Below are 57,671 nucleotides of genomic sequence, written 5' to 3'. Positions count from 1 at the left end.
GTGGGTTCAACGCCTCATGGACAAAGGGAACAACTTGGTAGTCCGCCTGCGGCCAAGCGCCCTTTTCATGAATCGTGTGCGTAAAACAGCGCGACCTGATGGTGGATAACACAGTATGCCGCTGTACGGCAGTCAACAACGCATATACGTGCGGTTCAGGCTCCTCCAGCGTTTTGAGCATCCGGTTCGCGGCGACACTGGTCATACTGTCGGCGCCAAAGAGCGCATACACCTTTTTGCCTTGATGACCGCGCACAGTCAACCAACTTTGCAATTGTTCCACGTCATTCGTCCGGACTTTTGTGCCGCTGGTGGCAAAAAAGTCCGGATGTGCATCCGCTAAAAACTTGATACAAGAACTACATGCGCCACATGGACGCACATCGCCTTCACACAAAATCGCCTGCGCCAACCAACGGACGGCTTTTTCTGTCACATCTGCTGTACCGATGAACAGCGATGCGTGCGCAAGATGTCCGTGGACAAGTGCGTCCAAGACCGATTCCGGCATATCGAACTCCGTCGGCGACATCAGCGCATGCTGTACATCCACAGAACACCCTCCCCAAAATCAGCACTCACGGCAATTCACGCGATTGACAAACGCAACAAGTGTGATCAAAACTGAGCGAACTGTTCTACATCCAACACGAAAATGGTCGCACCGCCAACCTGAACGTTGACGGGATGCGGAATGTACGACTCCATGCTCGCGCCCATCGGCGACATTGGGGTAACCACCTGCTCTCGCGCTTTGCAAGACTGTTGAATGATCTGCATGACCTCATCTACCATTTCATCATCTGTCCCAATCATGAACGTGGTGTTCCCCGCGTGCAAAAAACCACCCGTTGAGGCCAGCTTTGTCGCACGAATGTCCGCTTTCACGAGATTTTGCGCAAGCTTGTTGCTGTCCTTGTCCTGAACAACTGCGATCACTAACTTCACAGTGCCACCTCCAAATATCGCTTTTATTCTTGAGTTATGTATTTCCATACGATTTCGTGAATTTCCTGCTCCAACACATCAGGCTCAAGCCCCGCGTCCACAATGCGAAAACGCTGGGGATCACGCGCCGCCAAAGCCATGAACGCCTCCTGCACACGCAGAAAATACGCGTCATCTCTCAGTTCGATCCGATCCAACGCCGCCTGGCCGCGCGAGGCGGCAAGGCGAGTGCGGGCGGTGGCAATCGGCAAGTGGAACAAGATGGTCAAATCCGGAGAACATCCGGACAGCGCAAACTGATTGACAGCTGCAACGGCCTGTGCGCCAAGTTGCAAACCGCCCCCTTGATACGCGATCGAAGCGTCGACAAAGCGATCACAAAGCACGATGTGACCCGCTGCAAGCGCCGGTTGTATCACCTCTTCAACATGTTGCGCCCGTGACGCGGCGTACAGAAGCGCCTCCGTGCGCGCAGTCATCATGTGATTTTCCGAGTCGAGCAACATCGCCCGAATCTTGTCCCCTAAAAAAGTCCCGCCTGGCTCTCTCGTCTGCACGACGCGCGCCCCCGCAGTGTCCAATCGGCGAGCAAGCCGCGTCAACTGCGTGGTTTTACCTGCTCCATCAATGCCCTCAAATGTGATGAAACAACCTTGTTTCGTCTTCATCCACAACCTCCACACCCTCTTGTTCACTCAAACCAAGTACCGTATGCCCGCTCTGTGTCCAGTGTTCGAGGCTTTTTACATGCGACTGCGTAATTTTTTGTCCAGCATAGACCAAAGGCACCCCAGGTGGATACGGAACCAATGCAGTAGCCGCAATCAGGCCCACCGCATCGCAAAGTGGCAGTCGCTTGCGCGGCGCGGCGGCGATCACGCGGGGCGCTATGCGCACCGCCGACACCAGCGGTTCGTTCTCATACAGTTCCGCCAGTCGCTCGCCATCCTCACCAAGCCCAGACACCTCTTTTTCCCATGCGGCCAACACCTTGAAAAAACGGGTCCATTCGTGTTGTGGTTGCGCAAAGCCAAATATCGCTAAGGCGCCCGTGACATCCGCGTACTCCAGGAACACCCCCGCCGCCGCAAGTTGCTGTTCCAGCGCACGGCTTCGCGCTTGTGAGCCTGTCGGAATCCACAGACGCATCGGATCGACCGTGCCATCTAATTCGAGGCGCAAAAACAGCGCAAGCTGTTCCATTGATTGTTCAGCGGCCTGAGCGCCCGAATGTCGCAGCCAAGCCTGCGCTCCGTCTAGTGCGGCCAGCAACAAATAGGAAGGGCTTGTGGTCTGGAGAAAGAGCAGATGACGCTCCAATACCGCCAAAGGGATACGCAAACTTTTTAAATGAATCCACGCAGCCTGCGTCAAACAGGGAAGTGTCTTGTGTGGGCTCTGAATCACCAAATCCGCCCCAGCCGCAACACTGTGCAGCGGCCAATGTGGATGCAAGCCAAAATGGCTGCCATGCGCTTCATCGACAATCAGCGGCACACCGTGCGCATGCGCAACCTCCGCCAACGCCGCAACTGGCGCGACACGCCCCTGGTAAGTCGGCGAAGTGACATAGACAGCGGCGATATCCGTATGCTGCTGCAGCACTGCCTCTAGTGAAGCGACGCTCGGCGCTGCAAAGGTGCAGAGATCTTTTCGCCACGCGCTGCGGACAAAAATGGGTTCGGCATCTGCGAGCACCAAGCCGCGCCAGGCGCTGATATGATTGGGCCCCAGCAAGATCACGCGCCGTTTGCCGCCCACCGCCACGCACGCCGCGATGGCCGCCATCACACAGGCTGTGGCGCCATTGACACTGTACAGACAGGCGTCAGCGCCATAATGCGCTGCAGCGAGGCGTTCAGACGCCGCAATACAGCCTGTCGCATGATGAAGATTATCTAAACCGTCCAGTTCCGTGGCATCCAACTTGCCTGCTTGTCCCAGCCACGTCCCCAGCACTTCCGGCATCATCCGCCCCTGATGATGACCAGGCACGTGCAAAGACACCTTCTCTTTTGCAGCATGCGTCATCAATGCCTCGATGATGGGCGTCTCAACCGCGGGTGAATTCACCGCCGCACGCCCCCTCATAAATCGGCTTTATCACTCACAATGATAGCCATCACACAGGTATGAAGCAACGCTTTAGTCGTAGGGGTTGGAGGTGTGGTGCATCAGGCATTTTCGAGACCGAAGGTCGCAAAATGGTTCTGCCAGTTCCCCTTCGGACTCTCTACCCTTGAAAATAAAGTCGATACCTATACATACGCCATCCGCGATGCCTCGCTTGACTGACATTTTCATGATTCTGCTGGTGCGGGACGCATCACGCATGGAGTGTGGGCGCCGCGCTCAAATCACATCGACAGCGCCGACAGCCATATCCGCTTCATTTCTTTCACATAATGTTGGTAGTATGCATCATTTACGTCTGAATGAACAATATCCCGCTCACAGTCCAAGCAAATAAACTGTCCACAGATCCGAATTCCCTGCGCTCTTTCAGCGTGACAAATAATACACGCTGACAGTGCCTGTGGTTTTGATTCCACCACGCTCACCTACCCTGGTCACGTTTGTTCTTGTTCTAGTTTGTCTGTATTTGCTCTTCTTCATACCTACTTCCAAATCGGGCGTCATTCGCCGATTGCTATGAACCGGAGTTCACACATCTGTTGACACAAATGCGCCCGCGCTGGAATCTACCAAATTTGATGCACTGCAATGACCACCAAAATCAAGCCTGCGATCACAGTGGCGTGATCCCCTAACGCCCGCGCCGCATAACGACGGCCGAACAAAGCCGCGATGCCCAATAACAGGTACGAAAACAGCGCCACCAAAAACGATGTCAGAAAAATATTCAATTGTGTCACACCTGCGTCAAAGCCGCCCGCAAATGCGTTCATGGCAAGTGCCGTCCCGAGCACAACGGCCTCTAACATCCCAATTGATTTTGAAGCGTCGAAGTCGGCGACCGACGGATCGTTCAGAATTCGGCCAATGACACCTGTCGGTTGATGTTCCCGCTTTTGCTTTCGTTTCTCGCGCAGAGGTTCAGCCATGACCCAAAGCGCAACGAGAAAAATCACAACCGCCCCGAGCGCTGTGGCGATGTCCGGATGGATGTAATACCGCATCAAGCGGCCGACCCAGCCGGAGATGAGCGTCGCGACACCAGAGATGAGCGCCACCATCATATTTGGAAGCCAAGCGATGCGTATCTTGCGAACGCCGTAAGCAATGCCCACGCCGGCGTTGTCGAGATTGGCGGCAACAGCAAGGCCAACCATCGTCAATATGTGGGATATCATGACTGTCACCCCCGAATCATCACAACACCTTATGAGCAACACTCGTCTTTGTTTCACAAATGCCTAAAGCGTGCATCCACGAAAAGAAGCGATGCTGTGCTATAATGCTTGTGCGAAATGGAGGTGGAGAGGTGAGTCGAACGACTTCGTCGAACCTCGCCCGCGGAGCCTCACTGTATGTGATTTGCGTCGCTGTTGCAAAGGTTCTCGGATTAGTCTGGATCATCCCTGTCTCTGCGCTCATCGGCCGAGACGGTTTAGGCATTTATTCAAACGCTTACGCCATCTACACCATCCTTCAACAATTGGCGACAAGCGGTTTCCCACTTGCCATGGGCAAGCTGATTAGCGAACGCTTGGCCACTGGCCAGCGGAGCGTGGTTGAACATATCTACCGCGTCTCCATGCGCTCGTTGCTTTTCTTTAGCGTGATCGCGTTTTTATTGATGTGGTTTGGCGCGCCCATATTTGCGCATCTGGTTTCGCTGAAAAGTTCACACCAAGCCATGGTTCAGCAAGTGCCCACGATGCGGGCGGTTTCCCTGATGTTGCTGGTGATTCCCGCGATGAGCGGTCTGCGCGGTTACTTGCAAGGACACCAACAGCTTGCGCCGTCCGCTTATTCACAGACGGTAGAACAACTGTTTCGCGTCATTGCGATGGTCGTAGGTGCTTACATCATCGTCAAGCAGTTTGGCGGCGGACATGCAGGCGGTGCGGCGGCGGCCACATTTGGCGGTTTTGTCGGTGGGGTGGCTGGCTTGTTGCTGCTGATTATCGCTGTGCGCCCGTTGCGGCGCGCGGAACGCAGCTTTGGCATCGATGAAAGCCCGTTTCGAAGTGGACAGATTTTTCGGATGGTCTATCGCTTGGCCATTCCAGTCAGTCTTGGCGGTCTTGTCGTGCCGATTGCCAATCTGGTAGACAGTTGGACCGTCACCAATCTTCTGCAAGCAGGCGGCCAGACATATGACGCGGCCACGGCGAATTATGGCATTCTCACGCGGCAGGCGATGTACCTCGTCCAACTGCCCATGGCATTTGCCTATGCGATTGGCGTCAACATCCTGCCCGCTGTTGCGGCGGCCAAAGCGAAGAAGAACCAACAAGCGATTCAGGAGAATATCGTCTTTACACTGCGCAGCATGTTTCTTATCAGTTTCCCAACAGCGGTGTTGCTGCTGGTGTTAAGTCAGGCCATCAACGAATCCATATTCGGTTCAACCACAGGTTCAGCCATCATTTCCACAGTGTCGTTCATGAGTATTTTTTCAAGTTTAGAGTTGATTTCCACATACATTTTGCAAGGACTCGGCAAAATGTACCGACCTGTGCGCAATATGTTCATCGGCGTGGCCATCAAGCTCATCTTCAACTTTGTGCTTATCTTGACGTTCCATTCGGTCATTGGCGCCGCGCTGGCAACCACCATCGGTTACCTCTGCTCGTCTGCCCTCAACATCATGGCCGTACGCAAATACAGTCAGACCTATTTTTCCGTTCGGCGCATCGCCAAACCGTTTATCGGCGCATCTGTGCTGACGGCCATCGTCCTCTTCCTTGTCAACTGGCTGTTACATGTCGGATTGATGCACCTGTTCACACACGGCGAACGGATCGGGTACATCATCCAGTTCATTGTTGCAAGTCTGATAGGCGGTGTATTTTATCTCTACTTCATCTTGAGATCTGGCACCTTGCGCAGCGATGAATTGCAGAACATCCCTGGCATCGGCCGCTACCTGGGACGCCTTTCCAGAAAGATTGAGCGCCGACCGCCCCCGCCGCGACAGCGATACGATAGACGCCCAAACAGACGATGACGTAAATCCTTGGGGGTTACTGCCCGCAGAATGATCAGGTGAATACCCAGAGCTGCATCGCAATCAGGGCAACGATGCCCGGAATGCCCAGGAATCCAGCAGTCAAAGCGGTCAACGGGTTGAATGGCAAATGGAAATGAATGTACGACCCAATCCAGTTGACCGCAAAGACGAACAGGCATCCTATCACAATGCTGCGCAAAATCAACCAGGCCACTTGGCCTGGCTTGCGAAAAAATTGGCCAATCAAAAACGCGACGACAACGACGACTGCAACCCACAGCCAAATTGCCTGAATGTGCACCTAGAAGCCTCCTTAGTCCGTCTGCCACGCCTCATCCATCCAGTCAGCCTGCATCCCCTCAAATTCGATCTGATGCTCCCTTGCCAACTTAAACAGATAATTGAGATGGCGCTCCGCCGCCCCAATGCGAAACACGACGTGATCGATCAACAGCGGATCTGCAACCTGATCAAACTGCTGTCTGGCAATCTGCAACTCTCGGCGACTCTTCAGCACTTCTTGCAAAAACGTGTGCTCGTCCAGTTTTCCCATATCCATTTTTACGTGCTTGTGTTGCTGCTCGCGAAGCCATTTTTCATCCGTTGCATGATGCTTCGCATGCGTCGATGGGTCGGACAACGTCATAGAAAAAGCCCCCTTGTCCAAGTTAGTAGATCATAGGCGACAAGGGAGCTAAATATGACTGTCCTAAAACGGAAAATTAATTGACGCTGCGATACCGCGCAGCAGGTTGGCCAAACGGATATGACAAGGCTAAATCGTCCGACGCCCTTCGAGCGCCTTGGCCAGGGTCACCTCATCAGCATATTCCAAATCGCCGCCCACGGGCAGCCCGTGTGCAATCCGGGTAATTTTGAGCGAAAAGGGCTTTAACAGACGCGAAATGTACATCGCCGTGGCTTCACCCTCCACGTTCGGATTGGTCGCAAGAATCACTTCATCGATGTCTTCTTCACCAATGCGCGTCACCAGCTCCTTGATCCGAATTTCCTGAGGACCAATGCCCTCCATTGGCGATATGGCGCCATGGAGCACATGATAGCTGCCATGAAACTCGTGCGTGCGCTCCATCGCGATGACATCGCGCGGTTCCTGCACAACACAGATGACCAGTTTATCCCGCCGGGGATCCGTGCAAATGGAACAAGGCGACTTATCGGTGATGTTGCAACAAACGGCGCACTCGGTCAGTTGCGTTTTGACATCTTTGAGCGCCTTGGCGAAATCATCGACGTCGCTCGTCTCCATCCCCATCACGTGAAAAGCGAGACGAGCGGCCGTTTTCGGCCCAATCCCCGGCAACTTCATAAACTGCTCAATCAGACGGGCAATCGGTTCTGGATAACCCCACATCCTAGAACAAACCTGGGATATTCATCCCTTTGGTGTATTTGCCCATTTCTGATTCGGTCATTTCATTGACCTTCTGCCCTGCGTCTTGAAAAGCCGCCAACACGAGATCCTGCAACATTTCCACGTCGTCAGGCGTCACCACTTCTTTGTCGATGACGACTGCGGTCACTTCCTTGTGCCCGTTCATGGTGACTTTCACCGCTCCGCCGCCAGCGGTTCCCTCAACGGCCTGTTCGCCAAGCGCTTCCTGCGCCTTCATGATGTCTTCCTGCATTTTTTTGGCTTGCTTCATCAACTGGTTCATATTTTTCACAATCGGTCACTCCCTGTCTCATCTTCAACAATGACTTTCTCTTCCCCAAACAACATTTTTGCCCGTTCGACAATGGCCGCTTGGCCATCGTCCACAGACGGCTGCTGTGTGGCGTGCTCTGCAGCTAAAAAATCGTCCCAATCCGCTTTGAGCAACGCAAAAAACTGCATCTCCCGCTGCAGCGCCGTCTGGATGGCCGACTCTATCACTTGCCTGTCCACCGCCTTCATGACGGCCTCTCTGTGAATTCGACTAGCAAACGATAACACGATAGCATACTCAGTGGCGAGCACAACTTCCCCGTTTATCAGCCACGCGTGTGTCTGTATGCGGTTTTGCTTCACCGCCTGCAAGATGTCCGGCCACAGCGACTTGACCGTGCCCTCGAATGATTCGCTGCGATCACGATGCAGTCGCTCCAGCATATCGCGCTTGCGCTGCGCAACGTGCGTCTGCTCTCGCTGTGAACGCGCTGATGGTGCCTGCGTTTGCTTCTCATCCACCTCTGCTGGCGGCGGCGCAGCGGACGCCTGCTGCGTTTCTGGCGCCACAGATGAAGGTGCTGGGGCCTGCACGGAAACAGTCACGCGCTCCGGCGCAACGCTTTGGGCCGTTTCCGCTGGTGCGGACGCGCTGACCGCCTGAGCAGGCTGTGTGGCAAAAGAAAGTAGCGCTGCTTCCAGCGCAAGGCGGGGCTGCTCTATGTACCGCAGTTGCGTGTACAGCTCACCGAGCTTTGCAACGGCCTGCAGCAGCCACGCCGGTTGACAATTCTGCCGTGCAGTCACCGCCCGATATGGCGCCACAGGTTTGCCCCCAAGCGGATTTTCATCAGTTGATAACCGCACAATAAACAAATCCCGCAACACCTGCAACAAATCAAACGCAATGCGATTGGCGTCTTTCCCTGCCGCATACCAGCCAGCCAGCCGTTGAATCACTTCCAGGTACGCCTGGTCGAGCAAATCGGCCACCAAGGCGAGCAACGCCTGGGTATCCACGCCGCCAATGACCGCGGCAACCTGTGTTTCATCAATGGTCCCCCGCCCAAACGCAGCAGCCTGCTCCAGCAAACCGAGCGCATCGCGCATGCCGCCATCAGCCGCTTCGGCCACTTTCCACAGCGCGCTTTGATCACATTGCCAATCCTGATGCGCCACCACTTCCTGCAGCCGTTCAACGATGGTCTCTGGCGGAATGCGATGAAAATCAAAGCGTTGGCAACGGGAAATGATGGTGTTAGGTATCTTGTGTGGTTCCGTCGTCGCCAGCATAAACAAAACATGCGCCGGCGGCTCTTCCAGCGTCTTCAACAGGGCGTTAAACGCCTCTGTGGTCAACATGTGCACTTCGTCGACAATATAAACTTTACGCCGCACACTGGTCGGCGCGTAATGGACCTTGTCCCGCAACTCGCGAATCTCATCTACGCCCCGATTGGAAGCAGCGTCAATCTCCTCCACATCCACATTGGTCCCCATTGTAATGGATACACATGCATCGCATTCATTACAAGGTTCAACCCCATTTGGATGGTGGCAGTTAACAGCCTTTGCAAACAGTTTTGCCATGCTTGTTTTGCCTGTGCCGCGCGGGCCGGAAAACAAGTAGGCATGCGCAATTTGGCCTGCCGAAATGGCGTTCATCAACGTTTGACTAACATGTGGTTGTCCAATGAGACTGGCGAATGACTGTGGTCGCCAAGTTCGATACAGCGCTTGGTAAGACACGCACGAACCCCCTTAGCTTTTACAGTACCACAGGCCAAGGGAGGTCTCCACCGCACATTCTGAAAATCAGTGAACGTTTGCAGAAGGCCACTCGCAAACATTGGATAAGGTCGCTTTTCACCATCACGATATGCCCTCAGCACAAGGCACGTCATAGGAACGTTACCGCTGCGGAAGCACAGACAGCGTGTGACCTGCACCCTGGACAAGCATGCCCGAAGTACCCTGCTTGAGATTCGGCAGGCTCACGGTAAATGTCGTTCCGTATCCTTTGGAGGAAACACGGATTTGCCCACCATGGTCCGCCACGATGCGCTGGCAAATGGCCAACCCAAGGCCAGTCCCTGTATCTTTCGTCGTGTAAAAGGCGTCAAAGATTTTATCGACGAGATAGTACGGAATCCCCGGACCTGTATCTGTGATTTCAATCTCAACGCCTTCCCCACTCGCTTTCACGCTGATGTTCACACACCCGCCAACATCCATGGCCTCAATGGCGTTGCGAACGAGGTGGAGCAACAATTGTCGAATCATGTCCCGATCCGCTTGCATCTGAATATCATCCGCGATGTCAAAGCCAAAATCAACGCCGTGATCCCGCGCCGTCGATTGCACCCAAGGCAGCAATTCGGCCAATAAATCGCGCATTGAGAAAGTCGTCCATGCGACCTTGTGCGGTTTTGACAACAAGAGCAACTCTGACACCAGCGCGTTGACACGCTCAATTTCACTCATCATCACTTGCACATATTGAACTTCATCGTCCATTAACCCGTCTTGAAGACGGTGTTCTAGCACCTGCAAAAACCCTTTTACGGTCGTCAATGGATTCCTGATCTCGTGCGCAATCCCAGCGGCCAATTTGCCGATGGTCTCCATTTTTTCGATCCGCTGCGTCTGCTGTTCCAGCATGGCGAAGTTGCCCAGGTCCTTCATCGCGACGTACATACCCTGTATATGGCCATCTTCCGATTGGCGCGTAAATGTATCCAATAAAACGTGGCGCACTGTTCCGCCAATTTCCCATTTCACAATCGCGTCGCGATACTCGCATTCAGTCGCCACAACGTGATGCAACATCTGGTACTCTTCGCTGTGGGTCATGAAAATGTTTGCAAGTGGAACAGTGCGTCCGACAATTTTAGGTTGTCCAAGCAAATCTGCAGCGAGATCGTTAAACAATGTGACTTCGTCTTCTTTGGAAACATAGAAAATCGCTGCATTTAACAGCTGTGTATCCGGAAACAATTCTGTGAGGGTGGTACTATGCGTCTCTCTGCGAAGCATTCGCGTCATGGCTATCACCAGTCCCCCCGGGTTTGTCTATAGTAGGGATATTTTCGCAGACTTCCATGGAAATCCTGCATGGTGACAAAAGTTCTAGAATCTCGACAAGTTCCGACATAACAGGCATTTTGGAGGGATTTTAGCAACCTTGATGGGCCTTTAGAAGCGCCTATGAGCACTGCGAGGAATTTACCTTGCTGAAAGGCAAAAAAGCACACCTCATCGGTGTGCCAGACATGATCTCTGATCAAGACCCAACCAGGCGCTCCCACGTCGCCCGAAAGCTCTCCCTTAGTGCTGCTTCCGTCAGGATCTGACACGGTTCGGAAGTTTTCGCCGCATGGGACCCAGTTGGGTCTTGATCAGAAATCACATCGTCATATAGAGTTTTCCCATTTTGAGAGGACATATGTTCGCGCTTTGAAAACACTTTGCGCTTGGCAAATCTGCTCAACTTGATGGCGGAGAGAGTGGGATTCGAACCCACGAGCCCCTTGCAGAGCTACTCGCTTTCGAGACGAGCTCTTTCGACCACTCAGACATCTCTCCATGGTCATCGCTTTGGTTGTTTGCGCATGTTTTGAAAAAAATCCTTCAACAGATACGCGCATTCATCAGTCAAAACACCAGCGTGAATCTCTGGCGTGTGATTCCATCTGCCTGGTTCCAACAATGGAATCTTGGAAATGACAGCGCCGCCTTTCACATCTGTTGCACCAAAAATCAGCCGACGCACGCGGGACAGCATAATCGCGCCTGAGCACATTGGACAGGGTTCCAGTGTGACATAAATGTCGCAGTCTGTCAACCGCCAAGCACCCAACCGCCGACTGGCTGCTTGCAGCGCAATCAGTTCGGCGTGTGCGGTAGGATCCCGCCACGTTTCGCGCAGATTGTGACCAGCCCCAACGACTTCCCCATTTCGCACGACTACAGCCCCAATGGGAACTTCGCCCCGCGCCGCCGCCTTGCGCGCCTCGTCCAGCGCCAAGCGCATCCAATGTTCATCCGTCCGATCACAGTCCGTCGCCTGCACAAGTTCACTCCCTTACGTTTGGGTAGCATAGCCTATCATCTGTGTCAGCGCAAGCCTGTCTTGTTACCATCGATGAGAGCAACCTTTTCACGGTCATTTGCGTGTCCACGCGCATAAGTTATGGCGAACCCAGAAAGGGGGCGTTCGTGTTGACACGTGGACAGCTTCATCCCGACCGACGCTATCTCGATAAATGGCAGATGCACCTAGCGTTGACCCACGCGGCCATTCAAGGCTTGCATCTGCCTGCGACGAAATTGCTCGCGCACATCCAAGCAAGCGATTTCCAACAGTGCGCGAGTTGGTATGTAAAGCCCCTTGGCACGTGGGGTGGACAACACATCGCAAAAATTGAAAAAGGGAATATGGGCTGGCAGATGAAACAGGACGGACGGTATGAACAGTTCCCTGACGAAATGACACTCTTGCAACGCTTATATGCTGCTTATGCGCCGACTGAAACCATCGTCCAACAAACCGCACCTGTGGCCACGTTGACAGGCAAACCATTCGATGTACGCGTGCTGTGTCAGCGGGACGCAAAGGATACGTGGCTCATCGCTGGTTGGTTGGCTCGTGTCGGACGCGAAGACAGCATCGTCTCCAATATTGGAACCGGACACGGGCAAGTGTTGCCACTGCCACACTTGCTGAAACAACTGTACAAAGATAAAGACAAAGGACGGCACGTCAAACAGAAACTGCAGCGCCACAGTCTGGCCATCTGCCGCATGCTGGACACATACCACGCGTTTGAAGAAGTGGGCATTGATTTTGGACTGTCTGCCCAAGGGCAAGTTTGGCTGTTTGAAGTCAATACAAACGACATGCTCGGTGGACCCAGCCACGAATTGTTCAAAGCGCTGCCAGATAACAAACTGTACACCGAAATTACTGCGCGCGCCGACGCACGCCAACGTCAGTTTTTGCACGATCTACTACACGACATCACCCACTATGAAAGCTCCGCTTTTCACAACCGCGAATGAGATGCATATGCAAAACAGAACTGAATGCCGGCCCCGTGTCCTTCATTCTGGCGCCCGGCGCGCGCACCCGTATCGCCAGCTTTTTCCCCTGGGCACAGAGACAATCCCCCACGCATACAGTATGGAATATGTTTTGGGCGCCCGGCCATACATGATGTTCTCACACTGACATCGTGATCGGCTAATCACAGTCTTGGATGCAGCACGAACGGCGCAGCAACAGCTACCGGTTGATTTCGGAAAGCAGGGAGGATGTAATACATGTGCGGAATTGCAGGTTGGGTTGACTGGTCGCGCGATTTGACCAGTGAAGCATCCACCGTTCAAAAAATGGGCCAGACACTCTGTTCGCGCGGACCGGATACTGCAGGCTTTTGGTCGAATCCACATGCACTGTTTGCACATCGACGGTTGATTGTCGTAGATCCCGACGGTGGCGTACAACCCATGACACGGACCTTCGGCGATAAACAGTACACCATCGTGTACAACGGTGAGCTATACAATACAGAAGATATTCGCAAGGAGTTGCTCCAGCTCGGCTTTCACTTTAACGCCTACTCGGACACGGAGGTGCTGCTTGTCGCCTATGTTGCCTGGGGCGAACAATGCGTGCACAAACTCAATGGCATTTTTGCGTTTGCCATCTGGGACGAAGCCAACCAACGGTTGTTCATGGGGCGCGACAGACTGGGCGTCAAACCCCTGTTCTACAGTCGCGTGGGACGTGGCATCGTCTTCGGCTCTGAACTGAAGGCCCTGCTTGCACACCCACAAGTGGAACCTGTGGTGTCACAGCAGGGGTTGGCTGAAGTTTTTGCCATCGGTCCAGCCCGCACGCCCGGTCTAGGCGTGTTTGACAATGTTGAAGAAGTGCGCGCAGGCCACATTCTGGTGGGCACACCTGAGCGAATTGTCACACGGCCTTACTGGCAACTGCAGAGCTATGAACACGAGGATTCCCTAGAGAAAACCATTCAAACTGTGCGGGAGTTGCTGATTGACATTGTCGAACGCCAACTGATTTCCGACGTGCCCATCGCCACTTTTTTGTCGGGTGGTCTGGATTCCAGTGTGGTTTCGGCCATTGCCGCCAAGTACTTCCGCGCGCAAGGCCGCGATGCCCTGCACACCTATGCCATTGAATTTAAGGACATGGAGAAACACTTCAAGGCAAACGCGTTCCAAAAGAGTCTTGACGGCCCATGGGCGCAGCGCATCTCAGCATTTATCGGCAGCGTGCATCACCGCGTCATCTTTGACACACCCGACCTAGGCGAGCATCTTCTCCATCCGCTCGGCACACGCGACTTGCCAGGCATGGCGGATATCGACACATCGTTGTATCTGTTCTGCCAGCGCGTCAAACAGGACGTTACCGTAGCGCTCTCTGGTGAATCAGCCGATGAAGTGTTTGGCGGTTACCCCTGGTTCCATCGGGAAGAATCGCTCCAGGCAGACACATTCCCATGGTCGTTGCGCCTGCACGAGCGCGTCAACATCATGTCCGATGAACTGTGCCAGCTCATCAAACCGCGCGAATATGTGCAAACGCGCTACCAGGAAGCCCTGGGCGAAGTGCCCAGACTCCGCGGCGAAGACTCCCGCGATGCGCGCATTCGCGAAATTGGCTATCTGAGCATCACTCGCTTTTTGCCGACACTGTTGGATAGAAAAGATCGGATGAGCATGGGCTCCGGGTTGGAAGTCCGCGTGCCGTTTTGCGATCACCGCCTAGTGGAATACGTGTTTAACATTCCTTGGGCGATGAAGACGACCGGCAATCAAACGAAGGGGATTCTGCGTGAAGCCATGCGCGGATACTTGCCGGATGACGCCATAGAACGCAAAAAAAGCCCATATCCCTCGACGCCGAATCCAGATTATCTGGCCTTGGTGCGGACGAAGGCACTTGAACTATTGGATGATGCAAACGCGCCGATTTTGCCGTTTGTCGATGCCAACGCCATCCGCTCACTTGCCAAAATGAGCGAGCAGCCAATGGAACATCGGCCGTGGTTCGGACAAATCATGGGCACTGCGCAATTGTTCCACTATCTCTACGAGACAAACGCTTGGATGCAACAATACCAAATTCGCGTGCGTTAACCGTACGCGTTGATATATAGATCGCCATGCGCGATATATCCACACCAGCAGAAGCATGAAAATACCAATCAATCGAAGCATCGCGTGTGGCGCGCACCAAGGAGCTGCATGATTTTCATGGGTGAAGGAGTGCCCAGTGAAACACAAAGACCAGTTGGCAAGTCCAACTGGTCTCTAAGCGGATATGAAGCGTATGTGACAGAGCGGATAAGTTCAAAGCGAATATGTTACTAAGTTGTAATACTATATGTGCAATTTAATCCCTTATACGTGACAAGTCAAGCTTATTTTTCCGAAGAAGCGGCTTCTTTTTTCCCAGTGTCCACCAAACCGGTCCCTTTCATCGTCAACTTGTAACTTCGCTTGATGCCAGAATCGGTTTCCCGGCTTTCCTGCTCCACATATTTGTTGACTTCCAGCAATTCGATCAACTGGCTCGCCTGATCTCCCGGCAAGGCCAAATTGGTTTGGATCTGCTCTTTGAGCCAACCGCCACCCAGCCATTTGGAACGATTGCTCGCAAAATTCGCATGCCAATCCGAAATCATCTTCAATGCTTTGGGCGCATAGTGCGTCAAGTCGTACGACTTCTCCTCGATACCCAGCAAATCGAGCAAATCTGCCGAATCATGCGCATAGCTGGTGATATCAATCGCTTTTGGCGCAGCGGCGGAGAGATACAACAGTTCCACGCGCTTGTTTTTGTACATCATCCGCGACAAAATCGGAACGATGTCACCGTCCGCGGTCACAAACACATAACATCCGATATTCGGGTCGTTGTGCGTGGATTCAATCGCATCGATGCACATTTCGATATCAGAAGCGTTTTTCCGATCATCCCCACCGCGATCATTGGAGTAGACATGGCGGATCTGGACGCGCTTGCGCTGCAGGCTGGTTAGGTTGGTGGGAACCTTCTCAAAATCGGCGTACACGCGGAATGCGCGCACCTTGTCGCGCGGATATCGCTTCCACAATTGCTCAAATAGGTTCTTGTTTGGGTCCACGTGGTCGGGATCGTGATTATACCGGTTCATCAATGTCCAATAGACATTGTCGTAGTCCACATAGATGGCGACGTTCTCCACTCGGCTCTCGTCGGTCAGATCTTTCACACTGCGCTTCATAGCGTTGGCAAGCATATTGGAGACCGTCTCCTCCATAAACTCGCCCATGACTTCTTGCATGACCTCTGGCGCCAACACTTCTTTGTCTTCCTGGTCAGACACTGTTCCAACTCCTTTCTACATAAGTAATTCTCCATCGACGCTCTCCACCCTCTTGTCAATTCGCCCCTCGGGGGCAATTCGGAGGATTCTCTTGAGTGGAAAGCCTAGTAAAGGAGTTCCTATGAAAAGGTCACTTGGTTCCTATGTTTTGTGTGAATGTACCTTTGCTTTAACGTATGTATTTCTTGATTTCGCTCCAAACATTCTCGCGTGTTCCGGCCATATAAAAAACAATTGATTGAGGTGCACCTTTTTTGGATGTATCCTTCGAATGGAGGAAGATTACTAAACGGTAACAAAGAAATCAATCCCCCGATTCATCGCGGTCATCTCGAAACAGCTCATTCAGAATGTCTTCTGGTGAGCGATTGTGATTCAAGTATTTTGCAGCTTGATGCGCCTCATTCAGCATTTGTTTTACGGCTGGGTGAATCCCAGTGCGCAAGCGTTGAAATTTCGCTAATAGTTCATTCGTCCTCGCGTGTTCAACATGGTTTGTGGATTAACTCACGTCAAGGAATCGCTTGTTGCATTCTTCTGGCATTTAGTGATATTGGACAGAGGTAATTTTGGAATTTGAGAAGCTGAGATCTCCGTGCGTAAATCCAATATCCTGTTTCTCTATCCAACTGTAGATCGTGAGGCTGAATTGGTTCGAGCCTTTGAGCACAACGGAATGCGGTGTATCAGCCGCCGCTCCACTCGTCGCATCCCCACCGGCACTTGGTGAATGTGAGTCGTAAGCCGAACCGATCAGATTCGAGGTTTGGTGCCACGGTCCACCATTTATGCTGTACTCAGTTTTTCCATCAAATCCTGCGGCGATTTCCTGTTTACTATGATTCGAAAGTCCATCCACATGAACAGTTGCAGTATTTCCTCGAATGGTGAGTGTTGTATCGTCTGCAAGTTGAATATCGTTTGCCAACTCGCTTGCTATAGTTGTTTGTGGAAGCAGTGGCTTTCCGTTTGGTACGAATAAGCTATATTCATCGGAAGGCTGGTACACGACATGATATACACCGTTCTTATCGTTGTAGTAACCTTGGTACAAATGCGAAAGGTTTGTGGATAATGCACTTATGTTGTTCTGAGATATGACGGTTGGAAGACCAGTATTCAGTCCTACCGCGTTTGCAAAGCCAACTGTGCTGCCTCCTGCGTTCCACGCGATATGACTGTCTGGAATCCCTACATAAAGCTGATAGGCATAGTCTACATCTTTCAAATGCATGCCATCCCCTGAGCCAAAATGGGTTGACGTATCGGCAGTAAAATACCCCTTTTCTACAGCCGCATGAACATAACCCCAATCTGCGTTTGGCACGTCATTATATGGATTGGCTCCAGAGTTATCGGGGGATATATGTAACGCCTTGTCAAACACTTTCACAACGTCTAACTTGGTGTCAGTAACTGTATTGTTGCTTGCATTGTTAGCACCATTTCCACGTGGGGTCGTGGCGCAGCCAGCCACAGTTAACAGCACCAGTCCTGTAATAGGTATTAAAGCAAGATCCTTGTTCATGATAAACCTCATGATAAACCTCCTTGTGTTGCTTGCATTTGTATAGACGAAGCAACACGATTTGGCGTTACAATTTTAATTTTGGATGATCCAATGGTCACCATACTTTGTAAGAGGGGAACGCCGTCACTTTGTTGGTGGAGCCTGCGTCAAAGTTCTACATGTGGCGTTTTTGATGATAACTGCCCGTTCCATAACACGTTCCGATGATGGAGTTCTTCGTTAACAGTATAACTTTGTGGAAAGATGCGAAAGATATTCGGCAATTGTCTAAAATATCTTGATTAACCCTTGACAATCATTTTAGGCAGGCGTCTAATGTTTTTATAGGCAATTGTCTAAGGATAAAAGAAAGAGGTGTTTGCATGAGCGTGATGAAAAAACTGCCGGACGCGGAGTTTGACATCATGAAAGTCGTTTGGGCGAGTGAACCACCCGTATCTTCAAACACGGTTATGGAGCAGCTTGGGAATGAAAGAGGATGGAAAGCCCCTACCGCGATTTCTCTCTTGCTCCGACTTGTTGAACGCGGGTTTTTGCGCACCCAAAAAAACGGAAAGGAGCGTGTATATTATCCGCTTGTCACAAAAGAGGAATATCTGAAGTTTGAAACTGGAAACTTTATGAGGCAATTCCACGGCAATTCATTCCTTAACCTTGTCAATACTTTATATTCCGACAACGCGTTAACTGAGAAGGATATTGATGAATTGCGCGAGGTAATACAGCGGGCGAAAGAACAGAGGGATTAGTATGCAAAGTTTTATGATTACATTGCTGACTTGCTCTGTTTCCATGTCCATGCTTGCGCTCATATACATGGCCGTCACGCCGCTATTGGTCCAACGTTATTCGGTGAAATGGCTCTATTACGCATGGCTGATCGTTGTCATTGGGTTGGTCATCCCGTTCCGGCCGCAATTCAATAATGCCATTGTCAAGATAGATATGATGGGTGGGGCTGCGGGGGCTCCGTATGTCCAGATAGGTAATGGATTGCCTGTGGCGATACATGCGCCTGTTAAAAATGCCACACTTCCACCGCTCTTCTCTTGGTGGCAAATCGCAGTGGCGGTTTGGTTGGTTGGGGTAATTGCTTTCCTTGCCTATCAAGTCATAAAACATTATCGCTTTATGAAGATGGTAAAGCGATGGAGCGAGGATATCACCGACAAACAGGCATTAACCGTGTTCGACGACTTGAAAACAGAAATGGGAATATCCAAGCGGATTCGTCTTTATCTGTGCGCAAGTGTCGGAAGCCCGATGATGATTGGCTTCGTAACTCCTCGGATCGTGCTGCCCAAGGTGAACTTAGAGAATGGCGAGCTTCGCCTTATTCTCAAGCACGAGCTTGTTCACTATAGGCGGAAAGACTTGTGGTACAAGTGCATCTTGCTGATTGCGACCGCTATACATTGGTTCAATCCGATTGCTTATCTGATGGCGAGGGCGATTGATGCGCTATGCGAAACATCCTGTGATGCTGAGGTTGTGCGGGACAAGGACGTGGACACGCGCCAGCGCTATAGCGAAACGATTATCAGAGTTGCGAAATCTCACTCACAGCTGGTAACAGCACTATCAACGAACTTATACGGAGGTAAAGAAAACATGAAGAACCGGATTTTGTCCATTATGGACACAGGTAAGAAAGCAGCTGGCGGTCTCGTCATTGGTGGTGTTCTGCTCTCCACGTTGGGAACGGGCATCGCGTTTGCGGCAACAGCACACGGTGGAAATTCGGTTCAAGCTTCTCAAGCCATTCACCACAGTACCGCCAATGGTGCCAGTGCGGCCTCATCACAGGCGCAGTCGTCCGCTCCCGCGTCGACCGACAGGGGTTACACGCTGATGAACCTGATGAACGATTCTCAGACACCCGGATCACAAGACCTGTCCGTCCAAAAAGCGGCGGAGGACGCGGCTAGCGCGCTCAACCGGAAGTATGGTCTCGATCTCACCGGCTACAAGTTCTATCCGGGGTTTTACAAGGGTGCGGCCCCGAATACCGACATATGGGCTTTCAAGATCAACACGCCCCCGAACACGGTTCCCTGGACCTACGTGGTGACCATGAACGCGGTGACTGGCCAAATACTCGTGGTTGGCAAGTGAACGTGCCTTGGAGATCACCCCAGATGTTTTATGGGCCAAGTTTGCACACCTGTAACTTGCCGGTTCCTATCGGAACCTCGGTCAGCCTGATGACGCGAAGCGTCTCCTAGAGCAGGCGGTAAGCTAGTTGCAGGATGTTCTCCCTACCCTCGGGGGATGTGCATCGAGGATCGTAAATGCAGGCTAATTCGCGAATGACAATTCAATGAACCACGACCCTCTAGGTAGACAAGAGAAGGGAATTGCGTTCCTTTGAGCAGTTCTACCTAGAGGGTATTTTACACAACAGGCTCATTCTAGGAATCCAGTGCAGGCGCAGTCCGCAGGTAGGGGAGGTTGATGATGACATGACACCAATAGCCAATCATGTGACGAGTGCCGAGGACCTATATATTCAGTACTCTTCTTACGTATATCGCCTGGCCTTCATGTCCACACGTAACCACACAGAATCAGAAGACATTGTGCAAGAAGTGTTTTTACGTATACTCCAAAAGTCGGGCAATTTTAGAGGGGATTCCCACGTAAAAACTTGGATTTCGCACATTGCACGAAATTACATCATTGATACAGGACGAAAAAGAAGGAAAGAGCAAAGGCTGTTAGAGCATGTTTCGCACAGTTACTCCCACTCTTCAATTCATTCCTTAATCGAAATTGAGGATCTCCTGAGTGTTTTACCAGAATCACAAAGACGAGTCATTGAATTGCGAATGATACAAGATTTATCTGTAGCGAAAGCTGCAGAACTTCTGGATTGCTCACAAGCAAAGGTCCGAACAAATACTCATCGTGCCCTTCAGCACATTAAGCAGTCCGTAAAGGAGGACCCGGTGGTTTGAGACCAACAATTCTAGGACAGCTTTCTATTCTTCCCTAACTCTATGGCTATGTTAAATCATAATGTGGATATTTGACCAAAAGATACCCGTGTTGATGAAAAGACGGTAAATCGAACAAATTTCCCGTTTAGCCCGATATGTGCATGGTATTACGATTTTAACAAAAAATTTGTTATGGCATTGAAGAGTTGCTCCGGTCTGAAAAAAAAGAACATGTGTCCGCTATTGAATGTTATCAACCTTGAGTTCCGAATTTTAGCGTGCATGTCTTCAGCAAATTTATAAGGAGTAAATGTATCTTTCTTCCCATGTATAATAAGGGTAGAGACTTTAATTTCGTGCAGTCTGTGGGTTGCATCGTAGCCTCTTGCTGCTTCACGTTGTCGAAGAACACCGTCATTTTGTTTCCAAATTGATAATAGTTTTATGATAATATCCAATCGACGACTTTGTAAGTTTCGCTCGATTCTAGAAACGTAGGTTGAAACCAAAATTAATGTATTTACCATGTCTTGGTGTTCGAGCACCAACTCTGTCGCAATACGTCCTCCTAAGGAAATGCCCACAATATGAGCTTTGTCGATACCAAGATAACGTAAGAGTTCTACGACATCTTGTGACATAATCGAAATCGAATATGGATCATCGGGTTTTTCAGTTCTCCCAGAACCACGATTATCAAGGACAATAACCTTGAAGCTTTTCGAAAGTAAAGTAACTATTTTTTTATAGTCCCTTACATCATTATTAAGTCCAGGTATTAGACATAAGGGATCACCGTCGCCATGTATTTCATAATAAACATTAATATTGTTCACATTAGCTATCGGCACCAACTCACTCCCTTTGCTTTTATTCGAATGTGATAACGCCCCAGTTCAGAAGGAAAAAGCCGTTCTTCGAAGTTTGATGTTCATATTCGTTACTGAAAACAGATTACTTGACCCACCCCTCTCCTTTCGTTTCCCATTTCGGTAACAACAAACAGTCACACAGATATACCTGTTCTGTGTTTGATTGCAAACTCTGGCTTTCGAGATTAGTCCCCAAATGTGGAACAGCCAACCCTAACGTCGACGCCGACGTGATCGTGAAGTCTCGGTTGGGTGCTGCCTCGCTTTACTTACGATTTCTTAAAAGAAATGAAATAGATGATGACAAACACCACGACTATACCGATGTTTACAATGAGCCGCGCTGTGAAGTGATGTCTTAAGAACAGTAAATCTACACTCACGATAACGGCAATCATCACCACGATGAACAGCACACGAAACAGATTCCCTGTCATTTTACTCCTCCTCAATGTATACCGTCGCTTGCTACCTATCCTGAAAACGCACTCCGGCCAGTGCAGATCCGTCTAGATCCACGCTGGCCGATGATATGCCACTGTGCTCTTACGAGTTTACTTTCCTGACTTGCTGGTATTGCCCTTGGCCTGGGTTGCCGCCAATTTGTTCAAAACGTCCCCAAGTTGAGCGAGATCTTGCCCTGCTTGTGAAAAATTCCCCTTGGCCGTATCTTCCTTGTACTTTTGCAACCACTGCTGGGCGGATTGAGCGAGCGATCCGCTCGTCGCCGCGCCGCCTGCAGGCGTTTGATTGCCACCGCCTGTCGAAGACGGGGTCGTGCTTGGTGTTGTCCCGTTGCCATTGGTGGTGCCCGCATTGCCTGTGTCACTGGTCACACTGTTGTTCCCCAGACCCACGCCGGTGTCCACCGACAACCCCTTAACCACATTTTGCAAGGCATCTGCCAATGAATCGCCACTGTACACCTTCTGTTGAAAGTCCACAATGACCATTTGCAGTTGCGGCAGCGAGTTCTCGCGATTGGCAACCAGATAAATCGGCTCGACGTAAACCAGCGCGTCGCCAATCGGCACCAACAGCAAATCGCCGCGGACAACATGGCTGCCCTGTTGATTCCACAGAGACAACTGCTGGGAAATGTTCGGATTCGCGTCTATCTGATTCTCCACCTGCATCGGCCCGAACACCAATGACGATTGCGGGAATTGGTACAAGCGCAACTCCCCGTAATGCGCCGGCCCATTGTCTGCGACCAGCCAGCCGTTCAGATTGTCCTTGTTGACTGGCGTATACAACTCGCTTAAGACGAACGCAGGTTTCTGCTCCCCTGGCATGCGGATCATCTGGTAGACCGGCGCGCGCGTCTGTGTCTGGTTTTGCTGATAGATCTGATGCGCAAGCGACCAGAGATCCTCCTGGTTGTAAAACGCGCTCGGATCTGTCATATGGTAGCGTGTCAGCGCCTGTGATTGCGCCTTGAACAAATCGTTCGGATAACGGAAGTGCGCGCGTACATCCTGCGGAATTTGACTGGTAAACAGCGACGGATAGATGGACATGTACGTCTTCAACAGTGGATCCGTCTTGTCCACAACGTAAAATTTCGTAGCCCCTGTGTATGCATCCATCACCACTTTGACGCTGTTGCGAATGTAGCGCGTCCCCATGTATGTGTCCGCATAAGGGATATTGGCCGTTTCTGTGTACGCGTCCACCATCCACATCACGTGCCCCGTACCGGGATCGACAAATGGAAACGCGTCCTGGTCTACCCGCAAAAACGGGGCAATATCGTGAATGCGCTGATAGACGTCCCTATCAAACAGGTACTCTGACTTGTCTGTGAGTTGATCACTTGTAAAGTATTTGAGCGATCCCGTCTCCAGGGCCAACAGCAGGCGATTGCCCTTGACGGGCAAACCATCGCCGCCTTGGTAGTGAGATGTCGCGTCGCTTGAACCAGAAGGGTAGTCGAACTCCGCCTCCTTGGACGGGGCAATGACTGTTCCTTGCATCGTGCCGAAGTAGATCTGCGGCTGTTTCAACGCAGGCACCGGTGGTTGTGTCACTTGCGGCGTGTCGCTGGCAATCAAATTGGGCAGACCGTTTTGGGTCACATCGTTGACCGGGCTGATGGCCACGCCATAGCCATGCGTATAGACGAGCGTCTTGTTGATCCAGGTTGGCACCGGCAATTGCGACTGGTTCATTTGCCGCGCGGAAACATAGACTTCCTGCTGTTGATACCGGTCGACACTGACGTCCTGGAAATCAAAATAGCTCTTGAAACTCTGCAGTTGATTATAGACCGCTTTCGTTTGATCTTGGTCATTGACCCGCACATTCGCCACGGCATTCGCATCTTTGTTCAATTCGCTGGTCGTCAGCGTGTCGGCCCCTTGGAACGGCTTTGTTTTGACGTGCTCAATATTGATGGCCCAACGTGTACTGTCAATGCTGTCTTTGATATACGGCAACTCCACGCGATTCTGATTGGGATGCACATAGAGGCTGTTGGTCAGCGCGCCGATGATGGCGGTGAGAATCCAGGCCCCGACGAACGTGCCAAAGGCTTGGATTGGCCTGATGAACCAGCGACTCTGGAAACGCACGAAGCCATCGACCACCTCGTACATCCGGTTTGGCCGCACGGCCAGCCAAAAGAACGCAAATGCCACCAATAACAATAAGACGACATGCACCCACGTGAAGACGCCAATGTCCAATTTGGCCATGACGAAATCAGGTCCGGACACAAAAGAACTGTTCCCTGTGGATAGCATCGCGTTGTATCTGCCGATGAAAGCAATGGCGGCAAAGGCGACAAAGACAAGCCCCATCATCCACATCAGCCGCTTGGCGACGCGGCCAATCCGTTTGGGCAGGTCGGTGTCTTTGGTGATCCGCCCTTGGAAAGCCCACAACACAACCAGATAGAGCGCGTGCAGGAGGATGGAGACGATATAAAGAAACAAAATGCGCCCGACCATCTCGTTGATGACTGGCAGGACATATACGTAAAACGACAAATCTACGTGCAAAAGCGGATCCGTCCGGTGAAAAACTTGGTGGTGAAACGCGGCAAGCCACGGCGTCGGATCCAGTGAAAACAGGCCGTAGCCCACAATATAACCGAGGAAACTTGCGGCAAACGCCGCCACTTTCGCCACTGATTTTGGCATGAGTGAGCGAAACAAACGAAATTGAGCATAGGCCAACAGCGCTATCACCACTGCGCCGATGTAGCGCGTCAACAGCTCAAAGACCATCATTTTGCCATACACTGCGCCATAGCCTAAAGCTTGATGCAGGCGGTAGGCAAATAGACGATCCAACACAATGTGTAAAATCACGATTGCAATGACGAGTGCGGCAAGGATCCGCAAGACCGTTGCGCCACGCCGAGCATTGCCTGTCATATACACCCTCCTCTTCCTACAACCTCTGTTGTTTCATTTATTTGCGCACGTCAGACATGCCGCCTATCAGGCGCAGACGATAGAGATATTCGCACAGAAACTCGACGGCTTCCAGGTGGCGCCGAGCCGCATCTGGCGTGTCCCCCCAGGCATAGATGCCGTGCGCCCGCACGAGCACCGCTGGCACTTCCGCCTGCGCGGCATCGGCGACAGCGCGACCCAGTTCATCCAAATCCGCATGATTGGGCACAATCGGTATTGCAATGCGCGCATGTTCATCCCAATGGCCCAACGCTTTGAGCAACTCGTGACCGCTGATTTCGATTTGACCCTCGGATGCGTACAATTCGCTCATCAGATTGTTGAACACCGTGTGGACATGGACAATGCTGCCACAGTTAAATTTGCGATACAGCTCGATATGTACACTTGTCTCTGCGGATGGTTTGTAAGCTGTATCCCCCATCACTTGCATGTCTTCGTCAATCAACAAAATGTCCGCAGGCACAAGTCGCTGTTTGTCAGCGCCACTGCGGGTGATGGCCACCCGCAGCGGTTCCGCTTGCGCCTTCACAGATAAATTACCGCTCGTCGCAGGCAGCCAACCCTTGTCACTGCAAAATTTCGCCAAGGCGATGACTGCTTCCGCCTGTTCAGGAAATGTGTGCATACAGTTCTGATCCCCCATCATCAATCACCTGAATGACATCGTAAAATGTCTCAAATGAACTAGCCGGCATTTGTCGTCTGCGCACCAAATCCAGAAGACTGGCGCGCGCAAACACGTAATCTGCCGCCTGCGCCGCTTTAAAATCGGTCACGCCATCGCCAATCACCACAAACTTCGTTCCCCCGGCTTGCAACTGACGCATGACAGACGGCTTGCACAGCCCACATCCACCTTCACACGCCGCATCACAATCCACAGCCCAGCGAACGGCGAGATGCGAACCATTGTGTTCAATTTGATTGCAATACACATCCACAGGTGTGGATAACTGTTGGATAACTGGCTCGACAAAAAAGTCAAAACCACCGCTGACCACAGTCACCGGCCACCCCAATTCACTGCACCTGTGGATAAACGCCTCAAATCCTGCGCGAACCACCGTATGCGCTTGGGCAAAAGCGACAACCTGTGGATATTTTTCTGCGGGAATCAAGGCAAACATCTGCTCAACGCCCTTGCGGACGGAGAGCTCCCCTGCCTGGACAGCGGCGATCAACGGCGCGCTCTCCGTTGGCACAAAGGCGCGCATGATGGACGTGATCATATCCTGTTCGGCAATCGTTCCGTCAAAATCACAGATGATGCGCACTGTCATACCGCTGGCCCCCACTTCGCGAGCGCAGCGGCCAAAACAGGCGACGCACTGGTCGCTTCCGCCAAGGATACGCCGTCCATCACAGCCTGAACGGCGGCGCAGAACGCTTCTCCCCCCGCCTTGGCGCCCTGTGGATGACCGTGAATCCCACCGCCTGCATTGATGATGAGATCGTTGCCGAAATCGCGGTACAACTGCGGCACGAGTCCTGGGTAAATGCCCGCCGAGGGCGCTGGCAGCGACGGTTTGTGCACGCGGGCGTCACGCAGGTGCAAAAGCAATTGCTCGGTCGCCTCCTTGCCCAATGTCACAGAGCCGTACATCGATGGGAAAATGACCATATCCGCCCCCGCGTGATGCGCCAATTGCCCCAAGACGATGTCTGCGGCCATACCGTATCTTTCACCGCCGTACAGTGCCCCTGACACCGCTGGATGCGCCAAAATGGGCACTTGAATTTCAGGATCCGCGGCGAGATCGGCCAGTACGTCAAAGCCGTAGGCGACCACATTGAAGAGCAATGCGCCAGCGCCGAGTTCAGACAAGCGGCGCGCTCGCTCGCTCAAACGATGGACAGGTCCGGTCAAGTTGACGGCGTAAGCTGTTTCCCGGCCAGTGCTCGCAGCAACCTGTTTGGCCACTTCCCGGTACTTATCCACACGTTCTTCTGGCGTCGCATACTGTTCGGTGAAAAAGATCTCGTCGTCCTTGATCAAATCCACGCCACCGGCGGCCTGCTGCGCAAATTGCTCCTGCAACTCGGGCAACGTCAAGCCGATGCAAGCTTTGAAAATGCTCATGACCAGCGGCCGCGCCTGTACTTGATAGCGCTCGCGGCACCCTGCGACGCCAAATTTCGGCCCAGGGAAACGCGCGAGCAGATCAGGGGGCAGTTCCAGTCCGACCAGGCGAATTTCGCCGTCCATCGACAACTTCCCGAACACCGTCGTCAAAAGCGATGCAAACGTATCGTCAAAATTGGCAACCGGATAGCCGATGGTCAGTTCGGCAATGACTTCGTCCTGTCCCAATTCCGTTTTGATCTCAATGCCTTCCACTTGTCCACAATGTGCAGAAACCTGTTGATGACGTGTCTGCGGTAAATCCGTCCACGTGCCGATGGTCAGTCCGACCGCGATGCCCTCAGCTCTTTTTTCCAGCTTTGCTTTTTGATCTCTCACTCGATAAATCGCCTTCACCACGCCATTTTTCAGCTGTGTCATGCGATGAATTTCCCCCTTAAACAGGTTACATATTCCGGATATCACCAAATCTGCTGACTGCAACGTCTTTCACACCACTGCAAAACACAGCGTATACACATCGCAGTTTGTCCACATGCTGTCAATGATGCCATAACTCAGCTTCGTGCGCATTATTTTATACACAGGTTATACACACGTCACACACACCTTTATCCACAGCCTACTGTGGATAAGTTGACAAAATAGTGGATAACTTTGATTTTTTCGATGGGCTGCGCAATTGGCTTATTGTGGACAAAGAAACTGACGTATTTTAAGATAAAGCAAAGTTACACTGCCACAAGATAATTACCTATATTTAAGTAGGATTCTGCGAGGGAGGTTTACCGCATGGCAACCATTCGTATTCGCAATACCGGGGCGCTTGTTGAAGGCGATGCGCAGGTTCGCGCTTATCTGACCCAAAACGATGTTTACTATGACCATTGGGATGTACAACAGATACCTTCCCATCTGCAAAATCGATTTGATCTATCCGACGCGGATAAGAATGAACTTTTGGCTGCACTCAAGGGAGACATTGAAAGCTTGAGCGCAGCGCGCGGTTACGTCAAATGGGACGTCATCGCCCTCTCTGACGCAACGCCGAATATCGAGGAACTGCTGAAAAAGTTTGAACAGGTACACACGCACACAGAAGATGAGGTGCGCGCCATTACAGCCGGCAGCGGTATTTTTGTCATCAAGGGTAAAGACGGCTACTTTGATGTCATTCTGCAGCCAGGCGACGTCATCTCCGTGCCAGAAGGAAATCCGCACTTCTTTACACTGACGGAGGAACGCCAGGTCGTGGCAGTCCGCCTCTTCATTGATCCATCCGGTTGGGTTGCACAACCATTTGCAGATCCGGAATTCCAACAAGCGTAAAGCCAATTTGCCAAACCGCTCAACTCGTGTTGTCGCCTCTGTAGCCACCATGAGTTGAGCGTCTCTGTCTTGCAGGAAAACCACCCACCCTGTAAATTCAATCGATACCATGGTACCGTGCCATCCGCGATGCTTCGATTGACTGGCATTTTCATGATTCTGCTGGTGCGAGATGCATCACGCATGGCGGTCTAATCACTTGTGGAGGGCGGATATGACACAAACCTATGTACCTTTGCTGGTGGTCGCACTGATTGCGCTTCTGAGCCCCTGGATGTCCGTGCGGGTGTTTCGCGGGTTGCTGCCTGCCATCGTGATCGAAATCGTGCTTGGGTTCGCCATTGGACCACACGGCCTACACTTCGTCTCTTCAACGCCCAATGTAGCATTTCTCGCTGATTTCGCCTTTTCGTACTTGATGTTTCTCTCTGGACTGGAACTGGACTTCGATTTGCTGTTTGAGCGTTCGATGAAATCCGCCTGGCCAGGTTGGCTGCGTGGACTGACCTTCTTCCTCATCACCATCGCCATCTCACTGGGCGTCAGCCTCGTGATGCTCTATTTGCACCTGATTCAAAATGTGGTGGTCATGACACTGATGTTAAGCACCACATCTGTCGGCATCGTCACGCCCGCATTGAAAGAAAAAGGGTGGCTCAACGCAGATTTTGGCCAGGAGACGCTGGTCTACGCGCTGTTCGCCGACATGCTCACACTGCTGTTGTTCAGCACCTATATTGCTGTGCACGCATCCAACAACGCGTTTAGCTTTTTGCTGGTGATGGTGCTCGTCGCCTGCTTTGTCTTCTGCTATCGCGGACTCAAAGTGTTGCGACGTTATCGTTTTTTGCGCATCGTCGAAAACGCGACCAGCGAGTTGGGCATCCGAGCCACGTTTGCCTTGATTCTCGTGTTTTTGGTTTTGTCGTCTTCACTAGGCGTCGAAACGATTGTCGGCGCATTTTTGGCGGGCGCTATCATTTCCCTGCTGGACAATCGGCACTCTGTGTTAAGTCACAAACTCAATTCCATCGGCTATGGTTTCCTGCTGCCGATCTTCTTCGTCAATGTCGGCATGAAGTTTAACTTTGGCCGCCTGGGCACCGGTTGGGTATTCATCGTCAGCTTAGCGGTATTCCTGTTGACGATGTACGCGAATAAATTGGTTCCGTCCCTTCTTTTGTATCGCAAATTCCCGATGCGACAACGAGCTGCAGGCGGATTCTTGCTCAGTGCCCGGTTGAGCTTGGTCATTGCAGCCGCCCAAATCAGCATTCAGTCACATGCGCTGTCAGAAGGCATGGCGAACGGTCTGATCCTGTTGGCGGTCATCAGCAGCTTCATTTCGCCAAGCATTTTTTCACGGCTCATCAAAGGGTATACCGTTCCAGTTCAAGCGGACCAGAAGGCGCCGGCCATCGTGATTGATCGCAACACGCTGCCGCCAGGCTGGTCATTCGCGCAAATTGAAGTGACGAAACGAGAAGTGAGCGCGCGGCGGATGCGTAGTCTGGCCTTGCCAAATGACGTGCTGTTTATCTCCATCCTTCGCGGTGAAGAGCGCATCGCCCCGCGCGGGCATACGCGCCTTGAACAGTTTGACAAGATTCAAGTCATGGGCCATCCAACCGCTTTGGACGCCGTGCGCAAACTGGTGGGTCCAAATTGAACAGGGCAAAAACTGCAAAAAAGGCAAAGTGGGTTTCGCCTGATACGAAACCCACTTTGCCTTTTTATCTTTCAGTAGTGGTTAACAACCTGCGGCTGCAACTGGCGCTGCCGGTACGAACAGGAAGAACAACACGAAGATGATCAAGAAGACAACTGCCCAACGTGTGTAGCCACCAAAAACACCGTACATGAAGCACCCTCCTCTTTTTGTTTCTTCGCTATAGGATATGGAGGAGGGCGATCCGGCGTAATGGACATTCGCCCGGTCGGAAAACCGGTTGACGCTGTCCCATCGTCATTTTCGTGTTTTCAAGACCTGTTTAACCTTCTACTACACCAATCGCCGCATCTTCTTCATCATCAGTGTCAAACACAGGCTTCGCCATTGCGCTTGCCACGCCCCAGTAATACAAGATAATTGCGCCAACGGCGACAATCACCGTGTCCCAAGGAGAGGGAATCAGCGGCTTGGAATTCGCCGGTCCGAACGAACCAATGCGCGTCATCACCAGGATAAAGATGTAGTAGACAATCAGCCAGACGCCTGACTTCCACTCCTGCCGCAGTTTTGCATGCCATGTTGCATCGCGATCCATAAAAGCGAAATAGAGCACCAGCGACCCAAGTGTCAGACCAATCAACAACTCATCCGTGCTCCAACCGGACCAATAGATGATCCAAGTGGCCATGATGAAGGCAATTGGCGAGATGATCTGCCAACCACCGAGTTTGAACGGACGCGTCATGGCTGGATTTGACTTGCGCAACGACCCGAGGGAAACAGGGCCGACCATGTACGTCATGACGGTTGCTGACGTCACCGCATTGATGAGAATGCTCCACAATTGGAACTTCAGCGGCATAATCCACGCAATGGACAACAGAAGAGACAGCCAGAGCGCGCCGCGCGGAATACCAGTCCGAGCGTTGACTTTGCCGAACACCGAGTAGAAGATCCCTTTCTTCGCCCAAGCGAACAACACGCGCGAGGTCCCCGCCATGTAGACATTCCCCGTGCCGCTTGGCGAAATGACCGCATCCGCGTACACCAGATTGACCAGCCACAACATCCCGATTCCTTTGGCAATGTCGACATATGGTTGATCAAACGTCACATGCGACCACCCGTTCGCGAGATCCTGTACGGGAACAGCGCCGATGAAGGCGAACTGCAACAGCACATACAAGACGAATCCAATGATCACAGAAAAGATGATGGCCAGTGGAATATCCCGCTGCGGCCGTCTTGCTTCTGCGCCAAAGTCAACTGCTTGGCGGAACCCGAGGAAGGAGAAGACAATGCCCGCTCCCGTGACGGCCTCCATGATGCCTTGCGCGCCGCCGGGCGATGCGCCACCCTTCGAGAAGTTCGACACATGCATGTGTGTAAGCAGAAGAATGATGACCAGAATTGGGACGATAAACTTGAATAATGTGACAATTGTGTTTACCTTGCCAAAGAACTGAACACTCCAATAGTTAATCAGGAAAAAGATGACGAGTAGCGCAATCTGCAAGAGTACGCCGAGAAAAGACGGCGAATCGGCAGTGCCTAGCCCTGCCCACCAGCCAGATGCATACTGGCGAAACGCATCTGTCTCCACACCTGCTACACTGGAGTAGGCCATCATTGAGGCGAATCCAATGAGCCACCCGACCAAAGATCCATGCGTATACTGCGGATATCGCACGAATCCTCCAGCCCGAGGCATCGCCGCACCAAGTTCACCGTAGACAAGCCCGATGAGAATCACCGCAACGGCACCGAACAACCATGCAATCCATGCTAGATTGCCTGCCATGTTCGCGCCATGTAATGCGCCAAACAACCACCCAGACCCGATGATTGAACCTACACCTAAAAGCGTGAGGTCCAACAGCGACAGCTTCTGTTTAAAACGTCCTGACTTTGCCATGAGTTCTCCCCTTTCAGTGAAATCGTGTACATCCTCTTCTATATTATACTTATGTAGTCTAACATCCAAGACATGCGAAAATTCTCTATTTGTCAAGGATTTTGTCAAGGAATATCTCATCGATTTCCACTCAGTTCCTGATGACTTGCAACCGCCCGTTGCACAAGGGGCAATCTACAATACAAAACACATTGCAACGACTGGTTGATAGCCCAGTCCATTCCATGCGTGCTAGAGTCAAGGCGAGATGCACATGCCAAAAGGAGGAATTGAACATGTTGAACACCGCAAAAATTGGCGGTCTCATTGCCCATTTGCGCAAGGAAAAGGATCTGACGCAAGTTGAACTCGCTGATGCGCTGAATGTCAGCCATCAGGCTGTCTCCAAGTGGGAACGCGGCGAGTCGATGCCTGACATTGGAACACTGCCGCTATTGGCGCATAAACTCGACGTGACCGTGGATGATTTATTGCATGGAGATGTAGAGAAGCACCGTGAATCCGCGCAAATGCATGCTTTCGTGGAAGCGCTCGCAGAGGCGAATCCACAAAAGGCCGGGGAGATGCTCGCGTCGGAACGAGTGACCATTGAAGAATTATCCGATGTCGCACCCATCTTAAAAGCCAGCACGATGAGAGAAATGGCCCCTCACTTGCTGGAAACCCGCCTCACGATTCAGGATGCCATCGCGCTGGCGCCTTTTCTGGACAGCGACATCCTCGACCGCATCCTGCAGCAAACGGAGCACTCGGATTGGTCTTGGGACAACGTGTGCCAAATCTCACCCTTCGCGCCTGCTTCTAGCTTGGCAGATTGGATTGGCGATCTCGCCGAACAAACACTGCCATCCCAGCGACATGTGATCTCGCTGGCGCCTTTTCTTGAACGCTCAACGCTTGATGACCTCGTTCAACAGGTGGAGGAGGCCAATTGGAATTGGCACACGCTCGCAGGGATTGCGCCGTTTATCAGCCGAGATATACTCAATAAACTGGTGCAAAATGCCCGCAAAGCAGAAGCGCCGGAACGGCATATCTCCATCACATTAGCTCCGTTTCTCGACCGCGAAACGATGGATGATCTTGTGACAGACATCGAGATCGAAACATGGAGTTGGCGGGATGCGTGCGCCATTGCGCCCTTCGTAAGCCAGCGAGCGCTGTCCCCTATCATATCGCAGTTGATGGTGAAAGAACCTGACGCGCATCAATTAATCGGAATTGCACCATTTCTCGACAAAGCAGAACTTGGCCGACTGATTGAACGCGCCATTGCCCGGACAAGCAAAGCGGATACAAGTCCGACTGCTCAGTGACAGGAGCGCCACTCACTAAGTCGTCAGCCCGAGGACAAGCACAGGTCCACTAAAAGCAGAAAAGCCACCCCACAAGGGGGCGGCTTTTCTTTTTTGGCGGAGCTGACGGGATTCGAACCCGCGGTCTCCTGCGTGACAGGCAGGCATGTTAGGCCTCTACACCACAGCTCCATTTGGTTGCGGGGGCAGGACTTGAACCTGCGACCTTCGGGTTATGAGCCCGACGAGCTGCCAACTGCTCCACCCCGCGCTATTTGGTGGGTCATGAAGGAATCGAACCTTCAACCTGCCGATTAAGAGTCGGATGCTCTGCCAATTGAGCTAATGACCCTGGCCATCTCAAGCGAACGAGAATCAATATACCATGAATTTTTATCCACGTCAAGTGACGTTAAACAACAACTTTATCGTACCCATGATATATGATGGTTTATTGCTTTCTGACTTTGACAGAATACGAGCACATCAGGCATCGCCCACCGTTGGGTTGTCAATTTCAAATGCGCCGATTTCAGGTACAAAAGGTTTTCCCTGTGCTGCCCGTTCCTCCAAGAATTGGCGTACCATTTTCTTCACGTCTTGAATGGCATGTCCTTTGTTTTGACGCAACACCTGACACATCGGAATTTCGGCACAAGTTGCCACATGCATACCATCTGGCAGTTGGAAAATAGAAATATGTAATTTCATCTACCCGCGCTCCTCATGAAATACTATCCACGTCCATTTTAACACGTCCATGAAGAAGCCGGTACACCATAGAGGATTACGCTTTTGCAGTCAATAAAACCTCTTCCGCCGAAACCTCGCACATTTGCAAGGTCTCGCGAATGTCTTGCTCCAAATCCCCCATCACGCTCATCGCCTCATCATGTGTAATGCCACCCTCAACGTAAACATGATGATTGACCAATAAATGAATGGAATCCACTCGCGCAGTGCGAATGCGAAATGCTTTTGCAAAACGGCGATATAAATGATGCACACATACCCGCATCACCAAACACTGAATCAATTTTCTCTCCCTATCCGTGCAGGCAATGCCGGGATCCTTCACTTGTACTTGCAACAACTCTACCATGTAAAAAGCTCCTTAATGGCTCGCGACATCTGCACAAGCTTCTAAGGTTCCATTTTACAAGGTGAGAACCAGTTTGTCCTTGGAGAGTGTTGCTAGTAGCACTACCTCGTTTCCAATTCTAATGCACATCTCGTTGATGCTTGCGGTCATGCCTTCCCCGGGCAATCCAATCATGCAGTTCAACCGCATCGAGTTCCCCTTCCACATATCGCCCATACGGCGCCACATAGGCCGGTATCCAACCTTGATTTTCAGCCCAGTCGAGCATCTCTTGCGGTGACAGATGGCCTTTCACCGGATGCCCTTTACCATCAGTGGTCACGACCCAATAATTTTCCGGCTGGTGCTCTGTCTCCGTGACTTGCCAGTGCCCTACATAGGCATTGATGATCGGCAAATCGTCCGGGTTGAAGTAAAACCCCAGCGATGACAGTGTTTCATGATGTTCTCGACTGCTCTTGCTCACGTGAAAAACCTCCTTCGTGAACAATATCATGCCCACCCAAAGCGCTGTTATGTGCGCTGCAAACAGACAGGCAACCTCTAACAATACAAAAGGGATAAGGCGCTTCGGGAAACCCTGTGCGCCTTATCCCTGTGTGGCCTTTTTGGCAAACCAATCAGACATCAATTGGTATCCTCATCTTCCACTTCTACGTGCTCACGCACCACATGGGTATAGTCGTAACCATGTGCACAGTGTGTGCAATGAACCCGTACCACGTGTTCACCAATCGGAGCTTTAACGTGGTTCGTATTCCCACATTTTGGGCAGACGGAGTCAAACTCCCAATGTTTGTGTTGCATGAGCAAATCCCTCCTAGTGATAGAACAGCACTGCGCCTAGAATCAATATCACATCCGCGATGATCCAACCAATCACACGCTGGCTCCGCGGTCGCCGCATGGTTGTCATGATATGTGCAATCAGCACTGCCACAATCATAAATATTGGATGCCAAACAAATGACCAGTGCGGTGTTCGCACAATCCATGTGACAATGCCAATCAGAATCTCTAAATCAAGCAGTCCGATGGTCGCCCCGCGAAGTGCGCGAGGTACCCCTTTTTTGCTGGAACTCTCCCATATTACCACAACAATTGCAAGCGCGATCAACAGAATGCCAAAAACCATATGAAAACTACGCAACCCACGTTCCTCCTTGAAAACAAATGACTGTAAGCGATGACGCGACCGATGAGAATTGCATATTCATCGCCATGAAACCAAACAATAATCGTCGGAAGACAAATCCGACGACGATGGAGGCGATGGTGATGAAGTCCGTTGCAGTAGAACAAGGGCTGACCCCAGTCAAACAATACCTCGAACAACAGGGTTGCCAAGTCATTGATATGGCGACAAATAACCAACCCCAAGAAGGGGTATGTGCCATTGTCATCACTGGCGCAGACAAGAATCTAATGGGTATCCAGACCGTACTCAACAATGTTCCCGTCATTTCGGCCGATGGATTGTCCGCAGAAGATGTGTACAACCGCGTGAGCCAGTTTATTCATTAAAGTCCCCGCTGGCGAGCTAGGGGACATGTGAAAATCCATCAGAATTGTATGACCGAAGACTTTTTCACAAGTCCCCTAGAGTAGCTCGCCAGTTTTCTTATCGGTGTTCAGCTTGCAACTGCCTGCAAAGCCAAGCGCGCCGCACCAAGCACCCCAGCCTCAGAGCCCAATTCCGCAGGCACGATCTCACACACGCGCGCCACCCGAATCAACGCTTCTTTTGCAAACGCCTCACGCAGTGGTTTGAGCAACGCTTCGCCAGCATTCACCACACCGCCAGTAATCACGATGACATTGGGATTGAGCAAATTTGCCGCGACGCCCAAGCCAACAGCCAGCCAGTAGATCATATCGTCAATGACACCCTGGGCCACATCGTTGCCCTGCCCTGCGAGCGCAAAGATGTCTTTTGCAGTCAAATCCCCATCCGCCCCGACAAGTCCAGCTTCTTTCCCTGCGCGAACAATCGCTGTAGCGGACGACAATGTCTCCAAGCAGCCATAATGTCCACAATTGCAAAGGGCGCCTTGGTTTTTCACATGAATGTGGCCAATCTCCCCTGCCATCGTCGAAGCGCCGCGATGAATGTGCCCATCGATGACGATCCCACCGCCAACGCCCGTGCCCAAGGTGATGCACAACGACGTTTTCGCCTTTCTGCCAGCACCAAGCCACGCTTCGCCCAACGCGGCGACATTGGCGTCATTGTCAATACGCACGGGCTTGTCTAGCGCTTTTTCCAGTAGTTCGACAATAGGCACATCACGCCAGTGCAAATTGACAGACTCTTCTACCCAACCACGCTCTACATCAAGAAAAGCAGCCATCCCGACGCCAGCGCCGACAATGGTCGCCCACTCAATCTCATTTTCACGCGTCAATTGTCGCGCATAATCCGCGACCGCTTTCACGAATATCTCTGGCCCACGTTCAGGCGCCGTCGGCACAGAACCTTGGGCGATGACATCGCCGTCTGCCTTGACCAAAGCCACTTTGACATTGGTTCCGCCGATATCAATGCCAAGCGCAATCACATCGCTCATTGTCCTACCTCTCCCAACCAAGTGATCTTCACAAAAGTTCGCAAAGGGGCACATCCCCTTTGCGAACATGCATTTGGTACCCTTTTACTTTTGCAGACGAACCTTCATTTCCGTCTTATATGCCTCTACACCAGGTTGATCAAACGGATTTGTGCCCAGCAAGTAACCGCCAAACGCACAGGCGATTTCAAAGAAATAGACCAATTCCCCATACAGGCTTGCCGCTTCCCCGCTGGCGTTGATGCGGATATTTGGCACACCTGCATCACTGTGCGCCTTGATGACAGACTCAATGGCGACCTCGCGCAATGAATCGTATGTCCGCCCTTCAAGATATGCGTTCTTCTCGTCGAGGCCTTGTGGAACAACCAACTCTGGCGCATCCGCAATCTCGACATCCAGCACGGTCTCCACCAGCATTTTACGCGCATCCTGGACGTACTGGCCCATGGAGTGCAGGTCTGTGCTGAACTGCAACATGGTCGGGAACAGACCAATGCCGTCTTTCCCCTGGCTCTCGCCGAACAACTGTTGCCACCAGCCCGCAAAATCTGCGACACGCGGCTCATATGTCACCAATGCTTCCGCCGCAAATCCCTGTTGATAAAGGACATGGCGCGCCAAAGCATACTGTACACTCGGGTTGTCCGCAACATCCAGGTTGTCATAGCGCTGTTTGACTTCAGCTGCGCCAGCCATCACTTGGCGATAATCAATCCCAGCCAACGCCATCGGCAACAATCCGACTGCGGACAACACAGAGTATCGCCCACCGATGTCGTCCGGAATGGGCAATGTTGCGTATCCCTTCTCCAGTGCATATTGGCGCAATGTCCCTTTTTGCGCATCTGTGATGGCGCAGATGCGGCTTGCCGCTTCATTGCCATACCGTTGTTCGAGATATGCGCGGAACGTGTGGAAAATCGCCGAAGGTTCCAGCGTCGTCCCTGACTTCGAAACGACGACCAACGAAACTTCATGGTTGTCCAAATACTTCAGTAAATGTGCGTGATATGTACCACTCAGCTGCTGCCCCGCAAAAATGACTTGGTGTTTGCCCTGATCCACAAATTCCGGGTACACCATAGACAATACAGAACGCGCGCCAAGGTAAGAGCCGCCGATACCAATCACCACAGTCACATCTGATACTTTGGTCAATTGGTCGCTGATTTTGTCTATGTCTGCGTAAAGCTCAGCGTGATCGTCAACAGGCCAGGACAGCCAACCTTTGCCGAAGGCATCCACTTGGCCATCCAGCAATTGACGATAAGCAAACTGCGCCAATGATTGTAAACGATTTTCGTGGTCCTTTGTAAACCAAGGGCGAACTTGATCCAATGACAATTGTATCATTCTGCACACTCCTCCTAAGGACAAGCCATTTCTCTACTGTTGTATCTTACCACAATGATGAACATTTCTATGTGAGGTGTCGGAATATTTCAGGATAACTCATCGCCAGCAAATCCCCTTATACTGGCAGTAAATTGACCCCATGTATCCGAAAATCGCCCAAATCGGTATATTCGATCACGTTCATACAAGCGTTCCGCTGCACAAGCTTGCGGTACTCACCTGCATCGCCGCCGAACAGCCCGACCAAGAGCAGTCGGTTGATGGTGTTGTGGGCCACAATCACAATATCTCCGTCCGGGTGATTCGAAACGTATGATTGAAACGCCGCCAACACCAACGCTTGCCGCACAAATAAATCGTCACCGCCGGGAAGGGACGTATGCGCTGGATCCAACAGCCAATTGGAATACACATCCGGAAAAGCGCGGGCGGCTTCCGCCCTGGTCAGGCCCTCCCACGCGCCAAAACCCACCTCGCGAAATGCGGGTTCAACATGAAAATCCGCCTTGGTTACACCGTCCAGACTCTCTACCAAGGCAGTGGCTGTTTCTTCGGCGCGGCGCAGGCCGGAATGAATCACCTTCGTCACTTTTGCTTCTTTCAACAATGTGGCCGACTGACGGGCCTGCTGCCAACCCAGCGCGGTCAATCCAACGTCGGAAGAGCCGCAAAACCGCTCGCCATCGGCGTTATAGACCGTCTGCCCATGACGCAATAAATATACAAACACACTTCCACCACCCTTGTCTCTTCATCATACCGTGTTTTGCATTGCGATTCCGCAACGAATCGAAAACTTCATGCAAAAACAGACAGCGCAAGGCCTAGCGCTGTCTGTTTTTCACGTGCAAGGGTATCAATGCCTTGCTGCTATGCCTCCGCGACCGCTGATGTAGATGTTTGCGGATGGTCATTTTTAAACTGCTTGTGATAGCGGACGAGGAAATAAACCAACGTCAACGCGAGGAATGCCACCCAATACGCGAACAAATGCCAGATGTCCGATTGAAAGAACGCCAGTTTGCCACCCCCGCCCAAATACCGGAAGCCTGCGACCGTATAAGTCATCGGCAGGTACGGAGAGATGTTCTGGAAAAACGCAGGCGACAACACCACTGGGTATGTGCCAGAGCTGGTCGTCAACTGTAAAATCATCACGATCACGGCCAAGAAGCGCCCAGGATTGGCCATCGTCGTGACAAAAAATTGAATGATGGAGACAAAGGTGACACTGGTCAGCATCGAAAACAGGACAAAGGGCACTATGCTGTTCACATGAACGCCTAAACCGTACAGTAAGATGGCATCTGCCAAAAGCGACTGCACCACACCGACCAGCCCGACCAAGAGCGCCTTGGACAAAAACCAGGCGAAACCCGACGAAGGCTTCTCGGATGGATCCCGAAATGGAATGACGATGGACATCAAGAGCGCCCCGACAAACAGACCGAGCGACAGGAAATACGGCATAAATCCGTTGCCGTAGTTTGTGATGTTGCCTGCCTGTTGCTGATTGACGCCCACCGGGTCAGATATGGCTGAGACCACTTGCTTCTGATGGATCGACGGCATGTTTTTGGCGTTTTTCTGTAGTTGATCCGCCAAATTGGAAGCACCGCTGGCAATCTGCGTCGCGCCGTTTGCATACTGATGGACCCCGGACGACAATGCGCCTGCACCGGTTTGCAGGGATGACGCGCCTGCTTGCAGTTGCCCAAGCCCTGTCGTCAATTGCTGGGCGCCTGCCACCAATTGCGGCGTCTGCTTTGCCATTTGCGCAGCGCCCTGTTGCGCGGTTTGCAACTGCTGGTTGAACTTGACTAGCCCGCTTTGCAAAGCAGATTCACCGGACATCAACTGACTTGCTCCCTGCACCAACTGGCCACTTCCCGCCGCCAATTGCGCAGAACCTGTCGCCAATTTCTGACTGGCTTGCACCAATGCTTGGAATTGCGGATCCTGCGCCAATGCAGGATGGGCTTTTAGATAGGCCTGCAGTCCTTCGGCAAGCTGATTTGCGCCAGAAGCCGTCTGCTGTGTGCCCGTCTGCCCAGCCAACAGTCCCGCCTTCAACTTGGCTGCCCCAGTTTGCAACTGCGACGACGACGCTTGCAACTGTTTACCTGCGCCGCTCAGTTGACCAAGTCCTCGACTCAATTGCTGGTTCCCTCGATTTAAAGCGGCAGCGCCGTTTTCCACCGCTGTTGCGCCGGATTGAGCCTGCTGCAAATGAACCAACAGCGCGTTCGATCCACTCGCCAATTGAGCTGCCCCCTGCACCAGCGCGTGGTTTTGATTGGTCAACTTCGCGGCGCCACTGGCGACCTGTGTCGCGCCATTCGCTGCTTTGTGAAGCCCGGTCTCCAGTTGTTGAATCCCCGTCACCAACTGTGTCGTATCGGTTTTCGCCAACTGCTGCGCCGTTTGCTCCTGCAAACTGATCATCGCATTGCGTCCGATGATCCCCGCGATATAGTTGTGCCTGTCATTGGTGACGCTCACCAGTTTCGGCTGCGGCGCCCCCAACGTCGTTGCAGCATGGGCGGCTTTATCGGAAAAATCCTTTGGAATGGTGATGACCATATCATAGCGATTGTCTGTCAATCCCGTCTTTGCTTCATTCGACGAAACAAACGACCATTTAAATTCGTTGTTCTTGCGCAACTGGTTGACCAGTTGCTGGCCAGCTTGAATCTGCTTGCCGTCATACGTCGCGCCCTGATCTTGATTGACCACCGCCACAGGCAAGCGATTTAAGTTCCCGTATGGATTCCAAAAAGCCCACAGAAATATCCCCGCATATAAAACGGGAATAAAGAAAATTGCAATAATTGGAATCAGGCGTTTCAGGTGGCCAAAATTGAACTGAAACTCACGCCCGACGTCCTTGAACGGACTCATGGAACAACCCCCCACTCTAACACCGCTTCATCACAATGCCAACCCGCGCAGCGCTCACCTAAGTAGATTGCTCCAATCCATGGGCAAACACTTGATGAAAAACCTGCATCAGCGCCTCATCGGACAGTGGCTCGTGATGTGCGGTCCAATCCACAACCATGGCGGTATACGTCCTGAACAGGAGAAACGCCACCAACTCTGTAGGACATGAGACGATGTTTTGTTGCTCAATGCCCTGCTGCAATTGGCGTTGAATATAGCCGACAATGGCCCCCTCTATTTGGGCGAGCCCCTTTTGCACAGTTGGCGTACCGATTTGCCGCGCCTCTTGCGCCAATTTGACGAACAACGCGTGTTCAGTCCGAAAATGCAGCAGATTGCGCAGAACCCGCTCCAGATTCGTAAAAAAGGGATCACCTGGGACAATGGTCGCATCGGCAAGCTGTTTCATCTCTTCGATCAGTTTGCCGAGGATATGCGAATACAAAGCTTCTTTGCTCGGAAAAAACGTGTAAATCGTACCTTTCCCGACATTGGCAATGCGTGCGACCTGCTCCATCGTTGTCCCCTTATAGCCAAATTGTTGAAAGGACACCGCGGCCGCTTCGACAACTCGTTCTTCCAAATCCATTCTGCTTACCTCCATTGACCAAAAATCCATATTGGTCATTCGGTCAAAAACAGTATACGCATCTGTACTTTTGCTGTAAAGCGTCCATTTATACATCTCCATTCGCACAGGCAAACGAAATACGGCATAATGAAAAAGTGTCTGTTGTAAGGAGAGCGATAATTCGATGAGAAATATACTGATTACCGGCTTTGAACCGTTTGGCGGCGAAGTGGTCAATCCCTCCTGGGAAGTGGCGCGCCATCTGGACGAAAGAAGCTTGGAGGACGCTTACGTCATTCACGCGGTACAATTGCCTACTGCGTTTCATGCTGCGAAAATGGCTTTGGAATTAGCGATTGACAGGTTGCTCCCAGAGGTGATTGTCTGCTTAGGCGAGGCAGGAGGGCGGGCGCAACTGACCCCTGAACGCGTAGCCATCAATGTCATGGACGCGAGCATCCCGGACAATGAAGGCGACCGCCCCATCGATGAGCCCATCGACGAAGCGGGCCCTGTTGCCTACTGGTCAACACTCCCCATCAAGGCCATGGTCACGGCGATGCGCGCCGCAAACGTCCCAGCAGCGGTTTCCAATACTGCAGGGACATATGTATGCAACAGCACGTTTTACGCATTGATGCACTATGTCAGCGCGCAAAAACTACATACGCGCGCCGGATTCATCCATGTTCCCTATATGCCTGAGCAAACACTTGCGCGTTCGGCGCCTGCGCTCCCGGTTGAAACCATGGTGAAGGGCATCATCGTCGCTTTACAAGCCGTCGTACAAACGGCGGAAGATTTGCCACTGGCAGACGGACAAACCCATTGACGCCAAACGGCCAATGGGTTTGTCCACATCTTGCAATATGCGATTTTGCACCGTGTCATCCGCGCTGTCTCGATTGACATCCAAGGTTCTAACTAGGGCAGGCACATCACCATGCGGCGATTGTGCCATCGGTACGCGGCTCTGTGCCGCCAACCAAAGTCCCTGCATCCGTTCGCCAAATGATTTGGCCGCGGCCAAACCCACCATTGTCCTTGGCCACTTCAATCTGATGGCCGCGCGCAGCTAACTGTTCAACGATGGAGGCATCCATCGTGTTCTCCACCTGAATCGCCCGCTCTTCCATCCACTGCCACCGCGGCGCATCAAGCGCTGCTTGGGGATTCATGCCGAGATCCAGACTATTCACGATAACTTGTACATGCCCCTGCGGCTGCATGAAGCCGCCCATGACGCCAAATGGCCCGATTGCGGCGCCATCCTTGGTCAAAAATCCGGGAATGATGGTGTGGTACGTCCGCTTGCCAGGCTCCAATGTGTTGATGTGATGAGGATCCAGAGAGAACGTGTGCCCCCGGTTCTGCAGGGCAATCCCTGTTTCAGGCACCACAATGCCCGAACCGAATCCCATATAATTGCTTTGAATGTACGAGACCATGTTGCCCTCTTCATCCGCAGTGTTCAAATACACTGTGCCGCCCCGAATCGGCGCGCCCGGCGTGGGATCGAGCGCCATTTGTCCGATCCGCTGGCGCTGCGTAGCAGCATGGCTGTCATCGAGCAGTTCTTCGACCTCGACGGCGAGATGACGTGCGTCTGTAATATGCTTTTTGCCATCTTCGAAGGCCAGTTTGATGGCTTCCATCTGCAAGTGCGCGCGTTCCAGCGGATCGCAACTGGCGATGTCATATCCCTTCAAGATGTTGAGCGCCAACAACGCCACAAGCCCTTGTCCGTTCGGCGGCAGCTCCCAGACGTCATAGCCGCGATAATTGACATGGATGGGATCCACCCATTCAGGGCGATAGCTTGCCAGATCTTCTTTCCGCAGCAGACCACCGGTTTCACGTGCAAACGCATCTATCCGCGCCGCCAAGTTCCCTTCGTAAAAATCACGGGCATTCGATTGACCAATGGCCTCCAGTGTCCGCGCATGTCCTTCACTGCGAAAGACATCGCCGGGCTTTGGTCCAAGTCCCTCAGGCGCAAATACCTTGAACCACGACTCAAATTCTGGACCAGTCAGCACCGTCCGCAGCTTTTGTGCGGCAGACTGCCAATATTTCGCTGTGATAGGCGACACCGGATACCCATCTCGCGCATAGGCGACAGCTGGCTCCAACACCTGTTGCAGCGAAAGTTTGCCAAATCGCTCAATCAGATCCGCCCATGCGGCAGGGATCCCGGGGACAGTCACTGGCAGCCACCCAAACGTCGGCATCTGTTCATGACCGCGCGACCGTACGGCGTCACGTGTCAGGTTTGCCGGAGCTGGCCCGCTCGAATTGAGTCCATGCATTTTTCCCTTATGCCACACAATGGCAAATGCGTCCCCGCCGATGCCGTTCGAGGTGGGTTCGACCACGGTCAATACCGCTGCCGTCGCCACCGCCGCATCGATGGCATTGCCGCCTTTTTGCAACATTTGCAACCCTGCTTGAGCCGCCAATGGCTGTGAAGTGGCGACCATGCCATGACGCGCGTAAACTGTGGTCCGGCGTGAGGCAAATGGATATTGCAAAGCATCAAAATTCACTGCAGACACCCTCTCCGTGTGCGTATCGCGCATTTCACTGGTCTGCGGCAAGCGCCGCTTCCATCACAAAGTCCCGTTCTATATCTCGATACATGGCGCAGCAACCAGACGCGCCAACGCGGGAATCTCTCTGGTACTCTCCGACACATCTGTTTCGCGCGATTGTTGTGACACCCGCTAACCGTCGTTCGTGCACTGCAACGAATTGCCCATGTTCAGCGCTAGAACAATCATCAGCCAGTTGAAAACAAACACGAGTATTTTCATTGTATTTTGGGAATTTGAGCGAGTCAACGAACGACAGATACGCCATCGCAGGGCAAAGACATTTTCGCAAGCGTTTGCCCTTCTCTGCTTCGTATGTGAATGACGACATATGTACATCCGTAACACCAAAAGCCATTGTTATGAAGACCGATTTTCGGCAGCCACATTAAAAATCGCGTGCAGCCGCGTTGGTGAATTACGCTTGCAGCCCAATGAGCGCTTCGACCTGCTCTTTGTTACGTCTTGACACCTTATATTGCACAGCAAACCGAACGCCTTCTCTGTAGTATTCCGCCATGACTTGGCACTTCATTTGTGCGGAGGAGATCCGTTTCATCACTTCTTTATCTTCAGTGTATACCGCCACATAACCGTCATCCAAACGCCACATATCACTCATCCCATTCGCCTCGTATCGAACATATGTTCTCCACTCTGTTAATAAAACACTTCGCGATAGACTTCGCGAATCCTGTTTGCCCTTGGTTTGATCACGATATTTTTTTCACTCCCCAATATGACAATTTATTTGCGGGATATGCTGCGCGCCTTCCGCCAATCATGGCTCCCCTTTCAATCTGGCGATTTCTTTGCGCAGCGCACGCATCCGCGCTACACGATCTTCCTGTTCGCGTTCATCGACATCTGCATCCGCTTGAATCCACCCAGCAAGCTCATACTCCAACCGCTGAATCTGTTGTTTTCGATCCGGCTCCTGCGCCAATGGATCTGCCTTTGCCGCGACATATTCGTCGTACGTGCGACGGAACACCTTTGTCCGGCCATCTGCGACCTCAAGCACACAGTTGGCCAGCTTGGACAGGAGATACCTGTCGTGCGAGACGATGACGAGCGTCCCGGGATAATCCAACAGCGCATCCTCTACGTGTTCGCGCGTATCGACATCCAGATAGTTCGTTGGCTCATCCAGAACGAGCAAATTGCAATTTGACACGTAGAGGCGCACAAAAGCGACGCGGCAACGCTCGCCCATACTCAATTGCCCAATCTGTTTATAGACCTCCTCGCGCGCAAACAGAAAACCGGCGAGAATGGTCCTTGCGTACGCCTGTGTCATACCCGGCAACTGTAAAATGGCGTCCAAAACGGTCTGTGTTGGGTCCAGCCGCGCCAACTCTTGGTCAAAATAGCCAATGTCCAGTTGAGGATGGCGCCTGACTTTGCCTTCCATCGCCTCAAGTTGTTTGGTGATGCCTTTGAGCAACGTGGATTTGCCCGCGCCATTCTCTCCAACCACCGCCAGTCGATCCCCACGCTTCAATGTCAAATTGACGCCAGTCAGCACAGGCTGCTCTTGGTATCCAAGCGTCGCATTTTCGATTTGCAGCAGTGTGCTTGCCTCAAACTGCCCTGGTGAAAAGACGACTTGCGCCTGGGCCGCATCCTGCGGCTTGCTCGTCTGCGCTTGCTCCAGCCGTTCGAGCGCACGCTCTTTTGCCTTAAATCGCGTCGCATTTTTCGCAGCGCGCTTTTTCATAAATGGATTTCGTTCACCAGCTGCTTGGTGCGCGCGCTCATACCATTGTCGGTAGCGCGCAATGGCCTCCATCAATGCCTCGCGCGCCTTCACCTGCTTGTCAAACAGCGCTTGCTGGGTTCTCCGTTCAACCGCACGCGTCGCTTGCATCGCCGAGTAGCCGCCCACATAGCGCCTCGTCCCCGCTTGAGTCAGTTCTAGCGTCGCGTCGGCGACGTGATCGATAAAATACCTATCGTGTGTGACCATCAACACGCTGTGGGGCGTCTCGCGAATCCAGCGTTCGAGCCAGATCAGCGTCACGGTGTCCAAATGATTTGTCGGTTCATCCAACAGTAGCACGCTCGGTTTTTGCAACATCAGCCGGGCCAACTGCGCGCGGGTCTTTTGACCGCCGCTCAAACAGTCGTAAGGCGCTTCCCAGATTGTCTCCGGCAGGCCGAACCGCCGCAGTGTGGCCTCCAACTCCGCTTCCCAGGCATATCCGTCAACAGCCATATAGTTATCCAGCAGCACGCCGTATCGATTCGCCAGCGCCGTCATATCCGCATCCGTCTCATCGGCAGCCCTCTGCATGCGCTGCTCCATCTGCGCCAGTTCTCGTTGCAATCCATCCCGTTCTACGTCCCCAGATTGCACGAATGCGCGCGTAGTCACTGTTGATTCGACCACTGCATGCTGCGCCAACAACCCCCAGGCATCCACTGGAATGGCACGGTGGATTTTCCCCGCATCAAGCGAGACATGTCCTGCCAAGGCCGCCAAAAGCGTGCTTTTGCCCACACCGTTCCGTCCATATAAAACCAATTTTTCGCCTTGCCCAAGTTCAAAATTTACGTTCTCAAACAGCGTCTCTGCACCCCAGGACTTCGCTGCATTTTCGACTCGAATCACGTACATATCTACACCTCCGCATAGAAAAAAGACGCAAGCATCTGCCTGCGTCGCGGAAGGGAAAGACACCACACAGTAAAAGGCGGATCAAAACGCCCAGTACCCGTCGTGCGCTAACCTGATGGTGAATTTTTGAGGTGCCCATGAGGACACACCTATCCCGTCCGCTCCGCAAAGGCCATGCCTTTGACTGCATTCAATTGAGTGCTCAAGCGTGACGGGATAGACTCATATCGCAAAATTTCCTCCGTTCAATAAATGTTCATTTTTGATGATAACCGTTCTTATGACCGATATCAACGCCAAAATCACTCACTCTGCTTCGCTGACGCTCAGCACTGTTTCTTTCACGACATCCAACCAGGGCAACCCAGCACGCATCCATCTGCCCCCAACCTCAAATCATCGTCGCCCATTTCCCGCCGCGGAAAATCGGAACAGTCTGCCCATCCATTGTCAACGCGTCAATATCCATCTCATTCGATCCGATCATAAAATCGACGTGCATCAAGCTTTCGTTGAGCCCATGCGCTTCCCACTCGGCGTGCGCCAACTTGGTGCCACCCTCAATCAGCGGGTAGGCTCGGCCAATCGCGAGGTGACAAGACGCGTTTTCATCAAACAGCGTGTTGTAAAAAAGTCGATTCATCTGGGCAATCGGCGAGTCGATTGGCACCAAAGCGACTTCGCCGAGAAAATGGCTGCCTTCATCCGCTTCGATAATGCTCTTCAACGCCTCTAACCCAGTGTCCGCCGTATAGTCGACAATCCGTCCACCTTCGAAGTGCAGTTTCATCCCCTCAATCATCGAGCCGTTGTGATTGAGCGGCAACGTGCTGGTGACAACCCCGTGCACACCCGTTTTGTTCGGAGTGGTATACACTTCCTCGGTCGGGATGTTTGCCACATACGGAACGCCATCGAGCGCGTTATGACGAGCCGAGGACCAGTAGTGCCGTGGTGCCAATTCGATGGTCAAATCCGTGCCCGGCGCTTGGTAGTGCAAAGATTTGATTTTCATCTTCGTCAACCAGTCGCTGCGCTGCTGGAGCGTAGTCACATGATCTTCCCAATCGCGAACCGGGTCGGCGCCTGTCGCGCGCGAACAATAGAAAATATCGTTCCACAGTGCCTGCACGCGTTCATTCTCTGGCAATTCCGGATGTACTTTATTCGCCCAGGCCTGGGTCGGCGCAGATGTCAAAACCCAGCGATATTGATCGCCCGTCCGTCGATTGTCAAAATCGCGAAACGCAGAGGCAACCGCGCGTTCAGATTGCGTGATGCGATCATGCGCCACCCCTTGGTACAAATCTGGATCTGGCGCTGGGATGGCGATGAAGGCGGCGCCTTCCTGCGCCAATTGTTCAACCCACGACGCCTGCCATTTGGCGCGCGTCGCCAACGTCTCCAACGAACCACGCGCGACGGTTTCACGCATCCACCACTCGTCGCCCCAGTCGACATGTACGAACTTAGCACCTGCATCATAGGCCACTTCCGTCAGCATGCGGGCATATTCAATGTGTTCCGGATAGACTTGGCGGCGACCAAACCCAATCACCAGGTGCTGGCCTTTTTGTAAATTCACGCCCACCTTGACGGCTAACTCTGCGTACTTCCTCAATTGTTCTGTCAAAGGTCAATTCATCTCCTTGTTTGGCAATTCACGATACCCTTTTTCACGGTCTCAACCCAGCTTCTATCATGGCGCAATCGGCAGACCCATATGTAGTTGGCGTCACCCTGACTTCGCATTTGACGCCTGTGACGAACGGTCAAAGTCCCGGAACAAACGTCCGTACAAAAGTGTGGAGCCAAGTTGCAGCACACCACCTAAATAGAATGGCAGACCCAGTTCGCCAATGTCTAGGATATACCCAGACAACGTTGGGCCAAGCGCAGATGTGAGGCGCATGACCAACGAATTCATACTCACAGAAAAACCTCGCCGCTGATTGCGTGTCAAACTCGCGCTCAATGCCGAACGCGCGCCCTGCGTGCCGCGGTTTAAAGCGGATCGCAGGATATAGAAGACAGAAGCCAACCAGAATGAAGGCATGAGCGGCAAAATCAGAATCATACACACACCGAGCACCTGAAAGAACACGACCGATTTGACCATGCCAAAGCGGCGGGTCAGTTCACCGGTGATCAATGAGGAAAAGCCTGTCAAGACAAACGAGACAGCCAAGGTAACCCCGATTTGCGCGGTAGATGCCCCAAACTTGATGGCGAACCAGTAGGAGATGAGCGGGCCGAAAAAGCCGACGGCTAAGCCATTCAACAAGTTTACGGCGGCCAATTTGAGCATATTGCGGTTTTCCCGCTGCCGAATCTGTCGCTCCGCTGCGTGCGCATCTGTTTCACTGACTGTCGCCTGTGCTTGGTTTGCTGCAGGCGCCGGGGGCTGATGCTGTCGCTCCTCCTTCGGTGTGAGGCTAATGACGACGGCGCAGGCCACTGAAAATAAAAACATCAGGAAAAATAACGGTCGGAAACTAAGTGCGCCAGGTAACGCGTGACTCCACCATTTTGTCGTGCCAGCGATGACGGAACCCAGCGCCATGCCGAAGAACCCCAATGCGCTGTTGACGCTGAATACGCGTCCGCGCGACGCGCGTGGCACCAACGCCGCCATCCACGCCTGTTCCGCTGGCGTAAACGGCCCAGCAGCGCCATTTTGTCCGCGGCCGAACCCCGCAATGACAATGACAGCAGTGAGCACAATCGAATTGGCCGTAAAGGTCACCAACAGCGCTGCGACGGCAATCAAGCATTCGTAAATCAGCAGAAATGGCTTGCGCCCTATCCGGTCGCTCAATACGCCAATCAACAAAATCATTGCGGCGCCAAAGATGCCGGCAGCGGAAATGACGCCCCCAATGGCCTGCGCTGACCAGTGGAGATCTTTTAAGTACAGTGTCAAATCCACGACTGCGATCCCTTGGCTGATACTGCGCAACGTGCGCGCAACCTGTAAATGAAGAACCGTTCTCTCTACATGCATGGCATCACCAATCCTGAACATAAAGTCTCACGCGTTTTACTGCTGCGCACGCGCTTGCTGACGGCCATGTGTGGTTCCTCCGGGCATTGTGACACCGATATGGCGATCTCTTCAGCCATTATACCGCTTTGCGAAATATTTATGGAGCGGATCACAAGCCGTGGCCTGCAGCTCGCGTCACAGATGATTTCGCAAATCTTTTATATTGAGAATGCCGCGCATCGTAATTAGATTTATATTTCACTGGATGATCATCTAATGCGTGAAAATGTACATGAGTTCAATGATCATGAGACAAGTGATCACGATGCCAATCACAGCCAATATCCGTATGATTCTTCTTTTCTTTAGAATAAACCATTTAAAACCTTGACCCTTCTCATGCCTGATCTCCTCTATAATTTAGGAGAATCATCCTTTTCGAAAAAAACACATTGTTGAGGTGTTAAACGTGAACAGATTTTTTAAAAATCTTTTTTCACCCAAAACGCTGATCTATATCGCCCAAAATCATGACGATTATTTTCGGGTGCTCAGGAAATTAGACGACTGTAATGTCAGATACTCGGTGAAAACGCCAATGAATTTAAACGGACCAGTAGGTGGGTTTTCTTCGAGAGACACACAAATTAACTTTTATGAGATTTATGTAAAAAAAGAGGATGAGGGAAAGGCGATCATGGCCATCAACCCCGAATAACTCATAAACCTGGATTTCGGCAGTCTTTCAATCATTCGGTGACAAACAGGCCCCCACTCGCATGAAGTGGAGGCCGATGGGGCATATAGATGCTCACGCCATTCGCGCAATGATATTGCGCGCCGCGTAAACGCCGCTGCTGGCGGCTTGGGAAATTCCTCGGGAAATACCAGGCCCGTCGCCCGCACAGTACAATCCCGAAATCTTCGTCTGCAAATCGGTGCCGACATCTGCGCGCGAGGCGTAAAATTTCGCCTCGACACCGTAGAACAGCGTGTGGTCACTGGCAATCCCTGGTGTCACACGGTTGAGCGCCTCGATCATCTCCTGCAGCGCAACCATCGTCTTATAGGGCAAGACGAGCCCCAAATCTCCAGGTACAGCCTCTTTGAGCGTCGGTTCAATGAACCCTTCCTGAATTCGATCCGCCGTACTGCGCCGCCCCTTCAAGATATCGCCGTATTTCTGTACGATGATGGAGCCGTTGGACAGCTCGTTGGCGTGTTGACAGATGCTCTTGGCAAACTCATTCGGCCTGTCAAATGGCTCTGTAAAACGGTGACTGACCAGCAACGCAAAGTTGGTATTGTCCGTTCCCAACGCCGGATCTTTGTAGGCGTGGCCGTTGGCGGCCATCACGCCTGTATGATTCTCCACCACCACATGCCCCGAAGGGTTGCTGCAAAAAGTACGCACTTTCAGTCCGGTCGAAGGCGATTGGTAGATGAACTTGCCCTCGTACAGATGTTCGTTGATTTCCTGCATAATCACATTGGAGGTTTCGACGCGAACACCGATGTCGACCTGATTGTTGCTCATTTTCAACTTGTGTTTGCGGAACAAATCGGACAGCCATGTCGATCCGTCACGCCCAGGCGCAATGATGACGTAATTGGCCAACAACTCTTCACCGCTCTTCAGCCGAATTCCGCGCACTTGTTCTTCCTCGACCAGGAAATCCTCGACAAACGCCCGGAACTTCAAATCGATGTGTTCGCCCAGGTAGGCAAAAATCCGATTCATCAATTCCAAGTTCAAATCCGTGCCAATATGCCGCACACGAGCGCGCAACAGTTTCAATCCAGCGCCCGCCGCCCGCCGCTCAATGCGCGCAACGGCTTCTGTCGTCGGATCTGTAATGGTGTCTGGCGCGCCGTGGCTCAAATTGATGGCGTCGACATCGTGAATCAATTGTATGACTTCCGATGGTGGCAAGTAGTCGGTCAAGAAGCCGCCAAATTCGGAAGTGATGTTAAACTTGCCGTCACTGAAGCTGCCTGCGCCACCTGCGCCGTTGATGACGCCACAAGCGGGCCAACAGCTTGCATACGTCTTGATTTTATTGGCAGGCGGACATTTATCAATTTTGCCCTCCATAATCGGGCAATGACGGTATTTGGCTTCCACGCCTTTGTCGATCAACAGCACTTTCGCTTGCGGCGCCTTGCGCGTAAACTCGTATGCGGCATATAAGCCGGCAGGTCCAGCGCCTACGATAATCACATCATATTGATTGCTCATTGCTAATCCTCCATCTATCTCTCACTTCAGCCTGCGCTGAAAATTGTTCGCTACTCGAAAATGAATGGGCACTCTGATACTGCGCCATTCACAGGCATGAGATTGCACACCACATGCGCTTTGCCGCTGCAGGTGGTGCATACACCATGTAGGATACGCTTGACATCCAAGAACAAAACCCGAACGTTCACCACACATTCCGGATGAACGTTCGAAAAGCAAACCTTTGCTATTATAACGACTTGAACGAAACTTGCAAGGGGAAGATGCAAATTTGCACAAATTTCCGTAAGCGCTGTCATTCGAACGGACGACCATTTCATTTCTCATCCTATGGCACAAATGACACCAATGCGAATGCTGTGGCATCGCGCCACAGCCCATTACGTCATGACAGCAGCCTCAATCCCCTGCCATGTGCCTTCATCAAAGCGGGTTAACAGCGTTCTGTCCACCAAACGCATGGCGCGCATCAACGCGCCGGTGACCGCATTCAATCGAATTGGGGTGATTTCCACATCTGGCAACCGTCCCCTCAGTTTCTCCAAGAGGATTTCACTCTTTGTAAACAAACTGCCAGACAAAACGACACGTTGATCCATCTCTGGTAACCGCTGCAGCACCGACTGCAAAAGCTGCATGTGCGCTTCAGATGCAACCTCCAGAATCGCTGCCGCGACCTCATCTTCATCAGCAAGTTGCAGGACACTGGCCGCAAATGAAGCCATCACGGCAACCGGATTGTCAGCGTCGTACACCACCGGGATCAACTGTTCTGCGGCGGTTACATCATAGACCTTTTGCGCTGCCTCCCAGAGACACGTGTTTGGCCCGCGCCCTTCACAGCTTTGAATCGCCGCCATCAGTCCCCGTCGACCGATATCAAAACCGCTGCCTTCATCGCCAATCAAGTAACCGTATCCGCCCGCGCGAGCCACCTGGCCATCCAGCGTCTCACCGACGGCGACCGTCCCCGTGCCGCCAATCAGCACTGCGCCCGAGCGGCCGTTTGTCCCAGCCGTCAGCGGCGCCATCGAATCGTTGGTCACTTCGATTCGCGCCAAGGGAAAGTCCGCCTGCAGTTCTTGCGCCATCCGCACAGACTGTTCTGGCAAATCGATGCCAGAGAGACAAGCGGACAGCCCGATCACCTCGTTCGCCGGTTGCTTCATTTGGGCCAGCGCCCGATTCAGCGTCTCCACCAGTGCAGTCCGCGCAGTTTCCCAGCCAACGGAACTCTGGCGGCTCGCCGGACCAAGCGCCACGCTCCCTTGCATGGAAGCGGGATCGAAAACAAATGCGCGCGTGGACGTCCCTCCACCGTCAATGCCTACATATAGCGCCATTCAGGTGCACTCCATTTCCCCGTGTTTCTCCGTGATATCCTAAAATTCATGCTCACCGAGATCATACCACGTCGCTTCATCCAGTTGGGCACACCACACAAGAAAAAGGCGGTCGATCTCGCTCGACCGCCGCCCAAATCCTGTTGGCAACTGTGACAAATTACCCTTCTATCCCCTGCACTGTCGCGTGAAGCGCCTGAAACGAAGACCGAAGCGATCTGTACACGTCCCCATACAGGTGATGATACTGCTGATAAACAGCTTGGTTTGCTGCATTTGCCTCCGTGCTGCCGCTGGTCTGGATGAGCTCGTCGCAAGCATCCTGAATCGTGGCAAAACAGCCGCTGCCCACGCCAGCCAACAACGCCGCGCCAAAGGCAGGCCCTTCATTCGCCTGAACCGTATAGACGGATTGAGCGAACACATCCGCTTGAATCGAACGCCAAAGCGGGCTTCTGGCCCCGCCGCCAGAGACGCGGACGTGATCTATCGGCAAGTTCAAATCGCGAATCAACTGCATGCAATCCTGCAGACTGTAAGCGACGCCTTCCATGATGGCGCGAACGAAATGCGCGCGCTGGTGGCGCGCTGTCATGCCAAAGAACACCCCGCGCGCCAGCGGATCCAAATGTGGCGTGCGTTCCCCCATCAGATAGGGCAAATAAATCAATCCGTCGCTGCCTGCTGGCGCTTTCTCCGCTTCCAGCGCCAACAATTCATAGGGATCGCGCTGAATCAAATTCGCCGTCGCCTGCTCCAATTGCGCAAATTCATTGCGGAACCACTGCAGCGAACCGCCCGCCGATTGCGTCACACCCATGACATGCCAAGCGCCTGGCACAGCGTGGCAGAACGTGTGCAACCGCCCCTGCGGATCTTTGACGATGGTGTCCGCATAGGCGAACACCACGCCTGACGTGCCAATGGTGCTGGACACCACGCCGGGGCGGACGACACCGTTGCCAATTGCGCCCGCAGCCTGATCTCCCGCGCCAGCAACCACCTTTGTCCCGGCAGCCAGCCCAGCGGCTTGCGCCGCCTCGCTGCTGACCTCACCCGTGACATTGATGGACTCATACACCTCCGGCAACCATGCCGTCGGCACATCCAAAGCCGCGCACATCTCCTTGGACCAGCACCGCTTCTCCACGTCCAACAAGAGCATGCCCGACGCATCTGAGACATCGGTGGCAAACGCGCCAGTCAACCGATAGCGGATATAGTCCTTCGGCAGCAACACTTTGTCGATGCGAGCATAGTTCTCTGGTTCTTCATCCCGCACCCACAAGAGCTTCGTCGCCGTAAAATTCGTCAAAGGCGGATTGGCCGTGTACTGGATGGTCTTTTCGACACCCACATGATCCGCAATCCAATCCACTTGCGCTTGTGTGCGTTGATCACTCCACAAAATGGCTGGACGAATCACCTTGCCGGCTTTGTCGAGCAAGACCAAACTGTGCATCTGCCCGGTCAATCCAATCCCTTTGATGGCCGCAGGCTCCACACCTGCGGCGCGAATCACATCGCGAATCGCCAAGGCGGTCTCCCGCCACCAGACGTCCGGGTCTTGCTCCACATACCCAGGACGCGGTTGCTGAAACGGATACTCCCGTGTGGTCTGCGCGTGACAGACGCCCTTTTCATCACAGAGTACCACCTTGACGCCCGACGTTCCCACATCAATGCCCAACAGTCCCGTTTCCACGTTCGCCGTCATCGGTCAGTTCACGCTTCCAACAGGTATTGGTTGAGGATGGAAAGCAACAATTCCTGACGACCAGAAGTCGTGACGGCGACAGGCTTGTCGATGATGTACGCCTCCAGCGATTTGAGGGTCGCCTTGCCATCGACGATGTCTTTGCCAACGCCTTCCCTATAGCTGCTGTACCGCTCCTCAATTACATTGTCGAACACTTTGTCTTCAATCAGTTTAGCCGCCACTTTCAAGCCGCGCGCAAAGCTGTCCATGCCGACGATATGCCCGTAAAATAGATCGATTGGCGTCATGGAAGCGCGACGGACTTTCGCGTCGAAATTCAGGCCGCCGCTGTGCAGACCGCCGTTCTTCAAGATTTGGTACATCGCCAGCGTCGTGCTGTACATGTCCGTCGGGAACTCGTCCGTATCCCAACCGAGCAATGGATCACCTTGGTTTGCATCGACCGATCCCAGCATGTTGTGAATGCGGCTGACATACAGCTCGTGCTCAAACGTGTGCCCAGCCAAAGTTGCATGGTTTGCTTCAATATTCAGCTTGAATCGATCCGCCAGGCCATGTGTCTGCAAGAATGAAATCGTGGTTGCTGCATCAAAATCATATTGGTGTTTAGTTGGCTCTTTCGGCTTTGGCTCCAGCAAGAATTGACCTTTAAATCCGATTTCGTCGGCATAGTCACATGCCATGCTAAACAGGCGCGCCAAATTGTCCTGTTCCAGCTTCATATCCGTATTGAGCAGGGTTTCGTACCCTTCGCGGCCACCCCAGAAGACATAGTTTTGGGCGCCCAACTCGACGGCGACCTCTAGGCCTTTTTTCACTTGTGCAGCGGCAAAGGCAAACACGTCCGCGTATGGCGAGCTGGCCGCGCCATGAACGAAACGCGGGTTGGAGAACATATTGGCGGTATTCCACAACAATTTCTTGCCGCTGGTTTTCATGTAATCCTGAATCATCGAGACGATGACATCGAGATTTTTGTTCGTTTCCCGCAGTGTGTCGCCCTCTGGCGCAATATCTCTGTCGTGAAAACAGAACATGGAGACATCCATCTTCTCCAAAAACTCAAATGTCGCTTCAACGCGTTTTTTGGCCAAATCCATTCCCGTGTAGCCGTCCCAAGGACGAATCATGTTCGGCAATCCGAACGGATCGTTCCCTTGCAATGTCAGGGTGTGCCAATAACTGACTGCAAAACGAAGATGCTCGGCCATTGTCTTGCCAGCAACCACTTCACTCGGGTTGTAGTATTTAAAAGCCAGAGGATTGCGCGACTTAGGCCCTTCATATGCGATCTTTGAAACGTCAGAAAAATATGCCATTTCCATCACCTTTGTAAAATTGGATTTAGCCGTACGGCTAGCTCGTGTGGATTTTGTATGTGACAAACTCACTGCAACAAACGTTGACGTCTGCCGCTGCCACCAACCTCTGGGAAGAAGGAACATTTAGTTTGTTGGTTGAATAAATTTATAGTAACAAAAGCTTGCCAGCAATTCAACGAAATTGTGTGAGCGTTTGCAAAAATCGTGGATTGCCGCTGCCACATATCGCAAAATGCGGATATGAACAGGCCGCCAAATCTTATGATGCGCAGTGGATCGACAAGATATGTCGCAATCAAATATCCCGTTCATAAATCGCGAATCTATGATGCGCAGTCGCCCAATTTCAAATTTATCAGACGCTCATGTAAGATATACAAAGATGTTTTCGTTGTTTATAAGTTTGAGCACGCTTGCAAAACCCAGTGTAAATGAAGGGGTATTTAGGTGAAACGCACAGGAGATCAAGCATTTATCAAAGACCTGAATCAATCCATTGTCCTCAATCTGCTTCGTTTCCAAGGGGCCATTTCGCGTGCAGATATATCTCGCCAGACCGGTCTGAACAAAGCGACCGTATCTAGCATTATCGATGAACTCATCAGTGAGGATTACGTCCACGAAATCGGCCACGGGCAGTCGCAGATAGGCAGACGGCCCATGTTGCTCGATTTCAATCCAAATGTCGGCCGCGTCATCGGCCTTGATTTGGGCACCGACTATATCCGGGTGCTGGTGCTGGATCTGTGCGCCAACGTGCTGGATACGTTTGAAGAACTGTTGTCTCAGCCAACCGACGCGGATCAAACCATGACCAAAATGACGACGATGCTCAAAACAGTGGTCGCGTCCATCGAACCAACACGGCTGGGCGTGCTCGGCATCGGCGTTGGCGTGCCCGGTTTAGTTGACGCGGCACGCGGCATGGTCTTAAACGCACCCAATCTCCATTGGCAAAACGTCCAATTGAAGTCGTTGCTAGAGACCAGCTATCTAATGTCAAGCACTCTTTTGAGTTCTAAGAACCATGAAGGGAAGTGATTTTTAGGCGCATCTATATAAGCCTGTCAAAGACAGACGTGATT

Annotated in this window: 55 protein-coding genes, 4 tRNA genes and 1 other RNA gene (1 of these 60 running past the window's edge); 13 read left to right on the top strand and 47 right to left on the bottom strand. The window is 52.3% G+C overall.

Annotated elements, in window-relative coordinates:
* The 6 genes from ACFSB2_RS02520 to ytaF form a co-directional block, all read right to left on the bottom strand.
* Positions 1–553 carry the 5' portion of a hypothetical protein gene (locus ACFSB2_RS02520; RefSeq protein WP_377941033.1) on the bottom strand. 374 nt of this gene lie to the left of the window's left edge, so 553 of the gene's 927 nt are visible here — the first part of the coding sequence; it begins with the start codon at positions 551–553; the stop codon falls past the left edge of the window.
* Between the two features lie 65 nt (positions 554–618).
* A complete protein-coding gene (locus ACFSB2_RS02515; RefSeq protein ID WP_377941032.1) occupies positions 619–948 on the bottom strand; it encodes a cyclic-di-AMP receptor in 330 nt (109 codons plus the stop codon).
* A 23-nt stretch (positions 949–971) separates the two neighbouring features.
* Positions 972–1,616 carry a dTMP kinase gene (tmk, locus tag ACFSB2_RS02510; protein WP_377941029.1) on the bottom strand — a complete coding sequence of 215 codons (645 nt, stop codon included), beginning with the start codon at positions 1,614–1,616 and terminating at the stop codon, positions 972–974.
* Positions 1,582–3,021: an aminotransferase class I/II-fold pyridoxal phosphate-dependent enzyme gene (locus ACFSB2_RS02505; RefSeq protein WP_377941026.1), complete on the bottom strand. Its 1,440-nt coding sequence runs from the start codon at positions 3,019–3,021 to the stop codon at positions 1,582–1,584. The genes tmk and ACFSB2_RS02505 overlap by 35 nt, the downstream gene beginning before the upstream one ends.
* 284 nt (positions 3,022–3,305) lie before the next feature.
* The gene (locus ACFSB2_RS02500) at positions 3,306–3,500 is read right to left on the bottom strand and encodes a sigma factor G inhibitor Gin (protein ID WP_377941024.1); all 195 of its coding nucleotides are present in this window, start codon (positions 3,498–3,500) and stop codon (positions 3,306–3,308) included.
* Between the two features lie 150 nt (positions 3,501–3,650).
* Positions 3,651–4,262, bottom strand: coding sequence for a sporulation membrane protein YtaF (ytaF, locus tag ACFSB2_RS02495; protein ID WP_377941021.1), 612 nt, complete (start codon positions 4,260–4,262; stop codon positions 3,651–3,653).
* 131 nt (positions 4,263–4,393) lie between these two features.
* Here ytaF and ACFSB2_RS02490 point away from each other — a divergent pair, with 131 nt between their 5' ends.
* The gene (locus ACFSB2_RS02490) at positions 4,394–6,085 is read left to right on the top strand and encodes a putative polysaccharide biosynthesis protein (protein ID WP_377941019.1); all 1,692 of its coding nucleotides are present in this window, start codon (positions 4,394–4,396) and stop codon (positions 6,083–6,085) included.
* A gap of 34 nt (positions 6,086–6,119) precedes the next feature.
* Here the strand turns inward: ACFSB2_RS02490 and ACFSB2_RS02485 are convergent, their stop codons facing one another.
* From ACFSB2_RS02485 to tadA, 9 genes are all read right to left on the bottom strand, one after another.
* Positions 6,120–6,389 (bottom strand): pro-sigmaK processing inhibitor BofA family protein, encoded by a 270-nt coding sequence (locus tag ACFSB2_RS02485; protein ID WP_377941017.1) that lies wholly within the window; start codon positions 6,387–6,389, stop codon positions 6,120–6,122.
* 12 nt (positions 6,390–6,401) lie between these two features.
* Positions 6,402–6,734, bottom strand: coding sequence for a DUF2508 family protein (locus tag ACFSB2_RS02480; protein WP_377941016.1), 333 nt, complete (start codon positions 6,732–6,734; stop codon positions 6,402–6,404).
* Positions 6,735–6,863: 129 nt separating this feature from the next.
* Positions 6,864–7,463 carry a recombination mediator RecR gene (recR, locus tag ACFSB2_RS02475; RefSeq protein WP_377941015.1) on the bottom strand — a complete coding sequence of 200 codons (600 nt, stop codon included), beginning with the start codon at positions 7,461–7,463 and terminating at the stop codon, positions 6,864–6,866.
* A gap of 1 nt (position 7,464) precedes the next feature.
* Positions 7,465–7,767: a YbaB/EbfC family nucleoid-associated protein gene (locus ACFSB2_RS02470; protein ID WP_377941100.1), complete on the bottom strand. Its 303-nt coding sequence runs from the start codon at positions 7,765–7,767 to the stop codon at positions 7,465–7,467.
* A gap of 5 nt (positions 7,768–7,772) precedes the next feature.
* Positions 7,773–9,506 carry a DNA polymerase III subunit gamma/tau gene (gene dnaX, locus ACFSB2_RS02465; protein WP_377941013.1) on the bottom strand — a complete coding sequence of 578 codons (1,734 nt, stop codon included), beginning with the start codon at positions 9,504–9,506 and terminating at the stop codon, positions 7,773–7,775.
* A gap of 162 nt (positions 9,507–9,668) precedes the next feature.
* Complete coding sequence (locus ACFSB2_RS02460) at positions 9,669–10,802, bottom strand: two-component system sensor histidine kinase NtrB (RefSeq protein ID WP_377941012.1); 1,134 nt, start codon at positions 10,800–10,802, stop codon at positions 9,669–9,671.
* Between the two features lie 201 nt (positions 10,803–11,003).
* Positions 11,004–11,232, bottom strand: an RNA gene (gene ffs / locus ACFSB2_RS02455) — signal recognition particle sRNA large type.
* A gap of 20 nt (positions 11,233–11,252) precedes the next feature.
* Positions 11,253–11,342 (bottom strand) — tRNA-Ser (locus ACFSB2_RS02450).
* Between the two features lie 4 nt (positions 11,343–11,346).
* Positions 11,347–11,829 (bottom strand): tRNA adenosine(34) deaminase TadA, encoded by a 483-nt coding sequence (tadA, locus tag ACFSB2_RS02445; RefSeq protein ID WP_377941011.1) that lies wholly within the window; start codon positions 11,827–11,829, stop codon positions 11,347–11,349.
* A gap of 149 nt (positions 11,830–11,978) precedes the next feature.
* Between tadA and ACFSB2_RS02440 the strand changes: the two genes are divergently transcribed.
* Together ACFSB2_RS02440 and asnB are read left to right on the top strand one after the other, a co-directional pair.
* Positions 11,979–12,818: a YheC/YheD family protein gene (locus ACFSB2_RS02440; RefSeq protein ID WP_377941010.1), complete on the top strand. Its 840-nt coding sequence runs from the start codon at positions 11,979–11,981 to the stop codon at positions 12,816–12,818.
* A 261-nt stretch (positions 12,819–13,079) separates the two neighbouring features.
* Complete coding sequence (asnB, locus tag ACFSB2_RS02435; RefSeq protein ID WP_377941009.1) at positions 13,080–14,927, top strand: asparagine synthase (glutamine-hydrolyzing); 1,848 nt, start codon at positions 13,080–13,082, stop codon at positions 14,925–14,927.
* Between the two features lie 284 nt (positions 14,928–15,211).
* Here asnB and ACFSB2_RS02430 read toward each other — a convergent pair whose 3' ends face one another.
* Both ACFSB2_RS02430 and ACFSB2_RS02425 read right to left on the bottom strand, forming a co-directional pair.
* On the bottom strand, positions 15,212–16,159 hold the full coding sequence (locus ACFSB2_RS02430; protein WP_377941008.1) for an NYN domain-containing protein: 948 nt from the start codon (positions 16,157–16,159) through the stop codon (positions 15,212–15,214).
* A 544-nt stretch (positions 16,160–16,703) separates the two neighbouring features.
* A complete protein-coding gene (locus ACFSB2_RS02425) occupies positions 16,704–17,699 on the bottom strand; it encodes a hypothetical protein (protein ID WP_377941006.1) in 996 nt (331 codons plus the stop codon).
* 353 nt (positions 17,700–18,052) lie between these two features.
* Between ACFSB2_RS02425 and ACFSB2_RS02420 the strand changes: the two genes are divergently transcribed.
* From ACFSB2_RS02420 to ACFSB2_RS02410, 3 genes are all read left to right on the top strand, one after another.
* On the top strand, positions 18,053–18,439 hold the full coding sequence (locus ACFSB2_RS02420) for a BlaI/MecI/CopY family transcriptional regulator (protein ID WP_377941005.1): 387 nt from the start codon (positions 18,053–18,055) through the stop codon (positions 18,437–18,439).
* A 1-nt stretch (position 18,440) separates the two neighbouring features.
* Complete coding sequence (locus ACFSB2_RS02415) at positions 18,441–19,805, top strand: M56 family metallopeptidase (RefSeq protein WP_377941003.1); 1,365 nt, start codon at positions 18,441–18,443, stop codon at positions 19,803–19,805.
* A 347-nt stretch (positions 19,806–20,152) separates the two neighbouring features.
* Positions 20,153–20,647: an RNA polymerase sigma factor gene (locus ACFSB2_RS02410; RefSeq protein WP_377941002.1), complete on the top strand. Its 495-nt coding sequence runs from the start codon at positions 20,153–20,155 to the stop codon at positions 20,645–20,647.
* A 149-nt stretch (positions 20,648–20,796) separates the two neighbouring features.
* On the opposite strand, the gene ACFSB2_RS02405 is transcribed toward ACFSB2_RS02410, so the two are convergent.
* The 6 genes from ACFSB2_RS02405 to ACFSB2_RS02380 form a co-directional block, all read right to left on the bottom strand.
* Entirely contained in the window at positions 20,797–21,480 is a 684-nt protein-coding gene (locus ACFSB2_RS02405; protein WP_377941000.1) for an alpha/beta fold hydrolase, read from the bottom strand.
* Positions 21,481–21,770: 290 nt separating this feature from the next.
* Positions 21,771–21,938: a hypothetical protein gene (locus ACFSB2_RS02400; protein WP_377940999.1), complete on the bottom strand. Its 168-nt coding sequence runs from the start codon at positions 21,936–21,938 to the stop codon at positions 21,771–21,773.
* A 117-nt stretch (positions 21,939–22,055) separates the two neighbouring features.
* A complete protein-coding gene (locus ACFSB2_RS02395) occupies positions 22,056–24,881 on the bottom strand; it encodes a UPF0182 family protein (RefSeq protein ID WP_377940998.1) in 2,826 nt (941 codons plus the stop codon).
* A 37-nt stretch (positions 24,882–24,918) separates the two neighbouring features.
* A complete protein-coding gene (mtnB, locus tag ACFSB2_RS02390; protein WP_377940997.1) occupies positions 24,919–25,551 on the bottom strand; it encodes a methylthioribulose 1-phosphate dehydratase in 633 nt (210 codons plus the stop codon).
* Positions 25,535–26,206, bottom strand: coding sequence for an MtnX-like HAD-IB family phosphatase (locus tag ACFSB2_RS02385; RefSeq protein ID WP_377940996.1), 672 nt, complete (start codon positions 26,204–26,206; stop codon positions 25,535–25,537). The genes mtnB and ACFSB2_RS02385 overlap by 17 nt, the downstream gene beginning before the upstream one ends.
* Positions 26,203–27,429 carry a 2,3-diketo-5-methylthiopentyl-1-phosphate enolase gene (locus ACFSB2_RS02380; protein WP_377940995.1) on the bottom strand — a complete coding sequence of 409 codons (1,227 nt, stop codon included), beginning with the start codon at positions 27,427–27,429 and terminating at the stop codon, positions 26,203–26,205. Before ACFSB2_RS02380 ends, ACFSB2_RS02385 begins: the two co-directional genes overlap by 4 nt.
* A 372-nt stretch (positions 27,430–27,801) precedes the next feature.
* On the opposite strand from ACFSB2_RS02380, the gene ACFSB2_RS02375 reads away from it, so the two are divergent.
* On the top strand, positions 27,802–28,338 hold the full coding sequence (locus ACFSB2_RS02375) for a 1,2-dihydroxy-3-keto-5-methylthiopentene dioxygenase (RefSeq protein WP_377940993.1): 537 nt from the start codon (positions 27,802–27,804) through the stop codon (positions 28,336–28,338).
* A gap of 214 nt (positions 28,339–28,552) precedes the next feature.
* Positions 28,553–30,007 carry a cation:proton antiporter gene (locus ACFSB2_RS02370; RefSeq protein WP_377940992.1) on the top strand — a complete coding sequence of 485 codons (1,455 nt, stop codon included), beginning with the start codon at positions 28,553–28,555 and terminating at the stop codon, positions 30,005–30,007.
* Between the two features lie 322 nt (positions 30,008–30,329).
* Here ACFSB2_RS02370 and ACFSB2_RS02365 read toward each other — a convergent pair whose 3' ends face one another.
* Positions 30,330–31,925: an APC family permease gene (locus tag ACFSB2_RS02365; protein ID WP_377940991.1), complete on the bottom strand. Its 1,596-nt coding sequence runs from the start codon at positions 31,923–31,925 to the stop codon at positions 30,330–30,332.
* Between the two features lie 275 nt (positions 31,926–32,200).
* Between ACFSB2_RS02365 and ACFSB2_RS02360 the strand changes: the two genes are divergently transcribed.
* A complete protein-coding gene (locus ACFSB2_RS02360) occupies positions 32,201–33,241 on the top strand; it encodes a helix-turn-helix domain-containing protein (protein ID WP_377940990.1) in 1,041 nt (346 codons plus the stop codon).
* A 94-nt stretch (positions 33,242–33,335) separates the two neighbouring features.
* On the opposite strand, the gene ACFSB2_RS02355 is transcribed toward ACFSB2_RS02360, so the two are convergent.
* The 8 genes from ACFSB2_RS02355 to ACFSB2_RS02320 all read right to left on the bottom strand — a co-directional run bounded on the left by ACFSB2_RS02355 (position 33,336) and on the right by ACFSB2_RS02320 (position 35,472).
* Positions 33,336–33,412 (bottom strand) — tRNA-Asp (locus tag ACFSB2_RS02355).
* A gap of 3 nt (positions 33,413–33,415) precedes the next feature.
* Positions 33,416–33,491, bottom strand: a tRNA-Met gene (locus ACFSB2_RS02350).
* Between the two features lie 5 nt (positions 33,492–33,496).
* A tRNA-Lys gene (locus ACFSB2_RS02345) sits at positions 33,497–33,572 on the bottom strand.
* 134 nt (positions 33,573–33,706) lie between these two features.
* Positions 33,707–33,931, bottom strand: a complete 225-nt coding sequence (locus ACFSB2_RS02340) for a hypothetical protein (RefSeq protein ID WP_377940989.1) — start codon at positions 33,929–33,931, stop codon at positions 33,707–33,709.
* 76 nt (positions 33,932–34,007) lie between these two features.
* Positions 34,008–34,322, bottom strand: coding sequence for a hypothetical protein (locus ACFSB2_RS02335; protein WP_377940988.1), 315 nt, complete (start codon positions 34,320–34,322; stop codon positions 34,008–34,010).
* A 118-nt stretch (positions 34,323–34,440) separates the two neighbouring features.
* Entirely contained in the window at positions 34,441–34,788 is a 348-nt protein-coding gene (locus tag ACFSB2_RS02330) for a hypothetical protein (protein WP_377940987.1), read from the bottom strand.
* 161 nt (positions 34,789–34,949) lie between these two features.
* A complete protein-coding gene (locus ACFSB2_RS02325) occupies positions 34,950–35,129 on the bottom strand; it encodes a hypothetical protein (RefSeq protein ID WP_377940986.1) in 180 nt (59 codons plus the stop codon).
* A 13-nt stretch (positions 35,130–35,142) separates the two neighbouring features.
* Positions 35,143–35,472 carry a hypothetical protein gene (locus ACFSB2_RS02320; protein ID WP_377940985.1) on the bottom strand — a complete coding sequence of 110 codons (330 nt, stop codon included), beginning with the start codon at positions 35,470–35,472 and terminating at the stop codon, positions 35,143–35,145.
* A gap of 128 nt (positions 35,473–35,600) precedes the next feature.
* Between ACFSB2_RS02320 and ACFSB2_RS02315 the strand changes: the two genes are divergently transcribed.
* Positions 35,601–35,846, top strand: coding sequence for a YkuS family protein (locus ACFSB2_RS02315; protein ID WP_377940984.1), 246 nt, complete (start codon positions 35,601–35,603; stop codon positions 35,844–35,846).
* A 107-nt stretch (positions 35,847–35,953) separates the two neighbouring features.
* Here the strand turns inward: ACFSB2_RS02315 and ACFSB2_RS02310 are convergent, their stop codons facing one another.
* From ACFSB2_RS02310 to ACFSB2_RS02290, 5 genes are all read right to left on the bottom strand, one after another.
* A complete protein-coding gene (locus ACFSB2_RS02310) occupies positions 35,954–36,889 on the bottom strand; it encodes an ROK family protein (protein WP_377940982.1) in 936 nt (311 codons plus the stop codon).
* An 84-nt stretch (positions 36,890–36,973) separates the two neighbouring features.
* Positions 36,974–38,245 carry a glucose-6-phosphate isomerase gene (locus tag ACFSB2_RS02305; protein WP_377940980.1) on the bottom strand — a complete coding sequence of 424 codons (1,272 nt, stop codon included), beginning with the start codon at positions 38,243–38,245 and terminating at the stop codon, positions 36,974–36,976.
* Between the two features lie 118 nt (positions 38,246–38,363).
* Positions 38,364–38,978 (bottom strand): histidine phosphatase family protein, encoded by a 615-nt coding sequence (locus ACFSB2_RS02300; RefSeq protein ID WP_377940978.1) that lies wholly within the window; start codon positions 38,976–38,978, stop codon positions 38,364–38,366.
* A 140-nt stretch (positions 38,979–39,118) separates the two neighbouring features.
* A complete protein-coding gene (locus ACFSB2_RS02295) occupies positions 39,119–41,149 on the bottom strand; it encodes a YhgE/Pip family protein (protein ID WP_377940977.1) in 2,031 nt (676 codons plus the stop codon).
* Between the two features lie 58 nt (positions 41,150–41,207).
* Positions 41,208–41,780 carry a TetR/AcrR family transcriptional regulator gene (locus ACFSB2_RS02290; RefSeq protein WP_377940976.1) on the bottom strand — a complete coding sequence of 191 codons (573 nt, stop codon included), beginning with the start codon at positions 41,778–41,780 and terminating at the stop codon, positions 41,208–41,210.
* A gap of 166 nt (positions 41,781–41,946) precedes the next feature.
* Between ACFSB2_RS02290 and pcp the strand changes: the two genes are divergently transcribed.
* Positions 41,947–42,594, top strand: a complete 648-nt coding sequence (gene pcp, locus ACFSB2_RS02285) for a pyroglutamyl-peptidase I (protein WP_377940974.1) — start codon at positions 41,947–41,949, stop codon at positions 42,592–42,594.
* Positions 42,595–42,700: 106 nt separating this feature from the next.
* On the opposite strand, the gene ACFSB2_RS02280 is transcribed toward pcp, so the two are convergent.
* From ACFSB2_RS02280 to ACFSB2_RS02255, 6 genes are all read right to left on the bottom strand, one after another.
* Positions 42,701–44,341, bottom strand: a complete 1,641-nt coding sequence (locus ACFSB2_RS02280) for a gamma-glutamyltransferase family protein (RefSeq protein ID WP_377941099.1) — start codon at positions 44,339–44,341, stop codon at positions 42,701–42,703.
* 1 nt (position 44,342) lies between these two features.
* Positions 44,343–44,645 (bottom strand): hypothetical protein, encoded by a 303-nt coding sequence (locus ACFSB2_RS02275; RefSeq protein WP_377940973.1) that lies wholly within the window; start codon positions 44,643–44,645, stop codon positions 44,343–44,345.
* A 126-nt stretch (positions 44,646–44,771) separates the two neighbouring features.
* Entirely contained in the window at positions 44,772–44,975 is a 204-nt protein-coding gene (locus tag ACFSB2_RS02270) for a hypothetical protein (protein ID WP_377940972.1), read from the bottom strand.
* A gap of 159 nt (positions 44,976–45,134) precedes the next feature.
* Positions 45,135–46,973, bottom strand: a complete 1,839-nt coding sequence (abc-f, locus tag ACFSB2_RS02265) for a ribosomal protection-like ABC-F family protein (protein ID WP_377940970.1) — start codon at positions 46,971–46,973, stop codon at positions 45,135–45,137.
* A gap of 391 nt (positions 46,974–47,364) precedes the next feature.
* Positions 47,365–48,606 carry an aminopeptidase gene (locus tag ACFSB2_RS02260; protein WP_377940969.1) on the bottom strand — a complete coding sequence of 414 codons (1,242 nt, stop codon included), beginning with the start codon at positions 48,604–48,606 and terminating at the stop codon, positions 47,365–47,367.
* A gap of 102 nt (positions 48,607–48,708) precedes the next feature.
* Positions 48,709–49,977: an MFS transporter gene (locus tag ACFSB2_RS02255; RefSeq protein ID WP_377940967.1), complete on the bottom strand. Its 1,269-nt coding sequence runs from the start codon at positions 49,975–49,977 to the stop codon at positions 48,709–48,711.
* Between the two features lie 451 nt (positions 49,978–50,428).
* Between ACFSB2_RS02255 and ACFSB2_RS02250 the strand changes: the two genes are divergently transcribed.
* On the top strand, positions 50,429–50,677 hold the full coding sequence (locus ACFSB2_RS02250; protein WP_377940966.1) for a hypothetical protein: 249 nt from the start codon (positions 50,429–50,431) through the stop codon (positions 50,675–50,677).
* A 93-nt stretch (positions 50,678–50,770) separates the two neighbouring features.
* On the opposite strand, the gene ACFSB2_RS02245 is transcribed toward ACFSB2_RS02250, so the two are convergent.
* The 4 genes from ACFSB2_RS02245 to xylA all read right to left on the bottom strand — a co-directional run bounded on the left by ACFSB2_RS02245 (position 50,771) and on the right by xylA (position 56,583).
* Positions 50,771–52,198, bottom strand: a complete 1,428-nt coding sequence (locus ACFSB2_RS02245; RefSeq protein ID WP_377940965.1) for an NAD(P)/FAD-dependent oxidoreductase — start codon at positions 52,196–52,198, stop codon at positions 50,771–50,773.
* Positions 52,199–52,581: 383 nt separating this feature from the next.
* The gene (locus ACFSB2_RS02240; protein WP_377940963.1) at positions 52,582–53,544 is read right to left on the bottom strand and encodes an N-acetylglucosamine kinase; all 963 of its coding nucleotides are present in this window, start codon (positions 53,542–53,544) and stop codon (positions 52,582–52,584) included.
* Positions 53,545–53,704: 160 nt separating this feature from the next.
* A complete protein-coding gene (xylB, locus tag ACFSB2_RS02235) occupies positions 53,705–55,261 on the bottom strand; it encodes a xylulokinase (RefSeq protein ID WP_377940962.1) in 1,557 nt (518 codons plus the stop codon).
* An 8-nt stretch (positions 55,262–55,269) separates the two neighbouring features.
* Positions 55,270–56,583, bottom strand: coding sequence for a xylose isomerase (gene xylA / locus ACFSB2_RS02230; RefSeq protein WP_377940961.1), 1,314 nt, complete (start codon positions 56,581–56,583; stop codon positions 55,270–55,272).
* A 450-nt stretch (positions 56,584–57,033) separates the two neighbouring features.
* On the opposite strand from xylA, the gene ACFSB2_RS02225 reads away from it, so the two are divergent.
* The gene (locus ACFSB2_RS02225) at positions 57,034–57,627 is read left to right on the top strand and encodes an ROK family transcriptional regulator (RefSeq protein ID WP_377940960.1); all 594 of its coding nucleotides are present in this window, start codon (positions 57,034–57,036) and stop codon (positions 57,625–57,627) included.
* Positions 57,628–57,671 lie beyond the last annotated feature (44 nt).

It is taken from the genome of Alicyclobacillus fodiniaquatilis, assembly GCF_042678105.1.
GTDB lineage: Bacteria > Bacillota > Bacilli > Alicyclobacillales > Alicyclobacillaceae > Alicyclobacillus > Alicyclobacillus fodiniaquatilis.
Note: the sequence above shows the minus strand (reverse complement) of the source record. Positions and strands in the feature narration are given on the sequence as shown.

What these genes read in the sequence shown, in the direction of transcription:
- ACFSB2_RS02335 (WP_377940988.1), bottom strand. Translation starts at nt 34,322, where the DNA reads ATGGTAGAGTTGTTGCAAGTACAAGTGAAGGATCCCGGCATTGCCTGC.
- ACFSB2_RS02460 (WP_377941012.1), bottom strand. Translation starts at nt 10,802, where the DNA reads ATGACGCGAATGCTTCGCAGAGAGACGCATAGTACCACCCTCACAGAA.
- ACFSB2_RS02305 (WP_377940980.1), bottom strand. Translation starts at nt 38,245, where the DNA reads ATGATACAATTGTCATTGGATCAAGTTCGCCCTTGGTTTACAAAGGAC.
- ACFSB2_RS02425 (WP_377941006.1), bottom strand. Translation starts at nt 17,699, where the DNA reads ATGAGGTTTATCATGAACAAGGATCTTGCTTTAATACCTATTACAGGA.
- ACFSB2_RS02360 (WP_377940990.1), top strand. Translation starts at nt 32,201, where the DNA reads ATGTTGAACACCGCAAAAATTGGCGGTCTCATTGCCCATTTGCGCAAG.
- ACFSB2_RS02365 (WP_377940991.1), bottom strand. Translation starts at nt 31,925, where the DNA reads ATGGCAAAGTCAGGACGTTTTAAACAGAAGCTGTCGCTGTTGGACCTC.
- ACFSB2_RS02370 (WP_377940992.1), top strand. Translation starts at nt 28,553, where the DNA reads ATGACACAAACCTATGTACCTTTGCTGGTGGTCGCACTGATTGCGCTT.
- asnB (WP_377941009.1), top strand. Translation starts at nt 13,080, where the DNA reads ATGTGCGGAATTGCAGGTTGGGTTGACTGGTCGCGCGATTTGACCAGT.
- xylB (WP_377940962.1), bottom strand. Translation starts at nt 55,261, where the DNA reads ATGACGGCGAACGTGGAAACGGGACTGTTGGGCATTGATGTGGGAACG.
- ACFSB2_RS02415 (WP_377941003.1), top strand. Translation starts at nt 18,441, where the DNA reads ATGCAAAGTTTTATGATTACATTGCTGACTTGCTCTGTTTCCATGTCC.
- ACFSB2_RS02315 (WP_377940984.1), top strand. Translation starts at nt 35,601, where the DNA reads ATGAAGTCCGTTGCAGTAGAACAAGGGCTGACCCCAGTCAAACAATAC.
- abc-f (WP_377940970.1), bottom strand. Translation starts at nt 46,973, where the DNA reads ATGTACGTGATTCGAGTCGAAAATGCAGCGAAGTCCTGGGGTGCAGAG.
- ACFSB2_RS02400 (WP_377940999.1), bottom strand. Translation starts at nt 21,938, where the DNA reads ATGACAGGGAATCTGTTTCGTGTGCTGTTCATCGTGGTGATGATTGCC.
- ACFSB2_RS02295 (WP_377940977.1), bottom strand. Translation starts at nt 41,149, where the DNA reads ATGAGTCCGTTCAAGGACGTCGGGCGTGAGTTTCAGTTCAATTTTGGC.
- ACFSB2_RS02410 (WP_377941002.1), top strand. Translation starts at nt 20,153, where the DNA reads ATGACACCAATAGCCAATCATGTGACGAGTGCCGAGGACCTATATATT.
- ACFSB2_RS02240 (WP_377940963.1), bottom strand. Translation starts at nt 53,544, where the DNA reads ATGGCGCTATATGTAGGCATTGACGGTGGAGGGACGTCCACGCGCGCA.
- ACFSB2_RS02375 (WP_377940993.1), top strand. Translation starts at nt 27,802, where the DNA reads ATGGCAACCATTCGTATTCGCAATACCGGGGCGCTTGTTGAAGGCGAT.
- ACFSB2_RS02280 (WP_377941099.1), bottom strand. Translation starts at nt 44,341, where the DNA reads ATGCGCGATACGCACACGGAGAGGGTGTCTGCAGTGAATTTTGATGCT.
- ACFSB2_RS02395 (WP_377940998.1), bottom strand. Translation starts at nt 24,881, where the DNA reads ATGACAGGCAATGCTCGGCGTGGCGCAACGGTCTTGCGGATCCTTGCC.
- ACFSB2_RS02310 (WP_377940982.1), bottom strand. Translation starts at nt 36,889, where the DNA reads ATGAGCGATGTGATTGCGCTTGGCATTGATATCGGCGGAACCAATGTC.
- mtnB (WP_377940997.1), bottom strand. Translation starts at nt 25,551, where the DNA reads ATGCACACATTTCCTGAACAGGCGGAAGCAGTCATCGCCTTGGCGAAA.
- ACFSB2_RS02480 (WP_377941016.1), bottom strand. Translation starts at nt 6,734, where the DNA reads ATGACGTTGTCCGACCCATCGACGCATGCGAAGCATCATGCAACGGAT.
- recR (WP_377941015.1), bottom strand. Translation starts at nt 7,463, where the DNA reads ATGTGGGGTTATCCAGAACCGATTGCCCGTCTGATTGAGCAGTTTATG.
- ACFSB2_RS02325 (WP_377940986.1), bottom strand. Translation starts at nt 35,129, where the DNA reads ATGCAACACAAACATTGGGAGTTTGACTCCGTCTGCCCAAAATGTGGG.
- ACFSB2_RS02470 (WP_377941100.1), bottom strand. Translation starts at nt 7,767, where the DNA reads ATGAACCAGTTGATGAAGCAAGCCAAAAAAATGCAGGAAGACATCATG.
- pcp (WP_377940974.1), top strand. Translation starts at nt 41,947, where the DNA reads ATGAGAAATATACTGATTACCGGCTTTGAACCGTTTGGCGGCGAAGTG.
- ACFSB2_RS02255 (WP_377940967.1), bottom strand. Translation starts at nt 49,977, where the DNA reads ATGCATGTAGAGAGAACGGTTCTTCATTTACAGGTTGCGCGCACGTTG.
- ACFSB2_RS02270 (WP_377940972.1), bottom strand. Translation starts at nt 44,975, where the DNA reads ATGAGTGATATGTGGCGTTTGGATGACGGTTATGTGGCGGTATACACT.
- ytaF (WP_377941021.1), bottom strand. Translation starts at nt 4,262, where the DNA reads ATGATATCCCACATATTGACGATGGTTGGCCTTGCTGTTGCCGCCAAT.
- ACFSB2_RS02380 (WP_377940995.1), bottom strand. Translation starts at nt 27,429, where the DNA reads ATGACACAGCTGAAAAATGGCGTGGTGAAGGCGATTTATCGAGTGAGA.
- ACFSB2_RS02420 (WP_377941005.1), top strand. Translation starts at nt 18,053, where the DNA reads ATGAGCGTGATGAAAAAACTGCCGGACGCGGAGTTTGACATCATGAAA.
- xylA (WP_377940961.1), bottom strand. Translation starts at nt 56,583, where the DNA reads ATGGCATATTTTTCTGACGTTTCAAAGATCGCATATGAAGGGCCTAAG.
- ACFSB2_RS02340 (WP_377940989.1), bottom strand. Translation starts at nt 33,931, where the DNA reads ATGAAATTACATATTTCTATTTTCCAACTGCCAGATGGTATGCATGTG.
- tmk (WP_377941029.1), bottom strand. Translation starts at nt 1,616, where the DNA reads ATGAAGACGAAACAAGGTTGTTTCATCACATTTGAGGGCATTGATGGA.
- ACFSB2_RS02245 (WP_377940965.1), bottom strand. Translation starts at nt 52,198, where the DNA reads ATGAGCAATCAATATGATGTGATTATCGTAGGCGCTGGACCTGCCGGC.
- ACFSB2_RS02385 (WP_377940996.1), bottom strand. Translation starts at nt 26,206, where the DNA reads ATGACAGTGCGCATCATCTGTGATTTTGACGGAACGATTGCCGAACAG.
- ACFSB2_RS02290 (WP_377940976.1), bottom strand. Translation starts at nt 41,780, where the DNA reads ATGGATTTGGAAGAACGAGTTGTCGAAGCGGCCGCGGTGTCCTTTCAA.